45 protein-coding genes and 4 pseudogenes (2 of these 49 only partly in view) are annotated in these 57,671 nt (G+C 60.8%); 20 read left to right on the top strand and 29 right to left on the bottom strand.

The genetic code is table 11. From position 1 onward, the window contains the following. Positions 1-6,936 carry the 5' portion of an autotransporter-associated beta strand repeat-containing protein gene (locus AB4O01_RS09895; protein WP_460091542.1) on the bottom strand. 3,591 nt of this gene lie to the left of the window's left edge, so the window shows 6,936 of its 10,527 coding nt (coding positions 1-6,936); its start codon is at positions 6,934-6,936; the stop codon falls past the left edge of the window. 268 nt (positions 6,937-7,204) lie between these two features. Further along, positions 7,205-7,462 carry a hypothetical protein gene (locus AB4O01_RS09900; protein ID WP_460091545.1) on the bottom strand — a complete coding sequence of 86 codons (258 nt, stop codon included), beginning with the start codon at positions 7,460-7,462 and terminating at the stop codon, positions 7,205-7,207. Between AB4O01_RS09900 and AB4O01_RS09905 the strand changes: the two genes are divergently transcribed. After that, a complete protein-coding gene (locus AB4O01_RS09905) occupies positions 7,455-8,414 on the top strand; it encodes a nucleoside-specific channel-forming protein Tsx (RefSeq protein WP_212621471.1) in 960 nt (319 codons plus the stop codon). The two genes, AB4O01_RS09900 and AB4O01_RS09905, sit on opposite strands and share 8 nt — an antisense overlap. A gap of 15 nt (positions 8,415-8,429) precedes the next feature. Continuing rightward, positions 8,430-9,452, top strand: a complete 1,023-nt coding sequence (locus tag AB4O01_RS09910; RefSeq protein WP_093433881.1) for a purine-nucleoside phosphorylase — start codon at positions 8,430-8,432, stop codon at positions 9,450-9,452. Positions 9,453-9,574: 122 nt separating this feature from the next. Here AB4O01_RS09910 and AB4O01_RS09915 read toward each other — a convergent pair whose 3' ends face one another. The 3 genes from AB4O01_RS09915 to AB4O01_RS09925 form a co-directional block, all read right to left on the bottom strand. Next, complete coding sequence (locus AB4O01_RS09915) at positions 9,575-10,531, bottom strand: quinone oxidoreductase family protein (RefSeq protein WP_460091548.1); 957 nt, start codon at positions 10,529-10,531, stop codon at positions 9,575-9,577. Between the two features lie 29 nt (positions 10,532-10,560). Continuing rightward, positions 10,561-10,734: a DUF1427 family protein gene (locus tag AB4O01_RS09920; RefSeq protein WP_093433877.1), complete on the bottom strand. Its 174-nt coding sequence runs from the start codon at positions 10,732-10,734 to the stop codon at positions 10,561-10,563. Between the two features lie 224 nt (positions 10,735-10,958). Next, a complete protein-coding gene (locus AB4O01_RS09925) occupies positions 10,959-11,741 on the bottom strand; it encodes an AraC family transcriptional regulator (RefSeq protein ID WP_093433875.1) in 783 nt (260 codons plus the stop codon). A 136-nt stretch (positions 11,742-11,877) separates the two neighbouring features. Between AB4O01_RS09925 and AB4O01_RS09930 the strand changes: the two genes are divergently transcribed. Then, a complete protein-coding gene (locus tag AB4O01_RS09930) occupies positions 11,878-12,105 on the top strand; it encodes a DUF6555 family protein (protein WP_093433873.1) in 228 nt (75 codons plus the stop codon). A gap of 39 nt (positions 12,106-12,144) precedes the next feature. Further along, positions 12,145-12,417, top strand: coding sequence for a hypothetical protein (locus AB4O01_RS09935; RefSeq protein WP_093433871.1), 273 nt, complete (start codon positions 12,145-12,147; stop codon positions 12,415-12,417). A 25-nt stretch (positions 12,418-12,442) separates the two neighbouring features. On the opposite strand, the gene AB4O01_RS09940 is transcribed toward AB4O01_RS09935, so the two are convergent. From AB4O01_RS09940 to AB4O01_RS09950, 3 genes are all read right to left on the bottom strand, one after another. Then, positions 12,443-12,601, bottom strand: a complete 159-nt coding sequence (locus AB4O01_RS09940) for a metallothionein (RefSeq protein WP_160058743.1) — start codon at positions 12,599-12,601, stop codon at positions 12,443-12,445. Positions 12,602-13,653: 1,052 nt separating this feature from the next. Next, entirely contained in the window at positions 13,654-14,109 is a 456-nt protein-coding gene (locus AB4O01_RS09945) for a DMT family transporter (RefSeq protein ID WP_186624112.1), read from the bottom strand. A 3-nt stretch (positions 14,110-14,112) separates the two neighbouring features. After that, the gene (locus AB4O01_RS09950) at positions 14,113-14,598 is read right to left on the bottom strand and encodes a DMT family transporter (RefSeq protein WP_460091551.1); all 486 of its coding nucleotides are present in this window, start codon (positions 14,596-14,598) and stop codon (positions 14,113-14,115) included. Positions 14,599-14,709: 111 nt separating this feature from the next. On the opposite strand from AB4O01_RS09950, the gene AB4O01_RS09955 reads away from it, so the two are divergent. Beyond that, complete coding sequence (locus AB4O01_RS09955) at positions 14,710-15,645, top strand: LysR family transcriptional regulator (protein WP_460091552.1); 936 nt, start codon at positions 14,710-14,712, stop codon at positions 15,643-15,645. Between the two features lie 222 nt (positions 15,646-15,867). Here the strand turns inward: AB4O01_RS09955 and AB4O01_RS09960 are convergent, their stop codons facing one another. From AB4O01_RS09960 to AB4O01_RS09970, 3 genes and pseudogenes are all read right to left on the bottom strand, one after another. After that, positions 15,868-16,689: a methyl-accepting chemotaxis protein gene (locus AB4O01_RS09960; protein WP_371748313.1), complete on the bottom strand. Its 822-nt coding sequence runs from the start codon at positions 16,687-16,689 to the stop codon at positions 15,868-15,870. A gap of 84 nt (positions 16,690-16,773) precedes the next feature. Next, positions 16,774-17,550: pseudogene (locus AB4O01_RS09965) on the bottom strand (cache domain-containing protein); the annotation flags it as partial. Positions 17,551-17,743: 193 nt separating this feature from the next. Then, the gene (locus AB4O01_RS09970) at positions 17,744-19,060 is read right to left on the bottom strand and encodes a Na+/H+ antiporter family protein (RefSeq protein WP_093433861.1); all 1,317 of its coding nucleotides are present in this window, start codon (positions 19,058-19,060) and stop codon (positions 17,744-17,746) included. Between the two features lie 1,436 nt (positions 19,061-20,496). Between AB4O01_RS09970 and AB4O01_RS09975 the strand changes: the two are divergent. Next, positions 20,497-20,553, top strand: a pseudogene (locus AB4O01_RS09975) (hypothetical protein); the annotation flags it as partial. A 201-nt stretch (positions 20,554-20,754) separates the two neighbouring features. Beyond that, positions 20,755-21,459, top strand: coding sequence for a methyl-accepting chemotaxis protein (locus AB4O01_RS09980; protein ID WP_409373136.1), 705 nt, complete (start codon positions 20,755-20,757; stop codon positions 21,457-21,459). A gap of 296 nt (positions 21,460-21,755) precedes the next feature. Here the strand turns inward: AB4O01_RS09980 and AB4O01_RS09985 are convergent, their stop codons facing one another. The 4 genes from AB4O01_RS09985 to AB4O01_RS10000 are packed head-to-tail and all read right to left on the bottom strand — an operon-like array spanning position 21,756 to position 24,357. Then, positions 21,756-23,069, bottom strand: coding sequence for a sensor histidine kinase (locus AB4O01_RS09985; RefSeq protein WP_460091554.1), 1,314 nt, complete (start codon positions 23,067-23,069; stop codon positions 21,756-21,758). After that, positions 23,066-23,734 (bottom strand): response regulator transcription factor, encoded by a 669-nt coding sequence (locus tag AB4O01_RS09990; RefSeq protein ID WP_007915592.1) that lies wholly within the window; start codon positions 23,732-23,734, stop codon positions 23,066-23,068. The genes AB4O01_RS09985 and AB4O01_RS09990 overlap by 4 nt, the downstream gene beginning before the upstream one ends. A gap of 3 nt (positions 23,735-23,737) precedes the next feature. Beyond that, positions 23,738-24,049: a PepSY domain-containing protein gene (locus AB4O01_RS09995; protein ID WP_038362521.1), complete on the bottom strand. Its 312-nt coding sequence runs from the start codon at positions 24,047-24,049 to the stop codon at positions 23,738-23,740. Then, positions 24,049-24,357: a PepSY domain-containing protein gene (locus AB4O01_RS10000; RefSeq protein ID WP_093433852.1), complete on the bottom strand. Its 309-nt coding sequence runs from the start codon at positions 24,355-24,357 to the stop codon at positions 24,049-24,051. Before AB4O01_RS10000 ends, AB4O01_RS09995 begins: the two co-directional genes overlap by 1 nt. Positions 24,358-24,600: 243 nt before the next feature. On the opposite strand from AB4O01_RS10000, the gene AB4O01_RS10005 reads away from it, so the two are divergent. The 7 genes and pseudogenes from AB4O01_RS10005 to AB4O01_RS10035 form a co-directional block, all read left to right on the top strand. Continuing rightward, complete coding sequence (locus AB4O01_RS10005) at positions 24,601-25,680, top strand: patatin-like phospholipase family protein (protein WP_460091556.1); 1,080 nt, start codon at positions 24,601-24,603, stop codon at positions 25,678-25,680. Between the two features lie 85 nt (positions 25,681-25,765). Beyond that, a complete protein-coding gene (gene queD / locus AB4O01_RS10010; RefSeq protein ID WP_007915588.1) occupies positions 25,766-26,122 on the top strand; it encodes a 6-carboxytetrahydropterin synthase QueD in 357 nt (118 codons plus the stop codon). A gap of 226 nt (positions 26,123-26,348) precedes the next feature. After that, positions 26,349-27,161: an alpha/beta fold hydrolase gene (locus AB4O01_RS10015; protein ID WP_460091558.1), complete on the top strand. Its 813-nt coding sequence runs from the start codon at positions 26,349-26,351 to the stop codon at positions 27,159-27,161. A gap of 243 nt (positions 27,162-27,404) precedes the next feature. Then, positions 27,405-28,676, top strand: coding sequence for a cytosine permease (codB, locus tag AB4O01_RS10020; RefSeq protein ID WP_093433843.1), 1,272 nt, complete (start codon positions 27,405-27,407; stop codon positions 28,674-28,676). A gap of 15 nt (positions 28,677-28,691) precedes the next feature. After that, the gene (codA, locus tag AB4O01_RS10025; RefSeq protein ID WP_093433841.1) at positions 28,692-29,927 is read left to right on the top strand and encodes a cytosine deaminase; all 1,236 of its coding nucleotides are present in this window, start codon (positions 28,692-28,694) and stop codon (positions 29,925-29,927) included. A 196-nt stretch (positions 29,928-30,123) separates the two neighbouring features. Continuing rightward, entirely contained in the window at positions 30,124-31,695 is a 1,572-nt protein-coding gene (locus AB4O01_RS10030) for a glucan 1,4-alpha-maltotetraohydrolase domain-containing protein (RefSeq protein ID WP_460091559.1), read from the top strand. Positions 31,696-31,957: 262 nt separating this feature from the next. Next, positions 31,958-32,128: pseudogene (locus AB4O01_RS10035) on the top strand (carboxymuconolactone decarboxylase family protein); the annotation flags it as partial. Between the two features lie 369 nt (positions 32,129-32,497). On the opposite strand, the gene AB4O01_RS10040 reads toward AB4O01_RS10035, so the two are convergent. Further along, on the bottom strand, positions 32,498-33,478 hold the full coding sequence (locus tag AB4O01_RS10040) for a diaminopimelate epimerase (RefSeq protein WP_460091560.1): 981 nt from the start codon (positions 33,476-33,478) through the stop codon (positions 32,498-32,500). Positions 33,479-33,803: 325 nt separating this feature from the next. Here AB4O01_RS10040 and AB4O01_RS10045 point away from each other — a divergent pair, with 325 nt between their 5' ends. Beyond that, complete coding sequence (locus AB4O01_RS10045) at positions 33,804-34,955, top strand: MFS transporter (RefSeq protein ID WP_186624095.1); 1,152 nt, start codon at positions 33,804-33,806, stop codon at positions 34,953-34,955. A gap of 85 nt (positions 34,956-35,040) precedes the next feature. Here the strand turns inward: AB4O01_RS10045 and AB4O01_RS10050 are convergent, their stop codons facing one another. From AB4O01_RS10050 to AB4O01_RS10080, 7 genes are all read right to left on the bottom strand, one after another. Beyond that, positions 35,041-37,467: a TonB-dependent siderophore receptor gene (locus tag AB4O01_RS10050; RefSeq protein WP_460091561.1), complete on the bottom strand. Its 2,427-nt coding sequence runs from the start codon at positions 37,465-37,467 to the stop codon at positions 35,041-35,043. Positions 37,468-37,565: 98 nt separating this feature from the next. Then, entirely contained in the window at positions 37,566-38,549 is a 984-nt protein-coding gene (locus AB4O01_RS10055; protein WP_460091564.1) for a FecR family protein, read from the bottom strand. A 40-nt stretch (positions 38,550-38,589) separates the two neighbouring features. Continuing rightward, positions 38,590-39,081 (bottom strand): sigma-70 family RNA polymerase sigma factor, encoded by a 492-nt coding sequence (locus tag AB4O01_RS10060; protein ID WP_460091566.1) that lies wholly within the window; start codon positions 39,079-39,081, stop codon positions 38,590-38,592. Positions 39,082-39,185: 104 nt separating this feature from the next. Further along, positions 39,186-39,563 (bottom strand): c-type cytochrome, encoded by a 378-nt coding sequence (locus tag AB4O01_RS10065; RefSeq protein ID WP_460091569.1) that lies wholly within the window; start codon positions 39,561-39,563, stop codon positions 39,186-39,188. A gap of 204 nt (positions 39,564-39,767) precedes the next feature. Beyond that, positions 39,768-44,237, bottom strand: a complete 4,470-nt coding sequence (locus AB4O01_RS10070; RefSeq protein ID WP_460091571.1) for a hemagglutinin repeat-containing protein — start codon at positions 44,235-44,237, stop codon at positions 39,768-39,770. 98 nt (positions 44,238-44,335) lie between these two features. After that, entirely contained in the window at positions 44,336-46,063 is a 1,728-nt protein-coding gene (locus AB4O01_RS10075) for a ShlB/FhaC/HecB family hemolysin secretion/activation protein (RefSeq protein ID WP_460091572.1), read from the bottom strand. A gap of 108 nt (positions 46,064-46,171) precedes the next feature. Next, a complete protein-coding gene (locus AB4O01_RS10080) occupies positions 46,172-47,305 on the bottom strand; it encodes an MFS transporter (protein ID WP_460091573.1) in 1,134 nt (377 codons plus the stop codon). 98 nt (positions 47,306-47,403) lie between these two features. On the opposite strand from AB4O01_RS10080, the gene AB4O01_RS10085 reads away from it, so the two are divergent. The 3 genes from AB4O01_RS10085 (at position 47,404) to AB4O01_RS10095 (ending at position 50,963) form a co-directional block, all read left to right on the top strand. Further along, a complete protein-coding gene (locus tag AB4O01_RS10085) occupies positions 47,404-48,168 on the top strand; it encodes an AraC family transcriptional regulator (protein WP_460091574.1) in 765 nt (254 codons plus the stop codon). Positions 48,169-48,264: 96 nt separating this feature from the next. Further along, on the top strand, positions 48,265-49,374 hold the full coding sequence (locus tag AB4O01_RS10090; RefSeq protein WP_093433817.1) for an HlyD family secretion protein: 1,110 nt from the start codon (positions 48,265-48,267) through the stop codon (positions 49,372-49,374). Next, the gene (locus AB4O01_RS10095) at positions 49,371-50,963 is read left to right on the top strand and encodes a DHA2 family efflux MFS transporter permease subunit (protein ID WP_460091576.1); all 1,593 of its coding nucleotides are present in this window, start codon (positions 49,371-49,373) and stop codon (positions 50,961-50,963) included. Before AB4O01_RS10090 ends, AB4O01_RS10095 begins: the two co-directional genes overlap by 4 nt. Before the next feature lie 138 nt (positions 50,964-51,101). Here the strand turns inward: AB4O01_RS10095 and AB4O01_RS10100 are convergent, their stop codons facing one another. After that, a complete protein-coding gene (locus AB4O01_RS10100) occupies positions 51,102-51,542 on the bottom strand; it encodes a carboxymuconolactone decarboxylase family protein (protein ID WP_460091578.1) in 441 nt (146 codons plus the stop codon). A 186-nt stretch (positions 51,543-51,728) separates the two neighbouring features. Between AB4O01_RS10100 and AB4O01_RS10105 the strand changes: the two genes are divergently transcribed. Then, positions 51,729-52,028 carry a hypothetical protein gene (locus tag AB4O01_RS10105; protein ID WP_093433811.1) on the top strand — a complete coding sequence of 100 codons (300 nt, stop codon included), beginning with the start codon at positions 51,729-51,731 and terminating at the stop codon, positions 52,026-52,028. 186 nt (positions 52,029-52,214) lie between these two features. Here AB4O01_RS10105 and AB4O01_RS10110 read toward each other — a convergent pair whose 3' ends face one another. From AB4O01_RS10110 to AB4O01_RS10120, 3 genes are all read right to left on the bottom strand, one after another. Continuing rightward, positions 52,215-53,786 (bottom strand): sensor domain-containing diguanylate cyclase, encoded by a 1,572-nt coding sequence (locus AB4O01_RS10110; protein WP_093433809.1) that lies wholly within the window; start codon positions 53,784-53,786, stop codon positions 52,215-52,217. A 176-nt stretch (positions 53,787-53,962) separates the two neighbouring features. After that, positions 53,963-54,736: an aldolase gene (locus tag AB4O01_RS10115; RefSeq protein ID WP_186624076.1), complete on the bottom strand. Its 774-nt coding sequence runs from the start codon at positions 54,734-54,736 to the stop codon at positions 53,963-53,965. A 12-nt stretch (positions 54,737-54,748) separates the two neighbouring features. Further along, entirely contained in the window at positions 54,749-55,453 is a 705-nt protein-coding gene (locus AB4O01_RS10120; RefSeq protein WP_460091580.1) for a haloacid dehalogenase type II, read from the bottom strand. Positions 55,454-55,562: 109 nt separating this feature from the next. Here AB4O01_RS10120 and AB4O01_RS10125 point away from each other — a divergent pair. After that, positions 55,563-56,406, top strand: a pseudogene (locus tag AB4O01_RS10125) (LysR substrate-binding domain-containing protein). A gap of 16 nt (positions 56,407-56,422) precedes the next feature. Here AB4O01_RS10125 and AB4O01_RS10130 read toward each other — a convergent pair. Further along, positions 56,423-56,794 carry a hypothetical protein gene (locus AB4O01_RS10130; RefSeq protein WP_460091582.1) on the bottom strand — a complete coding sequence of 124 codons (372 nt, stop codon included), beginning with the start codon at positions 56,792-56,794 and terminating at the stop codon, positions 56,423-56,425. A 149-nt stretch (positions 56,795-56,943) separates the two neighbouring features. Further along, positions 56,944-57,671: the 3' portion of an alpha/beta fold hydrolase gene (locus AB4O01_RS10135; RefSeq protein ID WP_186624064.1), read on the bottom strand. Its footprint extends 1 nt past the window's final position; the window shows 728 of its 729 coding nt (coding positions 2-729); the start codon is cut by the window's right edge — 2 of its three bases fall inside, at positions 57,670-57,671; it ends in the stop codon at positions 56,944-56,946.

A 57,671-nucleotide genomic window follows, 5' to 3' on the forward strand; every position in this document is an offset into this window, starting at 1 on the left:
CGCACCCTGGAACACCGCGAAGCTGTTGGTCCAGGCCTGGTTGTTAGTGCCGTTGACGTCGGTCCAGTTGGTGGTGCCGGTGCCCCAGGTGCCGCTGCCGCCTTCGACCGAACCGTTGGCCACCAGTTGATTGCCGTCCCAGAACTGCACGGTGACGCCCGGTGCGGTGACCAGCAGGTTGATCTGATTGGCCAGCGCGGTTTGCAGTTGCAGATCGCCCGGGCTGACGCTGCCCGGCAACGTGCCGAAGAGCATGCCGTTGTCGGTCAGGCCGCCGGTGTAGTCGATCAGGCGATACACGCCGCTGCCGAAACCGCCGATGTCGCTGACATTGAGGGTGCCGTCGAGGGTCAGGTTGCCGCCAACGCTGACCAGCGCATTGCCGCCACCGGACACCGGTGTGCCGAGGCCGACGTCGAAGTTTGAGTTGCCGTTGAACACCAGCGAACTCACGTTCAGCGTACTGCCGGTGACGCCCGCCAGATGACCGCCATCGGCCACCGTCACGGCACCGGTCAAGGTGCCGCTGCCGCCGAGGGTGCCGCCGTTGTTGACCAGCACATTGCCGCTGGCCAGCGAACCGTTGACCTGCAAGGTGCCGGCATTGACGCTGGTGTCACCCGTCAGATCGCTGATGCCGCTGAGGGTCAGGGTGCCGCTGCCGAGTTTGCTCAGGCTGCCGTCACCGCTGAGGATGCCGGCGAAAGTGCTGCTGACGTTGTTGCCGCCAAGGCTCAACGTATTGCCCGTACCGATCAGCGCAGTGCCGCTGCCGGTAAGGCTGGCGAGGCTGCCGGAAGCACCGAGATTCAGCGCCGCGCCACCCGCGAGATTGACCGTAGCGTTGTTGCCCAGCGCTGCGCCACTCAGTGTGGTCAGGCTGCCGGACGCCACATCGAACGTGCCGCTGAAGGTGTTGTTGCCACTCAGCGTGACGTCGGCCAGACCGTTTTTGCTCAACGTGCCGGCGCCGGCAATCACACCGCCAAGGGTCAGGTTGTTGTTGCCGGCCAGAGCCAGGTTCGCGTTGACGTTGAGGTTGTTGGCCAGCACCAGTGGCGCGGAGTTGTCGAGGGTCGAAGCGCCGGCCACAGTCAGCGCGCCGCTGCCCAGCGACCCGCCAGTGCCGAGGGTCAACGTACCGGCATTCAGTGTGGTGCCGCCGGAGTAAGTATTGATGCCATTGAGGGTCAGGTTCGACGCGCCGTCCTTGATCAAGCCGCCCGCGCCGCTGACGACGCCTGCGAGGGTCAGGTTGTTGCTGCCGGTGTTGCTCAGATTGGCGTTGAGCACGACGTTGTTGCCCAGGCTCAGCGCGCTGTTGCTGTCCAGCGCCGAGGCGCCCGCCACGGTCAGGTTGCCCAGGCCCAGTGCCGAGTTGCTGCCGGCGGTCAGGGTGCCGGCGTTCAGGGTGGTGCCGCCGAGGAAGTTGTTGTTGCCGCTGAGAGTCAGGTTGGCGGCGCCGTTTTTGCTCAGGCTGCCGGCGCCGTTGAGCGTACCGGCCAGGGTCAGATCCGCCGTGCCGCCGATGCCGAGATTGCCGGCCAGGTTGACCGCGTTGTTTACCGAAACCGCCGTGCTGGCATCCAACGTCGTACCGCCCGCCGCGTTCAACGTGCCGGAGCCGAGCGCCGAGTTCGACGCCAGAACCAGCCCGCCGGCATTCAGCGCTACCGGGCCGAGGAAAGCGTTATTGCCGCCGAGGGTCAGGTTGGCCGTGCCGGTTTTGATCAGCCCGCCGGTGCCACCAATCACGCCGTTGAGGGTCAGCGCATTGCTGCCGACTACGGTGAGGTTACCGTTGAGCGTCGCCGCGTTAGCCAGTGTCACCGCCGCGTTGCTGTCCAGTTGCGTGCCGGCATTCGCCGTCAACGTACCGGTGCCGAGTGCGGTGTTGCTGCCGACGATGATCTTGCCGCCATCCAGTTGCGTGCCGCCGGTATAGGTGTTGGCACCACCGAGCACCAGCGTGCCGGCGTCGAGTTTATTGAGGATGCCGCTGCCATCGATATTGGCATTGATGGTCGCCGTCACGCCCGGATCGACGCGCAACGAAGTGGTGCCGCCGGTGCCATTGACCGCTGTGAGTTGTCCCGCTGCACCGTTGACCACGTTGTAGCCGTCGGTGAGGAACTGCATGCCAGTGAATGCCTGCGTGCCGTTCACCGTCACGGTGCCAGCGCTGCCTTGGAACACCGCGAAGTCGCCGGCCCACGGCTGGTTGACCAGGCCGTTGGCATCGGTCCAGTTGGTCCCGACCGCGTTCCACGTACCGCTACCGCCATCGACCACGCCGTTGGCAATGGTCTGGCTGCCGTCCCAGTAACGGATGTTGCTGTTCGGCGCCGAGACTTGAATGTTGATCTGATTGGCCACGCCGGTTTGCACCAGCAGATCGCCGAGGCCGTAGCCGACCGGCACGCTGGCCACGTCCAGACCGAGGTTGGTCAGGCTGCCGGTGTAGTTGAACAAGCGATACACACCGACGCCGAAGCCGCCGGCATCGGTGACATTGAGATTGCCGTCGAGCGTCAGGTTGCCACCGACATTCATCAGCGATGAGGTCGACGGTGTGCCCAGTGCCACATCAACGTTGCTGCCGGTGCCGAGAGTCAGAGCACTCGCCGACAAGGTGTTGCCCGACGACAACGCGAGATGCCCACCGTTGTTGATGTTTACCGCACCGAGCGCCGAGCCGGTACCGGTCAGGGTGCCGCCGGTATTGACGTTGAGTTGAGCACTGCCCAGCGAGCCGCTGAGATTAACGGTGCCGCCATTGATCGCAGTGTTGCCGGTGATGCCGCTGATCCCGGTGAGGTTCAAGGTACCGGTGCCGACTTTGACCAGACCGCCGCTGCCACTGAGGTCACCGTCAAACGTACTGGTGACGTTGCCGCTGCCGACGGTCAGGGTGTTGCTGCCGGTCAGTTGCACACTGCCGCTGCCGGTCAGCGCGCCGAGGCTGGCGTCACTGCCCAGATTCAGCCCGGCACCGGCACTGATGTTGACCCCGGAGGTGTTACCCAACGCGTTGGTATTGAGCGTGGTGACGCTGCCCGAGACGATATTCAGCGCGCCGGTAAAAGTGTTGTTGCCGGCGAGGGTCAGATCCGACAGGCCGTTTTTGGTCAGGCTGCCGGCGCCGTCGATGATGCCGTTCAGGCTCAAATCGTTGTTGCCGGCAACCGTCAGCCCGGCGTTCAAAGTGATCGCGTTGCCAATGCCGAACGAGGCGCTGTTATCCAGCGTCGCCGCGCCGCCGACGACCAATGCACCGCTGCCCAGGCCGTTGGCATTGCCCAATGTCAGCGTACCGGCGTTGAGCGTGGTGCCGCCGCTGAAGGTGTTGTTGCCATTGAGGGTGAGATTGGCCGCGCCGTCCTTGATCAACTGGCCAGTGCCGCTGGTGACGCCGCCGAGGGTGAGGTTCTGCGTGCCGCCCACGGTCAGCGCGGCATTCAGGGCGACGGCGTTGTTGAGGCTGACCAGCGGCGAATTGCTGTCCAGTGTCGCCGCACCGGCAACGGTCAATGCGCCGGAACCCAGCGCCGAACTGTTGCCGGCAGTCAGGGTGCCGGCATTCAGCGTGGTGCCGCCGAGGTAGTTGTTGGCGGCGTTGAGAATCAGATTGGCCGCGCCGTCTTTCACCAGACTGCCGGCGCCGCTGACCAGACCGGTCAGGGTCATATCCGCCGTGCCGCCGATATTCAAGGCACCGGCGAGTGCCACGGCATTGTTCAGGCTGACCGCCGTGTTGGCGTCCAGCGTGGTGTTGGCCGCCGCGTTCAACGTGCCGGAACCCAGCGCGGTGTTGCTGCCGACGGTCAGTTTGCCGGTGTTCAACGCGGTGTTGCCAAAATAAGTGTTGGCGCCGTTGAGGGTCAGATCGGCAGCGCCGTTCTTGGTCAGTCCACCGATACCGGCGACCACGCCGCCGAGGGTCAGCGCATTGGAGCCACCCAGGGTCAGAGTGCCGCCGAGGTTAACGTTGTTTGCCAGCGTTGCCGCAGTGCTGGCATCCAGAGTGGTGCCGTTCGAGGCATTCAGTGTGCCAGTGCCGAGGGCGGTATTGGAGCCGACAATCAGCGAACCGGCGTTCAGGGCGGTGGTGCCGGTGTAGGTGTTGTTGCCGTTGAGGGTCAGGCTGGATGCGCCGGTCTTGATTAAACCACTGCCGCCACTGATCACCCCGCCAAGGGTCAGCGCATTGGCGCCGCCGGCGGTGAGGTTGGCGTTGAGGGTGATTGCGTTGTTCAGGGTCACCGCCGTGCTGCTGTTGAGGGTACTGGCCCCGGCGACAGTCAGTCCGCCAGTGCCCAGCGCCGCAGCGTTACCGACAGTCAAGCTACCGGCGTTCAACGTGGTCCCGCCAGCGAACGTGTTTACCCCATCGAGGGTCAGGTTGGCGGCGCCGTTCTTGATCAGTTGACCGGCGCCGTTGATGACACCGGAGAGGGTCAGACCGCTGCTGCCGCCGAGGCTCAGGGTACTGCTGTTGAGGTTGATGTTGTTGCTCAGGTTGACAGCGGTGTTGCTGTCCAGCGCTGAGACATCGATGACGTTCAATGCACCGCTGCCCAACGCGGCCGCGTTGCCCACAGTGAGCGTGCCGGCGGCCAGCGTGGTACCGCCGAGATAAGTGTTGACACCGTTGAGAGTCAGGTTGGCAAAACCGCGCTTGGTCAACCCGCCACTGCCGCTGATCACACCACCGAGGGTCAGGTCAGCACTGCCACGCACTTCCAGATCACCGCCAAGGGTCACCGCATTGGTCAACGCGGCCGTGGTGCTAGCGTCGAGTTTGGTGCCTGCCGCTGTGGTCAGGGCACCGGTACCCAGCGCCGTATTGGAACCGACAATCAGCGTACCGGCATTGAGCGCAGTGCCGCCGGAGAAGGTGTTGTTGCCGCTGAGGGTCAGATCCGCCGTGCCATTCTTGATCAAACTGCCGACGCCGCTGACAACGCCGCTCAGGCCCAATGCCTGAGTGCCGCCGATGGTCACCCCGCCCGCCAGCGCAACGGCGTTGGCCAATGTCACTGCGGCAGTCGCATCCAGCGTGGTACCCGCCGCCGCATTCAGTGCGCCAGTCCCCAGCGCGGTGTTGCTGCCAACGAACAGGCTGCCGGCATTGAGCAGCGTGTTGCCGCTGTTGGTGTTGTTGCCGCTCAAGGTCAGGCCGGCGCTGCCGGATTTGGTAATCCCGCCAGTGCCAGACAACACGCCGCCGAGTGTCAGGGCATTGCTGCCGAGCACGTTGAGCGCGCCAGTCATACCGATGTTATTGGCCAAAGTGACGTTGGCGGTGCTGTCCAGACTGGTACCGGCGGCGGTATTCAGCGCGCCACTGCCCAGCGAATCATTGTTGGTCACCAACAGGCTACCGGCGCTGAGGGTGGTGGTGCCGGTGAAACCGGTATTGGCACCGCTGACGGTCAGGCTACCGCTGCCGGTTTTGGTCAGGCCGCTGCTGCCGCTGATCAAACCGCCGAGGGTCAGTGCTCCGGTGCCGCCTGCCGTCAGGGTGCCGCCGAGGCTGATGGCGTTGGCCAGGCTGATCGTGCCCGGTGCGCTCAATGTTGTCGCGCCGGTGACGTTGAGGGTGCCGGTGCTCAGCGCCAGGTTGTTGCCCAACTGGACGGTGCCGCCATTGAGCGTGGTGTTGCCCAGGTAGGTGTTGGCAGCGCTGAGGCTCAGTTGCCCGGAGCCGACCTTGGACAGGCCACCGCTGCCGGAAATGACGCCGCTCAGGGTGGTGGCGTTAGTGCCTTGCACGGTCACGCCACCCGCGCCGAGGGAAATCAGATTGCTGATGTTCAACCCGGCATTGCTGGCCTGCAGAGTCCCGCCGTTGGAGGTGATTACGCCGCTGCCGAAGGTGGCGTTGTTGTTGAAATTCGCGATACCGCCGTTGAGCGTGGTCGCGCCACTGACCAATGGCCCCTGCAAGGTCCAGGTGCCGCTGTTGAGGGTCAGGTTGTTGAAGTTGATGTAGGTGGCGCTCGATGCCGCGCCAGTCCCGGTGATACCGCCGCCGACGCCAGCCGGGTTTTGCAGGATCAGGCTGTTGGTGCCGCCCGCACCGCCATCGACCGTGCCGGTTGGCGCAAAGGTCAGGTTGATGCCGATCAGTCCGCCGAGGCCGACGCTGACCTGCACGCCGTCACCAACCTGCACCGAAGAGCCGGTCACTGCGGTGAAGGTGTTAGTGCTCGCCGCACCCATCGACACACCGCCGGTAATCGCACCAGCGTTGGTGAAGGTATTGCCCGCCGCCGACGTTTCGAACGCGATCCGGCCGTTGATCACACCGGTGCTGCTGTTGGTCATGTTGACCTGCGAACCGCCGTAGACGCCGACCACCGGGGTATCCGCCAAGGTGATGCCGCCGATCGAGAGTCCGGTCGAGGTGATGGTGCCGTTGTTGGTGATGCTGGTGGTGCCGGTTGCCGCGTTGTTAACCGAAAGGGCCAGGCCGTCGATGCTGGTCAGGTTGAGCCCGAGCAACATGCCCGTGCCGCGAATGATCCCGCTGGCATTGTTGAGCACACTGACCGTACTGGTCGCACCGGTGCCAATGAATGCGCCGCCACTCAACACCGAGACCAGGCCCAGTAGCGCCGGGTCGAGGGTGCCGGAGTTGTTCAGGGAGATGTTCACCCCGGTCAGGTCCATCACATGGCCGCCGAGGGTCGCGTTCATCTGCGCGCCGCTGTTGACGTTGACCGTCAAACCGCTGGTGGCACTGGAAAAGTTATTGAGAAACAGCGGCAGACTCGGCACGCCGGTGCAGGTCACGGTGGAACCTGCCGTGGAGCACGTGGCCAGCGCAGGTGCGCTGACCCCGCCGAACAACAGCCCGGCGACGCTGAGGTGCACAGCAAGGGAAAGAGGGGAAAAACGCGAAACGAGGGCGACACCAAACCTTGCTTCCACGGGCTACTCCTTGTCGTGGCCAATTTCTTCCTTGAGCGGCGTGCACAAGCAGCGGGCTTATTCGACACGCGAATCAAGACTGCGACGGTCATTACAAAACCGTTCTATTCCTGACACACGCTAGTCGACGCCCTGCGATGGGGCATTGGTTAAATGGCATTAATACTTTGGTGCTAGAGGCCTCTGCAATCAGCGTTTCAACCACGCAGCTATTAGCCTCGACGAGATTCAAAACGGTGGGAGCGAGCTTGCTCGCGAAGGCGTCGTGTCAGCTTGCGGATACTTTTCCGCCCCCCGCCTTCGCGAGCAAGCTCGCTCCCACAAGGACCTGCAGGGTGCGCAAAACCGCGTCTGACCGATCAAGCAGGAAATGCAGCAAAACGATCTGTTTTTCAGCTTGTTGAAGATTTTGGTACGTCTTGTGCAAACGTTTGCGCAATGGCAATTCCAGCGTTTTCGTAACAAAACCGTACAAGCCCACGGAATCCGGGCCCTGATCCGCAAAAAAAGGACTTTGAATGCCCATCGCATGCCCTTTTCGCGCACCTTTCCCGTGCACGCTCGCTGTTTCCCTGCTACTGACCGGCGTTACCGGACTTCTCAGCCCCAGCGCTCTGGCGCAACCGGTCGCCAAGGAAGAATCCGCCCAGGGCGAAGCCCTCAGCCCCGAAGCCAGCCCGCCGAAAAAAGGCGCGTACCTGTCGGACTGGTACAACCAGGACCTGATGTTGATCGGCAGCAAGGACATCAGCTTCGGCCCGCAACCGGCCGACGACATCTATCTGGAATACGAGTACTTTGGCCGCAAAGGCCCGTTCGAGTTATACGGCTACATCGACATCCCGAAGATCTTCAACATCGGCAACAGCCACGATAAAGGCGTGTGGGATCACGGCTCACCAGTGTTTATGGAGCACGAACCGCGCATCTCCATTGATTACCTCGCCGGCCGCAGCCTGGCCATCGGCCCGTTCAAGGAATGGTATGTGGCGTTCGACTGGATCTATGACCACGGCAGCCGCAAAGAGAACCGCGCCAACACCCTCTACAGCGGTTTCGGCACCGACATCGACACCCATTCGCGGGTCAATCTGTCGGCCAACCTGTACGGTCGCTATCAGTGGGAAAACTACGGCGCGAGCAACGAATATTCGTGGGACGGCTATCGCGCGCAACTGAAGTACATCGTGCCGATCGACAAATTCAGCAACGGCGCTTCACTGACCTACATTGGTTTCACCAACTTCGATTTCGGCTCGGACATCCACAAGGACAACCCTGCGCGCACGGCCAACGCAACAGTGGCGACCAACGTCTTGCTCTACTCGTTCACTCACTTGCGCTTCACCCTGGTCGGCCGTTATTTCCACAACGGCGGCAACTGGGAAGACGGCAGCGAGCTGAATTTTGGCGACGGCAATTTCCGCGCACGTTCCAACGGCTGGGGTTACTACGCCGGCGTCGGTTATCAGTTCTGAATCAAGGAGTTTTCCATGCAAGCAATGATGCGTTTGACCCTGGCCGGTGCGGCCCTGCTCTCCTCCACCGCGTGGGCCGCCGAAGCACCGATGCAGCCGAAAGTCGTGCTGATCACCATGTTCGCCCCCGAGGCGCAGCATTGGATCGATCGCCTGGAGCTGAAGCAGGAAATCCGCGTGCCGGGCCTGTCCGCCGAGTACCCGAGCATCCGCTGCAACACGCAGCAGGTGTGCCTGCTGACCACCGGCATGGGCCAGACCAACGCCGCCGCCTCGACCCTGGCCTTGGCCTTGTCGCCGAAATTCGACCTGCGCAAAAGCTACTTCCTGATCGCCGGCATTGCCGGGATCAGCCCGAAGCACGGGACCATCGGCACCGCTGCATGGGCGCACTATCTGGTGGAGTTCGGCACGCAATGGGAGATCGATTCGCGCGATGCACCGTCGAGTTGGCCGACCGGCTACCTGGGCATCAACACCAAAGGCCCGAACGAAAAACCACCGTTGGACTACAAGACCGAAGTCTTTGAACTCAACCCGAAACTGCAGGCCAAGGCGTTCGCCCTGAGCCACAAGGTCGAGCTGAGCGAAAGCAGGGAATCCGCCGCGTGGCGCCTGAAATACCCGTCGGCCCCGGCCAATCAACCACCGGTGGTGACCCGTTGCGACACACTGGCCGGAAACACCTGGTTCTCCGGCACGCGCTTGAGCGAACGGGCCGAGGTCTGGACCAAGTTGTTGACCGATAACAAGGGCGAATACTGCACGACGCAGCAGGAAGACAACTCCACCTATGAGGCCTTGCTGCGTGCCAGTCGCGAAGGTCTGGTCGACGTGCAACGTCTGGCCGTGGTGCGTGCCGGCTCCGATTTTGATCGTCCAGAGCCGGGCGGCAGTGAAGTGGACAACCTGCTCAAGTACGCCGATCAGGGCGGCTTCGTGCCGGCGCTGGAGAACCTCTATCGCGCGGGGAATCCGCTGGTGCAGGACATCCTGAAAAACTGGTCGGCGTGGGAAAACGGTGTCCCGCAATCCTGAGCCCGACACCGATCTACTGTAGGAGTGAGCCTGCTCGCGATCGCGGTGTGTCAGTTGATACATGGGTGACTGATACACCGCGATCGCGAGCAGGCTCACTCCTACAGGGGTTTTGCGGTGTTTCAGGGGATGAGGATGACCTTGTCACCGCTGCCCTGATTCACATCGGCGTAGCGCGCCAGGCCTTCGGCCAACGGCGCTTCGACCAACCCTTGCGGCAACGGCAGCAAGCCTTCATCAAAGAACCGCCCGAACTGCTCAAGCATCGCCGCACACGCTTCAACGCCATACAACAACGAATTGATCCCGACCACCGACCCGCCCTTGCGATACAACGCCAGTGCCGGCAGTTGCACGTGCCCGTCCACCGGCGCGGCGATGATCGCGATCCGGCCGAAGGTGGCCAATCCCGCCACCGACGCTGGCAACCAGAAACCGGTGGTGTCGAAAATCACATCGGCGCCGCCGCGATACACCGCGTTGACCTGCGCGCCGAGGTCTTCGGGTTTATCCAGCTGGATCGTCTGATAACCCTGCGCCTGTAACTCCGCCACCTGCTCCGGGCGGCGCGCCGCTGCCAGCAACTGCGCACCACGCACTTTCGCCAGGGCCAATGCCGCCGAGGCCACCGCACCGCCACCGATCACCAGCAAACGTGTTTCAGCCGTCACCAGACTGCGTTCCAGCGCATCCCACGCCGTCGTGTACGGCACGCCGAGGCTGGCGGCTTGGGTGAAACTCAGATGCGAAGGTTTGTGCGCCACGCCATTGGTCGACAGTTTGACGAACTGCGCATGGGAGCCGTCGGCAAAAAAGCCCAGCTCACGGCCAGTGCCCCAGACTTCCTGACCGATCAAGGCCTGCGGGCCTTCGACAACGACACCGGCAAAATCTCGACCGGGAATCCGTGGCAGCGTGGTGTAGGGGAAACGACCCAGGACGTTTTTCACATCACTGGGATTCAGGCCGGCAGCCTTGATCTGCACCAGCACTTCGTCGGCGCTGGGTACCGGAGTCGGCACCTCGACGTAGCGCAAGGAAGACAGATCGCCGGTTTTATCGAATTGCAGTGCTTTCATGGGGACATCCACCGAAGGAGAAAAAGAGTTCAGGACAGCCAGCCCGTCACCAGTTGCCGGCCCATCGGCCATAACTGTTCACCGGCAAGCATGCCGAGCAAACCGACCAGTGCGATGGCCGGTGGCGCCGGGGAACGGAAATCCAGCGCGCCATACAGCAGGCCGACGCCCAGACCGATGGCCAGTGAAATCAGGTAGTTCATGGGGAGGAACTCCGCCGTTTGAAGGGAATGGGCAGAGTTTAGGGAACCGGCGGGGATGGCATCGGCCAAGGACTTCTGAATTTCGGACAAGTATCGGATGCACACCACAGAACCCTGTGGGAGCGAGCCTGCTCGCGAATGCGGTGTGTCAGTGAAGGATGAGTCAACTGATCCACCGCATTCGCGAGCAGGCTCGCTCCCACATTGGATCTGCGCTGGTTTGATTAATCGTGTTCCACTGCAAATTGTGAGGGCGCCACGCCAAGTTCGCGGCGAAACATGTCGCTGAAACTACTGGGTGAATAGCCGAGCTCCCGGGCAATCACACTCACCGCCACGCCCTGAATCAGTTCCGCCACCGCCGTCGCCAACTGCACCTGCCGCCGCCACTCAGCGAAGCCCATGCCGAGGCTGTCCTTGAACAACCGCGCCAACGTGCGCACGCTGGCCCCGGCATTTGCCGCGTGCTGCTCGAACGGAATCTCCAGCGACGGCGCTGCCATTACCGCCTGGCACAGGTTCATCAAACGCCGATCAGAATCATCCGGCATCGGGATCTTCAACTGTGAACGCCTGGCGCGTTTGAGTTCCAGCAAGGCCAGCCCGACCAACGCCTCGTAGTAGGCCGGTTCACCACTGTCGCCCTGCTCCACCAGCCCGACAATCAACTCGCGCAGCAAACCACCGACCTCAATCACCTGCACCGTCTGATCCAGCGTCGCCGCCAGCGCCGGACGCAGGTAGATATTGCGCATCTGCAAATCCGACACCACCCGAATCCCGTGCGGCACCCCCGGCGGCAACCACACCGCGCGCTGCGGCGGCACCACCAGCGCTTCGTGCGGGGTCTCGACCCACATCACCCCGCTCATCGCATACAGCAACTGCCCCCAGACATGCTCGTGCGGCTCGATAAACAAGCCGCGCGGATACGTGCGTGCCAGCGGTTGCACGGGCACATCGGTATCGCTGAGATCGGGCGGTGCGGCAAGGGCCATGGCGAGCATTCATTGGGGTTGGCGGGGAAACCATGGTAACCAGTGCGCCACGGCGTCGCCAACGATAGAGACCGTCGGACAATCCGAATGAATTTTCCCGGTGCGCCGCGATCCCTCTAATACTACAGGGAGGAATACGGGCTTTATGAACAACGCAAAACTCTATGTCATCGAATACACCCTCCACGGCACGCCCAAGTCCTTCATTATCCGCTCGGACAAGATGGACAATGTCGAGGCGTGGCACTGGGCGAGCTGCGACGCCGGCGTCGGTCGCATCCCGCGCTTTGGCCGTGAGAAGGTGCAGAAGACCAGCAAGCCGATGGCAGAAAAATTCGGCGTGGAAAACGTCGTGTGGCGACCGACCAGCTAAGCTCAGCCTGGTGATCGGCATCATTCGGGGGAATGCACCATGACCAACATCAACAGCCCGGCGCATCTGGACTATGGCCTTGATACGTTGTTCGGGCGTATCACCAAAAGCGTGGATTGCCGCGTTGGGCTGGAGGCGGTCGTAGATGATCCGTATCGCTTTGCCGTGCGAGTGCCAGCACCGCTGCCGGAGGATCTTGACCAGGCGAAAACCGTGGTGGTCAGGGTTGAAGGCCGGCGGCTGCAAGGTACGGTGCGGCATACCGAACGAATGGACGATGAAAGTCTGAAACTGGAAGTGGAGCCTGATTAGGCTCCACTTTTTTATGCGTCGTTCGTCATCCGTGGGCGCATTTACAGCCCTTGGTAGAGCATTCCGCACCGTTCTCATGATGATGGGCGCAAGCCTCGCAGCAAAAATGCTTGCCATGACGCACGACCGGATGCTCGCCGAGCTTGCAATTGCATTTAGGGCAGTCACAGGTTTTATCAGGCATGGGACAGACTCCTTGGGTGGTGGTTGTCTGGGGCTTGAAGGGCAAGCCGTAATACCCAGTGTAGGAGCTGCGGCAGGCTGCGATCTTTTGATTTTGTTTGGGATTGGGGGCATATCCGTTGCTGCGGGTGTTGCCGCTGGCGGTTTCGCTCTTACAGCGACTCACTTTTCCAGACGCCGAAAAGTAAGCAAAAGGCTTTGCCCCTGGCGTACGGCACTTCGCTGAGGCTCAGTGTTCCCTCGCTACGGTGTCCATCCGGGGGCATCGCCTACGGTTTGCTTCGCTGCACCTCCTCTCGATGTATGCGGCTACGCCGCACGGCGCTGCGCGCCTAACCCCCGGATGAACACCTCCGCTCGGCCTGCCGATGGGGCAAAAGATCAAAAGCCGAAGCAAGATCAAGAGCCAGATCAAAAGCCCCTCACCCTAGCCCTCTCCCGGAGGGAGAGGGGACTGATTGAGGTGTTTGGGAGAGCTACGCCGACGTGCGATACCGCGTTGAACTCAGGCTTTGAAAAGCACCCAAATCAGCCCCATTTCCTTCCACTACCGGAGGGAGAGGTGACTGATTGAGGTGTTTGGGAAAGCTTCGCCGACGTGCGATACCGCGTTGGACTTAGATTCTGAAAAGCCCACAAATTGGCTCCCTCTCCCTCGGGAGAGGGCTGGGGTGAGGGGCAGCCCCACCACAGAATCAAAGCCGAACACGCTGTTGCTCCTCACCACTCAACAGGATGAGCGTTAGCTCGGCTGCAGCTCTTGATCTGTAGGGCGACGTCGGAAGGCTGAGTGGAGGGATTGATCCGGGCGTGGGAGCGCAGCGACCGTTTGGCGCAGCCAAACACAGCGGGAGTAGGTGCAGCGAAGCAAACCGGAGACGCTGCGCCCGGATCGATCCCGCAGCGAAGGAACCCCGAGCCCCAGCGAGCGGGCCGCACGTAGGAGCAAGCGTTTTTTTTGCTTACTTTTTTTAGGCGTTTGTAAAAAAAGTGAGTCGCCGTAAGGGCGAAACCCTAATCAGCCGTTACCGCAGCAATGGATATGTACCCAACTCACCCAACCCGACGCGAACTGCTCCTATACATAAACACCAAAGCCAACCCCAAACACCCCATCGCCAAAATCCGACTGGAAGAAAGCTCAATCGCCGGATTCCCCAGCCAGCCAAAATTATCAATCAACATCCCCATGCCCAACTGCCCGACAATCACCGCCACCGTCGCCACAGCCGTCCCCACCACCGGCACCGCCCCGACCATCACCATCATGTAGACCACACCAAACAGCGCCCCGGTCAACTGCCACTTCGGCACATCCAAAAGACTCACCGCATGCGCCGGCTCAAAAAACAAAATCAACAACCCGGTCGACACCGCACCGACAACGAATGTCAGCAAACTACTGCGCAACACCCCGACGCTCTCACCCAAACGCCCGTTGATCGCCGCCTGCACACTCAACACCGCACCGGCCAACACCACCACCGCCAACAAAATAACCAGACTCATCACTCACCCCCGCGCAATCAAAACAAGTGCCGCCACAATCAACCCCAACGCCAGCCACCGCTCGGCATTGACCTTCTTGCGCGTCGCGCCGAACCAGCCGAAATGGTCGATCAACACACTCTTGCCAACCTGCCCGGACAGAATCGCGATCATGGTCATGGCAATGCCGATATGCGGCGTGGCCAACGTCAGCACCACTACATACATCGGCCCCAGAAACCCGCCAATCAACTGCCAGCGCGGCAGATCCGTCAGTGCCGGGCCTTTTTGCGGACCGGCGAACAACAGCAGTAAAAACAGAATCGCCGAGCCGACGCCAAAGATGCTCAAAGTCGCCCACAGATGCCCGACCTGCACACCCAAAGGACCGAGCAACCCCGCCTCCACCGACAAGCCCATGCCCGCGATAATCACCAATGGCAACAGCAACAAGCGCAGCCCTGATTTCGTCGCCGGTGCACTGACACTCACCTCATCCAACGTCTGCATAAACAACATTCCACTCAAGTAAACGATGGCGCGGATTATCGACTGGCGAAGCTGTGCGATAAATGGGAGCATCCTGACAACACTTTTGCGTAACTCGCACAGCAGGATGATATGCACGGGCTTAACGAACTCGGATTCAAAGCGCTAAGGCTGTTTGTGGCGGTGCTCGATCACGGCAGCTTTTCCGAAGTAGCCCGCCGTGAAGGCGTGGCGCCCTCCTCGATTTCCCGGCAGATCCAGTTGATGGAACAGGCGCTGAATCAGCAATTGCTCTATCGCCACACCCGAGCGGTGACGCCAACCGAAGCCGGGCGCATGCTCGGTCACCATGCGCGGCTGGTGCTGGTGCAACTGGAGGAAGCCGAACAGGCGCTGCAGGAACAGCAAAGCGAACCCACCGGTCTGGTGCGCATCAACGCCCCGGTAGTATTCGGTCAGCGCCATCTGACGCCGTGGTTGGGGAAGTTGTGCGCGCGATATCCGAAGCTGCAACTGGATATCCAGCAGACCGACCATTACGTCGACCCGTTGCAGGAAGGCGCCGACCTGTTGTTCCGCATCGGCCCGCTGCACGATTCGAGCATGCAGGCACGGATTCTCGCGCCGCATCGCTTTCAGGTCGCGGCGAGCCCCGCGTATCTCGAGCGTCATGGCACCCCGCAAAAACCTGAAGATCTCGCGCAACACCAGTGCCTGGCCTACAAAGGCGCGACCGGCCAGCAGCGCTGGTTTTTCCGCCGCGATGGCGAGGACTGGACGCCCTATTCGGTGAAAGGCCCGATCACTGGCAACCACGCCGACACCCTCACCCAAGCTGCTGAACAGGGTTTGGGGCTGGTGATGTTTCCGTCATGGCTGATTGGTGAAGCGGTGCGCGACGGTACGCTGGTGCCGGTGTTGGGGGAGTATCAGGTGTCGAACAGCCTGGAGCCGCAGCAGATTGCGGTGTTGTGGCCGGGGAGCCGCAGGTTGTCGGTGAAGGTGCGGACGGTGATTGATTTCTTTGTCGAATGTTTTGGTGAAGTGCCCTATTGGGATCGTCCCTGAAAACTGAAAATCAAAAGCCCCTCACCCTAGCCCTCTCCCGGAGGGAGAGGGAACTGATTGGGGGATATTGCAGGTATGCACCGACCTGAAATCTCTGCTGTGAATCCATAATCGACTCGATTTCTCAGGTCGATGTATGGCGCAAGACAACTCGGTCAGTCCCCTCTCCCTATGGGCGGTCCGACGTTTCGGGAGGGCTAGGGTGAGGGGCTTTTCAAGCGGTCAAATACGGAACTGACCCACGAGTTTGCCCAGTCGCTGCCCCAGTTCCGCCAAACTACGCGAAGTCTGCGCACCCAACTGCGTCTCATCGGCCACGCTGTCCACCGCCACCGCAATCTGATGCACGCTGCGGTTGATCTCCTCCGCCACCGCCGTCTGCTCTTCCGCCGCACTGGCAATCTGCGCGTTCATCGAGTTGATCGTCGCGATCAACTCGGCCATTGCATCCAGCGAAGCCCCGGCCTGATTGGCCTGCTGTGAAGTGCCGTCGCCCGCCTCACTGGAACGACGCATGGCTTCAACCGCTTGCTGCGTACCCGCCTGCAAACGATCGATCATCCCCTGAATTTCCTGCGTGCTGATCTGCGTACGGCTGGCCAGCGCCCGCACCTCATCCGCCACCACGGCAAAACCACGTCCGGCCTCACCGGCCCGCGCCGCTTCAATTGCGGCGTTGAGCGCCAGCAGGTTGGTCTGCTCGGCGATCGAACGAATCACCCCGAGCACGCCGACAATCGACGTCACGTCTTGCTGCAGGCTGTCCAGCGACACGCCGCTGCTGCGAATGTCATCGACCAGCGCATGAATCTGCTTGATGCTGCCGGCCACCACGCGTTTGGCGCTCTGGCCTTCTTCGTCGGTCTGCTGAGCGGCGACGGCGGCGTTCTGTGCGCTTTTGGCCACTTCCTGCGCGGCGGCAGACATCTCGTTGATCGCCGTGGCAACCTGATCGGTCTCGTGGCGCTGACGCTCCATCGCCTGATCCGAACGCTGGGCCTGATCGGACACTTGCGTCACCAGACCGGTCAGTTGCGTGGTCATCTCGGTGATCTGCCGCACCAGGCCATGAATCTTGTCGACGAAACGGTTGAACGAGCCCGCCAGTTCGCCAAGTTCATCCTGGCTGGTGATGTTCAGGCGACGCGTAAGGTCGCCCTCACCCGCTGCAATGTCGTCGAGGTTGGCTTTCATCAGGGTCAACGGACGCAAAATGGTATTGGCCAACAGCATCCCCGCCGCCGCGATGACCAACAGCACCACCACCGCGACGCCGACGATGCTCAGCACCACGCCTTGCATACGTTCCTGCACCTGCGCTTCGACCAGCGCCACTTGCGCTTCGATGCCGTCGAGGTTGACCGACGTACCGACCGCCATGTCCCACTTCGCCAGGTATTCGGTGTAACCGAGCTTTGGCACCAGCACGTTGGCGTTGCCCGGCAGTGGCGAGCTGTATTGCAGATAGTGGGTGCCGTCCTTCGCCACACTCACCAGACCACGATTGACGTAGACGCCGTTCGGGTCGCGGTTGTCCTTGAAACTTTTGCCCACGCCTTCGGGGTCGTTGGCCTTGAAAAGGCGCACGGTCTCGGAGTCGTAGCCGAAGAAGTAGCCGTCCTTGCCGTAGCGAATGCCCGAGAGCAATTTGATCGCCTGCGCCCGCGCCTCAACGTCACCCGGCGCGGCCGCGTCGTACAGCGGCTTGATCGTGGTCATGGCCACGGCGACGTAGCTTTGCAGAGTGGCTTTGGCATCGCCGAGCAGACGCTCGCGGGTCTGGTCGACCTCTTTGTGCGCTTGCTCCTGGAGGATGAACAGCGTGGTCAGGCTGATGACCAGGGCAAAGAGCAACACCGGGAGAACGGCGAGGGAGAGGACTTTAGCCTTGAGGCTCAGGCGCATTGTGGGAGCTCACTCTTTTGGTTTTATTGGCGTGGTTAAAGGCTTTAACGGCACGTCATTACAAAAGTTGAGCAAAGGCCCCATTCCCCTGTGGGAGCGAGCTTGCTCGCGAAGGCGTCGTGTCAGTCAACCATCAAGTCGCTGATACACCGCTTTCGCGAGCAAGCTCGCTCCCACAGAAGATCGGCGGGGTTCAGAGGACCATCGCGGCCACCCAGCCAAACGCCAGCAACGGCAGGTTGTAGTGCAGGAATGTTGGCACGACGGTGTCCCAGATATGGTGATGCTGGCCGTCGATGTTCAGGCCGGAGGTCGGGCCGAGGGTCGAATCCGACGCTGGCGAACCGGCGTCGCCCAACGCACCGGCGGTGCCGACGATGCAGACAATGGCGATCGGGCTGAAGCCCAGTTGCACGCACAGCGGCACGAAAATCGCCGCCAGAATCGGCACCGTGGAAAACGACGAACCGATGCCCATGGTTACCAGCAACCCGACCAGCAGCATCAGCAACGCGCCGACGCCTTTGCTGTGATTGATCCACGACGCCGACGACTCGACCAGGGTCTGCACCTCACCGGTGGCCTTCATCACCTCGGCAAACCCGGACGCGGCGATCATGATGAAGCCGATCATCGCCATCATCTTCATGCCCTCGGTGAAGAGGTCATCGGTCTCGCGCCATTTCACAATGCCCGACACCGAGAAGATCAGGAAACCGACCAGCGCCCCGATAATCATCGAGTCCAGCAGCAGTTGCACGATGAACGCAGCAGCAATCGCCACACCGGCAATCATCAGGCTCAGCGGGTTGTACTGCACCGCCACTTGCTCGACCTGCTCGATCTTCGCCAGGTCGTATACGCGCCGCTTGCGATAGGTGATGAACGCCATCGCCAGACCGAAGACCATGCCCAGCGCCGGAATGCCCATGGCGTGGGTGACATTGATACCGCTGATGTCGACACCGCTACGGGCAACGTTGGCCAGCAGGATTTCATTGAGGAAGATGTTGCCGAAGCCCACCGGCAGGAACATGTACGGCGTGATCAGACCGAATGTCATGACACAGGCGATCAAGCGGCGGTCGAGTTGCAGCTTGGTCAGTACATAAAGAAGCGGCGGCACCAGCAGCGGAATGAACGCAATGTGGATCGGCAGAATGTTCTGCGAGGCAATCGCCACCACCCACAACAGGCCAATCAGCAGCCATTTGACGCTGCCACCACCGGTCGAGTGCTGGCGATCAACCATTGCCAGCGCCTTGTCGGCCAGCGCATGAGCCAGACCGGACTTGGCAATCGCCACGGCGAAAGCGCCAAGCAAGGCGTAGGACAACGCCACGGTCGCGCCGCCGCCCAAGCCGCTGTTGAACGCCTTGAGCGTGGCGTCGATGCCCAGACCACCGGTCAGGCCGCCGACCAGCGCGCCAACGATCAGAGCGATCACCACATGCACGCGGGACAGGCTGAGCACCAGCATGACGCCGACCGCCGCTATGACTGCATTCATTTCACTTCCTCGAAAAACACTGCGGTGGAAAACCGACCGCCAGACAGAATGAGTCCGCCAAAGCTTAACCGGCGGATTTGCAAAGAGGGTCTTATTAGAAGGGCGCGCACTGTGCCGCAGAGTGGCGGCGGTGTCAAAGCGAGCGCTCCCGGGTGCGTCAATCCGCCATATTGTGTTTCAACGATAAAGAAAGCCGAAACGCGGCCGTTACAGTGCAAAGTCTCAGATATTTATCGAATAAGGACGTCTCCATGTCGCTCAGACAACTTTCCATCCAATGGAAAATCACCCTGCTCGCCGGCCTCTGCCTGGCCGGTATCGTGACCCTGTTGGTAGGTCTTTCGCTGTATCGCATGGAGCACAGTTCTGAACTGGTGAAAGCTTCGAGCATGGAAATGCTCACCGAGTCGGCGCAGGCGCGCATCGAATCGCAAGGGGAAGTGCAGGCGGCCGGCATTCGCCAGCAGTTCATGGACGCCTATCAGTACGGTCACGGCTTCTCGCGGCAGGTGTTGTTCCTGCGCGAGCAGGCCGAGAAGCGCTTTCTCGATGCCTTCGATCTGCGCGAAGACATGACCCGACAGGTCAAATCGGCGCTGCAAGCCAACCCGGATCTGCTCGGCCTGTCGCTGGTGTTCGAAGCCAACGCGCTGGACGGCAAGGATGAACTGTTCGCAGGTCAGGCTGAACTGGGCAGCAACGACAAGGGCCGCTTCGCCCTGTACTGGTCGCAACCAACGCCAGGCAAAGTCACCTCGATGGCCCTGCCGGAAAGCGACATGGCCGACACCAGCACCGGCCCCAGCGGCCAAGCGGCCAATGCCTGGTTCACCTGCCCGCGCGCCACACTCAAGCCATGCGTGATCGAACCGTACTTCTATGTGATCGACGGACAGAAGGTGCTGATGACCAGCATCGTCTTCCCGTTGATGGTCAACGGCAAAGTCATCGCCTCGCTGTCGGTCGACATCAACCTCAACAGCCTGCAAGCGATCAGCCAGGGCGCGAGCAAAAAGCTCTACGACGGCCAGACCGCCGTGAGCATCATCAGCCCCGCCGGCCTGCTCGCCGGGTACAGCCCGGATGCCGGCAAACTCAGCCAGCGTCTGGATGCTGTCGACAAAATCAGCGGCGCCGAACTGCTGAGCAAGCTCGCCTCAAGCACCAGCGTGAGCAGCCTGCACAGCAACGGCCAGTTGAAAGTGCTGTCGCCGTTCCAGCCGATTCCCGGCGGCCCGTCGTGGGGCGTGCTGCTGGATGTGCCGGAAAAAGTCCTGGTCAGCCGCGCCGAAGCGCTCAAGCAACAACTGGACGCAAGCAACAACTCGGGCACGCTGATCGAGTTGGGCCTCGGCGTGCTGGCCGCGTTGATCGGCCTGCTGCTGGTGTGGCTGATGGCACGCAGCGTGACCAAGCCGATCCTCGGCGTGGCGCACATGCTCGAAGACATCGCCAGCGGCGAAGGTGATCTGACCCGCCGTCTGGCCTATGACAAAAAGGACGAACTCGGTCAATTGGCCGGTTGGTTCAACAAGTTCCTCGACAAGTTGCAGCCGATCATTGCCGAGGTGAAACGCTCGGTGCAGGACGCCCGCAACACCGCCGACCAGTCCTCGGCCATCGCCACCCAGACCAGCGCTGGCATGGAACAGCAATACCGTCAGGTCGATCAGGTCGCCACCGCGTCCCACGAGATGAGCGCCACTGCACAAGACGTCGCCCGTAGCGCTGCGCAGGCTGCCGAGGCCGCCAAGGATGCTGATCGCGCTACCCGTCAGGGCCTGACCGTGATCGATCGCACCACGGCGAGCATCGACACCCTCGCTGCCGACATGAGTGCGGCGATGGTGCAAGTCGAAGGGCTGGCGGCCAACAGCGAGAAGATCGGCGCGGTGCTGGAAACCATTCGCGCCATCGCCGAGCAGACCAACCTGCTCGCGCTCAACGCCGCGATCGAAGCGGCGCGTGCTGGTGAAGCCGGACGTGGATTTGCCGTGGTCGCCGATGAAGTCCGCAACCTCGCCCGCCGCACGCAAGAGTCGGTGGAAGAAACCCGTCAGGTGATCGAGCAACTGCAAACCGGCACGCAGGATGTAGTCGGTTCGATGGGCAACAGCCACCGCCAGGCTCAGGGCAGTGTCGAACAGGTTGGCCAAGCGGTGACCGCGCTGCGCCAGATCGGCGATGCGGTGACGGTGATCAGCGATATGAACCTGCAGATTGCCAGCGCCGCTGAAGAGCAAAGTGCGGTGGCCGAGGAGATCAATAACAACGTGGCGACGATCCGCGATGTGACCGAGTCGTTGTCCGGGCAGGCGAATGAGTCGGCACGGGTGAGCCAGTCGCTCAATAGCCTGGCGAATCAGCAGCAGAGTTTGATGGATCAGTTTCGCGTTTGATTTGAAGGTAGTGGGGTGTCAGGTAGATCCTTACCCCCTCACCCCAGCCCTCTCCCCCAAGGGGGCGAGGGGGAAAGGGAGCCGATCTTCGTGCCATTCAAAACTTGAGTCCGTCTCGATATTTCAGGTCACGGGAAAGCTTTTAAAACCTGAGTTCGACTCGATATTTCCGGTCCAGGGAAGGCTTTCAAAACCTGAGTTCAGCTCGGTGTTTCAGGTCGGTGTACCTCGAACAAACACATCGGTCAGTCCCCTCTCCCTCCGGGAGAGGGTTAGGGTGAGGGGCTTTTAGAGGCTCACCGCCGAGGCAACTCAATCACCACTTTCAACCCGCCCCACTCACTCTCGCCCAACACCAGCAACCCGCCCCACGTATCGACGATGTCGCGCACAATCCCCAGCCCCAACCCATGCCCGTGGGTCTGCTCATCCAGCCGCGTACCGCGACTGAATACCTGAGCGCGCTGTTCTTGGGGAATCCCCGGGCCGTCATCTTCCACGCTCAGTGCAAAACCATCCGAACGTTCAATCACACTCAGACGCACCTCGGCGTCCGCCCACTTGCAGGCGTTATCCAGAAGATTCCCCAACAGTTCGAGCAAATCCTCACGATCCCACGGCAGTTGCAACCCCGCCGGCGCGACATAACTCAGCGCCAAATGCTCGCCATGAATCATGTTCAACGTCGCCAACAACCCCGGCAGTTCCGCATCACAATCAAACAGCGCCCCCGGTAGCGCATCACCGGACAGCCGGGCCCGGTTCAGTTCGCGGTTGAGCCGCTGCTGCACTTGCTCCAGCTGTTCCTTGAGCACCTTGCGTAACTCGGGATGCGCATCGAGTTTTTCGCTGGAGGCCAGGCTCAACAACACCGCCAACGGCGTTTTCAATGCATGCCCGAGATTGCCCAAGGCATTGCGCGAGCGCTTGAGGCTGTCTTCAGTGTGCGCGAGCAAATGGTTGATCTGCGCCACCAGCGGTTCCAGTTCCACCGGCACCTGATCATCGAGTTGCGAACGCTGGCCTTGCTGCAATTGCGCGATCTGCTCACGAGCCCTTTCCAGCGGTTTCAGCGCGCGGCGCACGGTCAATCGCTGCAAAAACAGAATCAGCAACAATGCCGCCAGACCAAGGCCGAGGCCGATCTGGCGCATGCGCTGAAAGCTCTCGCGCACGGGGGTGTAATCCTGCGCGACGCTGATCGAAATCGATTGGCCCAGGCGCCGATAATCCGAGCGCAGCACCAGCAACTGCTGACCGTCCGGCCCCAGTTGCAGATTGCTGTGCAACCCGGGATGGTCGAGCAGCGGCAGGTCCTGATCCCACAACGAGCGTGAACGCCAGTGGCTGTCGGCAAAATCGATACGGAAGTAGTGCCCGGAAAACGGCCGCTGATAGGCCGGGGACAGATGTCTTTCATCCAGTTGCAGCCCTTGCGGGCCACGGACCAGCGCCACCAACAAGCTCTCGCTGTCGTTGCGCAGGCCGGCTTCGAGGTAGCGCTGCAAACCCACTTCGAACAACCACAGACTGGTTTGCGCCACCACCACACCGACGACCACCATCACGCTGATCAGACCCAGGCTCAAGCGGCGCTGGATCGACCTCACGAAGCTTGTCCGCCAAACAGGTAACCCTGGCCGCGACGGGTTTCGATCACGCTTTTGCCGAGCTTGCGCCGCAGGTGGTTGACGTGCACTTCGAGGACGTTGGAATCACGCTCGGTTTCACCGTCGTAGAGGTGTTCGGCGAGGTGGCTTTTGGAGAGGATCTGCTCCGGGTGCAGCATGAAATAACGCAGCAGACGGAACTCGGCGGCGGTCAGTTGAATATCGGCGCCGTCGCGAACCACGCATTGCCGACCCTCGTCCAGATGCAGACCGGCCGCCTGCAATGTCGGCTGATTGGCCTGGCCTTTGGAGCGGCGCAGCAGCGATTGAATGCGCAGTTGCAGCTCTTCGGGGTGAAACGGTTTGGTCAGGTAATCGTCGGCACCGGCCTTCAGGCCTTCGATGCGCTCGGCCCAGGAATCGCGCGCCGTGAGAATCAGCACCGGAATCGCCAGACCGCCGGCGCGCCATTGCGCCAGCACCTCAAGCCCCGGCACGCCGGGCAGGCCGAGGTCGAGAATGATCAGGTCATACGGCTCACTACTGCCCTGATACAACGCATCACGACCGTCCGCCAGCCAATCGACCGCGTAACCTTGCCGTTGCAGGCCGGCGAGCAATTCGTCGGCCAGCGGTACGTGGTCTTCCACCAATAGCAAACGCATCGATCAATCTTCCTTGTCTTTCACAAGTTCGCCGGTATCGGCCTTCAAGTGCAGCTCACGGGCGACACCTTCGACGGTCAGCAACTCGACTTCATAAATGTAGACGTCGTGTTTTTCTTCCAGCTCGACTTCCAGCAGTTTTGCGCCGGGATAGCGATCCATCGCCTGCTGCAGCACTTGCTCCAGCGGCAGGATCACGCCCTTCTCACGCAGACTCAGGGCTTCATCCTGATCGAGGTCACGCGCCATCGCGGCCGAGCAGAAAATCACCAGCGCCAATGCCGTACGGCTGGTGGCGCGAACATTAACCTTCATTACTTATCCTGATGATCCTTGAGAACCTGCCCAGTCACCGCGTCTAATTCCAGATCCCAATCGACGCCCTGCGGATCGCGCATTTCGATCTGGTAGCTGTACTTGCCGTACTCTTCTTCCAGCTCGGTTTCAGTGATCGTCGAACCCGGGTGTTTGGCCAACGCGGCGGCGTTGAGCTTCTCGAAGGAGACGATAGTACCAGCGTCGCGCAGACGCAGGGCTTCGTCAGGGCCGAGATCGCGGGCATGGGCGAGGCTGGCAGTGAAACCGATAATCGAGGCAATGGACAGGGCAGTCAGGGTTTTCATGGTGTCTCCATATTTTTATGTGTTGCATACGGTGGGCACCTTAGCGGGATGAACTTAACTGAAACTGAATTGCCATCATTGCTCCAGCTCAACACATGCCCCCCTGTGGGAGCGAGCTTGCTCGCGAATGCGGTGTATCAGACACATCATCGTTGACTGACCCTACGCTTTCGCGAGCAAGCTCGCTCCCACAGGGGACATCATCGTTCTATAATCCTTCGCTTGCTAACGATCGAGACCGGTATGACCGCCATCCACATCAAATTCCCCGCCCTCACCCTCAAGGCCGGCCCGCGGGCCATGGCGCGCATTCGTGCGCAAGGCTTGAATGCCGGCGACGTCGGCACCCTGCCCGGCGCCGCCGGTGGACCGAAGGCGTTGGGAATTCAAGGGCTGGATCTGGCGCTGTTCGGTGAATGGCTGCCCAGCGTGCCGCGCGAGCGTTCGCTGATCGGTGCCTCGGTCGGTTCCTGGCGTTTCGCTAGCGCTTGCCTGCCGGACGCCGCCGAAGGCATCCGCCGTCTCGGTCATCTGTACGCCGAGCAGAACTTCAACAAAGGCGTGACCATGGCCGAGATCACTCAGAGCTCGCAGCGCATGCTCCATGACCTGCTCGACGGCCGCGACGCGAGCATCCTCGACAACGCGCATTACCGCCTGAACATCATGGTGGTGAAAAGTCAGGGGCGTCTGGCCGATGACCATCGCGGTCGCCTGGGTCTGGCGCTGGGTTCGGTGATCGCCGACAACTTGCGCGGCCGCGCGCGCCTGTCGCGACACTTCGAACGCTTGATCATCCACGATCCACGCCTGGCCCCGCCGGTGAATGCGCTGAACGACTTCCCGTCGCGCTTCGTCGCCCTGAATGCCAGCAACCTGCGTCAGGCCCTGCTCGCCTCGGGTTCGATCCCGATGGTCATGGAAGGTGTACGGGATTTGCCGGGCGCCGGTGCTGGCACTTTCCGCGATGGTGGTCTGCTCGATTATCACCTCGACCTGCCCTACAGCGGCGACGGCATTGTGCTCTATCCGCACTTCACTGATCGGGTGATTCCCGGCTGGTTCGACAAGACCCTGCCATGGCGCAAGGCCTCGGTGGAGCGCTTGCAGGACGTGCTGCTGCTCGCGCCGTCGAAGGAATATCTGGCGCGCCTGCCCTACGGCAAATTACCTGACCGCAACGACTTCAAACGCTTTATGGGCGATGCACCGAGCCGGCAGAAATACTGGCACGCAGCGATGGACGAGAGCCGCCGCTTGGGCGATGAATTCCTTGAACTGACTGCCAATGGTCGCCTCGCCGAGCGCTTGCTGACCCTTTAGTCAGCACGCTCAAACACAAGCTGATAAACTCGCCGCCTGCCCGAATCGCTGCGGCGAACGCCATCTGAACAGAGCCGAAAATACCGTGGAAATCTTCAAAGAGTTTACTTTCGAATCCGCCCACCGCCTGCCGCACGTCCCGGACGGCCACAAGTGCGGGCGTCTGCACGGTCACTCTTTCAAAGTGGCGCTTCACCTCAGCGGCGATCTCGATCCGCACACCGGCTGGATCCGCGATTTCTCCGAGATCAAAGCGATTTTCAAACCGCTGTACGAGCGTCTCGACCACAACTACCTGAACGACATTCCCGGCCTGGAAAACCCGACCAGTGAAGTGCTGGCCAAATTCATCTGGAATGAAATGAAGCCACTGCTGCCGGAACTGAGCGCGATCCGTATTCACGAGACGTGCACCAGCGGTTGCATCTATCGCGGTGAGTAATCCGATCCAGAAATCACTGCATAACCCTGTGGGAGCGAGCTTGCTCCGGGCGGCGTTCCGACGAATGCGGTTTGCCAGTGAAATAAATATTGACTGACACAATGCCTTCGCGAGCAAGCTCGCTCCCACAGGGATAAGCGGCGTGTCAGTGAATGAATAAACAGCCTTCACGGCTGTTTTTTTACGCCTATGCTTTTTGGCTCCCACCCGCCAAGAGGACAGGCCCATGACAGACTGGCTGCTGGATCAGGTCTTTGACTTCAACGGCCGACAGGTCCGCTACGCCGTGCGCGGCGATGGCCCGCCGCTGGTGTTCGTGCATGGCACGCCGTTTTCGTCGTACGTGTGGCATCGGATTGCGCCGCACTTTTTCACGACTCATCGCGTGTATTACTTCGATCTTCTCGGCTACGGGCGCTCCGAGCAACCGGACGCCGATGTCTCCCTCGGCGTGCAAAACCAACTGTTGGCGCAGTTACTCGACCACTGGAATCTGCAGCGCCCGGATGTCGTGGCTCACGACTTTGGCGGCGCCACGGTGCTGCGCGCACATCTGCTCGACGGCAAGGATTACCGCAGCCTGACCCTGATTGATCCGGTCGCGCTGACGCCTTGGGGTTCGCCGTTCGTGCAGCACGTGCGTCAGCATGAAGCGGCGTTTAGTGGCATCCCCGACTACATTCAGCGCGCCATCGTGCCGGCCTATATTCGCGGGGCGATCCACCGCGAGATTGCCGATCACGAACTCGCACCCTATGTGCAGCCGTGGCTTGGCGATCCGGGGCAAGCGGCGTTCTATCGGCAGATTGCGCAGATGGATGAGCGCTATACCCGTGAAGCAGAAAGCCTGTACCCGACGATCCGTTGCCCGGTGCAGATACTCTGGGGCGAAGAAGACCAGTGGATTCCCATCGAACGTGGCCGCGCGTTACAGCAGATGATCCCGGGGTCACGATTCCACCCGATTGCCAACGCCGGACACCTCGTCCAGGAAGACGCCCCGGAAGCCATCGTTGCCGCCCTGCTGCGCTTCCTCTGAGCCAACACCTATCCCTTGTGGGAGCGAGCCTGCTCGCGAAAGCGGAATATCAGCCACTGCAGATGTCGCCTGACACGCCGCCTTCGCGAGCAGGCTCGCTCCCACATTGGGCTTGGGTCTATTCAGGTGCACCGCTTTCGCGCCAATCCGCGCGACTCGTCTATACATAACCCGCGCCAAGCGGCATTTGGCACGACCACTGCAACCTCCCCCGCGTCTTCCCTTTCCAGCAAGGACCGCCCCATGACGCAGAACGATATCGGCAACGATTACCCCCTCAGCGAAGTCCCCATGCATGCACGCAAAGGCCTGGCCTCGACGGCGATGGTGCTGCTCGGTTTCACGTTTTTCACCGCAACCATGTTTGCCGGCGGCAAGCTTGGCGTGGCGTTCAGTTTCGCCGAGATGATGGCGGTGATCGTCGTCGGCAACCTGCTGCTCGGCCTGTATGCGGCGGGCCTGGGTTATATCGCCTTCAAAAGCGGCCTCAACTCAGTGCTGATGGGCCGCTTCTGCTTCGGCGAAGTCGGCAGCAAGCTCAGTGACCTGATCCTCGGTTTCACCCAGATCGGCTGGTACGCCTGGGGCACGGCGACGGCTGCCGTGGTGATCGGTAAATATTTCAATCTCGACGAAAGCACGGTACTCGGCCTGATGGTGCTGTTCGGTCTGCTGTTCTGCGCCACGGCCTACGTCGGTTATCGCGGGCTGGAAATCCTCTCGTACATCGCCGTGCCGGCGATGATGTTGTTGCTCCTGCTGTCGATGTGGGTGGCGACGGTGAAAGTTGGCGGGTTCGAAGGCTTGCTCAGCGTAGTGCCGACGGGTTCGCTGGACTGGTCGACGGCAATCACCCTGGTGTTCGGCACCTTCGTCAGCGGCGCCACGCAGGCGACCAACTGGACACGCTTCTCGCGCTCGGCGCGGGTGGCGGTGCTGGCCAGCCTGATCGGATTCTTCATCGGCAACGGCCTGATGGTGCTGATCGGTGCGTATGGCGCCATCGTCTACCAACAACCCGACGTGGTTGAAGTGCTGCTGTTGCAAGGTTTCGCCATGGCCGCAATGGCCATGCTGTTGCTGAACATCTGGAGCACCCAGGACAACACCATCTACAACTTCGCCGTCGCTGGTTGCAATCTGCTGCGCACCGGCCGACGCAAAACCGTGACCCTCGCCGGTGCGGTGATCGGCACCCTGCTCGCTCTGCTGGGCATGTACGACATGCTGGTGCCGTATCTGATTCTGCTCGGCACGGTGATTCCGCCGATCGGCGGGGTGATCATGGCGGACTTCTTCTTTCGTTGGCGCGGGCGTTATCCGCGCCTGGCCGACGCACGGTTGCCAGCGTTCAACTGGCCGGGACTCGGGGCCTATGCGGTCGGCACCGTTGCCGCGTTCAGCTCGCCGTGGGTCGCGCCGCTGGTAGGGATCGCTGCTGCCGCGCTAACGTATGTCATCGTCACCGGCGTGCTCGGCGCTCGCAGCGCAACCGCGCCACTACAAGACTTATAAAAAAGGATTCGCCTGATGCACATCATCAACGCCCGTTTACGCAACCAGGAAGGTTTGCACGAATTGCACCTTGAAGACGGTCTGATCCGCAGCATCGCCCGGCAGACCGAAGCACCGACCCTTGGCCCGGATGACCTCGACGCCGGCGGCAATCTGGTGGTGCCGCCCTTCGTCGAACCACACATTCACCTCGACGCCACGCTGACCGCTGGCGAGCCGCGCTGGAACATGAGCGGCACATTGTTCGAAGGCATCGAGTGCTGGGGCGAGCGCAAGGTCACCATCACCGAAGAAGACACCAAGACCCGCGCCAAGAAAACCATTCAAACGCTGGCCGCCCACGGCATCCAGCACGTGCGCACCCACGTTGATGTCACCGACCCGCAACTCACCGCACTTAAAGCCATGCTCGAAGTGCGTGAGGAAAGCAGCCACCTCATCGATCTGCAAATCGTCGCGTTCCCGCAGGAAGGCATCGAGTCGTTCCGCAATGGCCGCGAGCTGATGGAAGAAGCAATCCGCATGGGCGCGGACGTGGTCGGCGGGATTCCGCATTTCGAGTACACCCGCGATCAGGGCGTCAGTTCGGTGAAGTTTCTGATGGACCTGGCCGAGCGCACCGGTTGTCTGGTCGACGTGCATTGCGACGAAACCGACGACCCGCATTCGCGCTTCCTTGAAGTGCTCGCCGAAGAGGCGCGCAGTCGCGACATGGGCGCGCTGGTCACCGCTAGCCACACCACGGCGATGGGCTCCTACGACAACGCCTACTGCGCGAAACTGTTCCGCTTGCTGGGCCATTCCGGAATCAGTTTTGTCTCGTGCCCGACCGAGAGCATTCACCTGCAAGGGCGCTTCGACAACTTTCCCAAACGCCGTGGCGTGACCCGCGTGAATGAGCTGCTCGAAGCCGGCATGAACGTGTGTTTCGGTCAGGACTCCATCGTCGATCCGTGGTATCCGCTGGGCAATGGCAACATTCTGCGGGTGCTCGAAGCCGGGCTGCACATCTGCCACATGCTCGGTTACCGCAACCTGCAAAGTGCACTGGATCTGGTCACCGACAACAGCGCCAAAGCCATGCACCTGGGTGAGCGTTATGGCCTGGAACAGGGACGGCCGGCGAATCTGTTGATTCTGTCGGCGGACAGCGATTACGAGGTGATCCGCAGTCAGGGCTTGCCGCTGTATTCGATTCGTGGCGGCAAGGTGTTGATGAAGCGGCAGATGCCGGTGGTGGAGTTTGCCTAAGGTCCCGGCATCGGCGTCCCTCGGGCGCCGACTGGCACTCTTCAATAAAGAACACTTGATCGATCGTGTGCAAGGTTATGGTTGGCGAGACTTTTATCGCCAAATAATCGAGCAAACCTGTCAGATCTGACAGGCGACACACGCTACGAACAGACTCACAGTGTCCTCTGGAATCAACAGATTCAGGAGGACAACCATGAAGCGCCTTTTACTGTTCACCCAGGTTTTATGGCTTTGCCTGACGCTAAGTGTGACCTTCGCGACGAACGCCACGATGCGAAATGGCAGCGGCGAAGAAATCATGCTCCAGGGCTTTCACTGGAATTCCAGCCGTAATGCCGTAGCGTGGTACTCCGTTCTTGCACAACACGCGTCCACGATCAGCAGCGACGGGTTCACGCTGATCTGGTTGCCACCCGTCTGGACCGACACCTCCAGCTGGAGCGAACCGACTGGCAAATCCGGTGGTGGCGAGGGCTATTTTTGGAGCAGCTTCGACAAAAACAGCCGTTATGGCAGCGATCAACAACTCAAACAGGCCGCGGCGGCACTCAACACTGCCGGTGTTAAAGTCGTGTACGACGTGGTGCCCAATCACATGAATGACGATAGGGTCAACCAGTCCATGTTTCCCCGAGGGCGCAATGAATGGCGCCATGATTGCCTCCAGTGTGATGAGGGCGATGCATTCATGGATGGCGCGGCAGACCTGAATACCGCTGACCCCAAGGTTTTCAATGCATTCAAGAACGAATTCATCAATTTGCGTGACAACTATGGTGCCCAGGGCCTGCGCTTCGATTTCGTTCGAGGTTACGCCCCGGAGACAATCGACCGCTGGATGAACGCTTTTGGCAGCCAGCAGTTCTGCGTCGGGGAAAACTGGAAAGGCCCCGACGAATATCCGCAAGGTGACTGGCGCCATTCAGCCAGTTGGCAGGATGTACTCAAGGACTGGTCTGATCGTTCGCACTGCGCGGTGTTCGATTTTGCTCTCAAGGAACGCATGCAGAATGGCTCAATCGCCCAATGGCGCCACGGCCTGAATGGCAATCCGGACCCTGCCTGGCGTGCGATTGCGGTAACGTTCGTTGACAATCATGACACCGGCTATTCGCCCGGCGCCAATGGCGGCCAACATCATTGGGCGCTGCCCGATCCGCTGGTCAATCTGGCTTACGCCTATATCCTCAGCAGCCCTGGAACGCCGACGGTCTATTGGCCGCATATGTACGATTGGCAGCGCGACCAGCTAATCCGGCAACTCATCAAACTTCGCAAACATGCTGCTATCCGGGCCGACTCGCCTATCCGCTTCAACACCCAGTATTCGGGGCTGGTGGGGACCACTTCAGGAGCGCGTGGCACGCTGGTGATAGCGCTCAAATCCGACCTGCAACGCTTGCCCGAAGGCATGGGGGTACCGACGCTGACCTGGGACAACGGTGATATTCGCATCTGGAGCACACCCGTGCAGTCTGCAGCAGTCAACATTAGCCTTCATTGCGACAATGCTAACCCGCAATCCGGTGAAGGGGTTTACGCCGTTGGCTCATCACTGGAGCTGGGGGCGTGGGATCCGCTGCACGGGGTTGCGCTGACTTCCGCCGGCAATCGCTGGAGCACGAACATCGAAGTACCAGGGCAGCAGGCGCTCGAATGGAAATGCGTTGTGCGCGGACGGAATGGTTCGCCGGTCTACTGGCAACCCGGCCCGAACAATTCGTTCACCAGCGGCGATGTCAGCGACACAGCCGGACGTTTTTGATTAAGACTTGTCGGCGCTCACCCTGCACACGCTGGCAAGGTACTCGCCTCCGAATACTGATCGGGCATCGACACAGCTGGAGTCTTTGCGATTGAGGCATCCGTAAACTGTAAGAACTAACAGGTTCGCGCCCGCAAACATTGAGCTAAGGTGTGAAGGCCGCCATCGCAACGGGCCGCCCCCCTCCCGGATGTACGCTTTTTCATGCTGGAGTTCGTGCGTAGTTGATCAGCCGCCATCCTCATTTGCTTGAGGATTTCTCATGAACAACAAACCTTTGCCCATGGCCACGCTGTACCACGGAGGCCGATATATCTTTACCGAACTTGTACCCGATGGCGGCGCTCGACTAGATGCGCTGTTTCACACCGTGCCCGCCCTGGGCGAGTTGGCAGTGGGTGTGGTTTACGGGCATTTGCATGCGCGCCCCGGCAATCAGTGCTGGTTGAATGCTTTGAGGATGAACCGTCGCCACTGGCACTGCTGCGGTTGACGGTACAGGGTGATCGGGTGATGTCGGTGACTTTGTTCAAGGCTCACTGACGGGCTAACTCTGAGGGCCTCATCGCTGGTAAGCCAGGCTCCCACAGGGTTTTGTGTGAACACATTATTCGTGCCCACCTGAATCCAATGTGGGGGCGAGCCTGCTCGCGAAGAGGTCGGCACATTCGGCATCATCGCGTCAGACAGACCGCTTTCGCGAGCAGGCTCACTCCTACAGGGTTATGTGTTTGAACATACTATTTGTGTTCACCACAAAACCCTGTGGGAGTCTGGCTTGCCAGCGATGGCGGTTTTGAATTCAGTCCATCAACCGCGCCGTACCGAACAGTCTGACACGCAGCAATTCTCCGTGCGCTTCTTCGAGCAAAATCGGCGCCGTACCTCCGGGCATGACCACTTGCACTTCTCCTGCGGCAACCCAACCCACCCGCCATGCCGCGCACGCTACCGCACTCGCGCTGGTGCCGGATGAGGCCGTCGGCCCTTCGCCACGTTCGAACACACGGGCAAGGATTGTTTGCGACGACTCTAGCACCGCCCATTGCAGATTGACGCCCGCCGCGCATGGATCACCAGCGCCGACAGGCATGGCGTAGGCAACCTGGGTCAGGCCTTCGCTCAGCGGCGATTCACGCATCTGCTCATTGCTTGGCAACGCCGCGGCGTCACCGAGCAGCGTGACGCAATGCGGATTGCCAATGCGCACGAATTGGCTGTGTGCCCAGTCGGGATCAAGTTGTGCCAAGGGCTGGACGTGGCTCACGTCCCGAGCATTGAACTCAATGCCTTGAACAGTCTGCGCAGCGACTGCATCCGGTCCGAATCGCGGTTGACCGAGATCAAGCCAGAAACCTTCAACGCCTTCGACTTTGGCCGGTTTCACCAAGGTCTCCACGGCGTCACCCTTGTCGTGATGCACGCGCAACAACGCGCCCTCCTCCGGCATCAAGCCTTGCTCGGTCAGCGCTTGCGAGAAAATCGTCAAGCCATTGCCGCTGCGCTCGGCGAGGGTGCCGTCGGTGTTGACGATCAACACGTCGAATGGCGGCGATGTCTGGAACGGGCCGATCAGCAGGCCGTCGCTACGGTGGGATTTGCTGTTCGCCGGGCGTTGGCCTTCGGGCCAGTCGCAGCAGAGTTTGATCGCTGCTTCGCTCCAGGACTGATGCGACGAGGCGCATTCGGTGGCGCCGGATGGCAAATCGATGCCCGCCTCGCGTAATTCGGTGGGCGAGATCACGCCATAGATATTGCCCCGTGCATCGTAGAATTGCGTCATCAGTGTTTGCCCCTGTCGCCGAAGAAGGCCACTGTAAAACGCAATCCCTTGTGGGAGCGAGCCTGCTCGCGAATGCAGTGTGTCAGCCGATATTTTCTTTATCTGACACACCGCCTTCGCGAGCAAGCTCGCTCCCACAGGAATCGGTGCATGACCGCTGATTAGTGAGCCCGCTCCCACAGGGAGATGTGCATGACCGCATATTGGTGAGCCTCCGTTCCCACAGGGTAGGATGTTGCCTGTACTTCCCCGAATGGCCGGCGATCGAACCTCGTCGCTGAATCACTGTCCTTCGGGGACGCGAAGTTTTTTGCCAAGGATCGATATGACCAGCCTCAACCCCCAAGACACTTTCGTCCCCGGACGCCTGCAACAGATGTCCACGCGCATCGCCTTTTTCATCGCCGGGCTCGGCATCGCCGCGTGGGCGCCCTTGGTGCCGTACGCCAAGGCGCGCGCCGGACTGGATGAAGGCACGTTGGGCTTGCTGTTGTTGTGCTTGGGGGTCGGTTCGATTCTGGCGATGCCGCTGGCGGGGATTCTGGCCACGCGCTTCGGCTGTCGGCGCGTCGCTACCGGCGGCACCTTGTTGATCTGCGCGGCGCTGCCGTTGCTGGCCACGGTGTCGTCGATACCGGCACTGATTGCCACGCTGTTCATGTTCGGCGCTGGCCTCGGCACGGTGGATTCGACGGTAAACCTGCAAGCGGTGATCGTCGAACGCGCCAGCGGCAAGAACATGATGTCGGGTTTTCACGGTTTGTTCAGTCTGGGCGGGATTGTCGGCGCGGCGGGTGTCAGTGCCTTGCTCGGCCTGGGTTTGACGCCACTGGCCGCCATGCTGGTGGTGGTTGTCGTGCTGATCGCGGCATTGTTCAAATGCGTGCCGCACATGTTGCCCTACGGCAGTGAAAGCTCTGGGCCGGCGTTCGCCATCCCCCACGGCATCGTGCTGTTTATCGGCGGGATGTGTTTCATCGTCTTTCTCACCGAAGGCGCGGCACTGGACTGGAGTGCGGTGTTTCTGGCGCAGGAACGCGGGATCGACACGGCGTACGCAGGGCTGGGTTATGCGGCGTTTGCATTGACCATGACGGCCGGACGTTTGATGGGTGACCGGATTGTGCGGCTGGTCGGTGCCACGCGGATCATTCTGTTTGGTGGTTTATTGGCGGCTGCCGGTCTGTTTCTGGCGACGTTCGCGCCGAGCTGGGAAGCAGCGCTGGTGGGTTATGCGCTGGTCGGCGCTGGCTGCTCGAACATCGTGCCAGTGCTGTACACGGCAGTGGGCAAGCAGACGGTGATGCCGGAGAGCATCGCCGTGCCGGCGATTACCACACTGGGTTATGCAGGGATTCTGGCGGGGCCGGCGGTGATCGGCTTTGTCGCCCATGCCAGCAGTTTGAGTTTTGCCTTTGGCTTGATGGCGGTGCTGTTGGTGGCAGTGGCCATTGGCGGGAAAGTTCTTAAAGTCTAAAAGCTTCGCGAGCAGGCTCGCTCCCACAGGATTTCAGTGATCCATGTGGGAGCGAGCCTGCTCGCGAAGAAGCTGATGCGGTCTATCAGAAACCCACACTGGCCTGCACAAAGAACGTCCTTGGTGCGCCCACATACATCCCCGAGTTGTTGTCGCTGGAGCGGGTGAAGTACTGCTTGTCGAAGACGTTCTTCACCCCGGCGCCCAGCTTCAAATTCGACACCTGTGGCCCAAAGTCATACCCGCCACGCACGTTCCAGGTCACGTAACCCGGAATGTCGCCGTACTGCCCATCTGCCGTGCCTTCGGTGATGTAGTTGCCGTTGAAGCTGCCGTCGGCATTCACACCGGTGCCCGGCGAGCGCTGTTTCGACTGAGCGAAACCGTCGATGTTGTAAGTCCAGCGGTTGATGTCGTAACGCAAACCGACGGTCGCCACCTGCCGCGAATAGAACGGCAGATCACGGCCCTTGAAGCCCGGAATCTCACCTTCATAAGTAGCGCGGGTGTAAGTGAAACCCGCGTTGGCGGTCAGGCCGTCGAGGCGCGGATCCAGCGCCGCCATGTCGTAGTGCACCGAGGCTTCGATGCCCTGGTGCTTGGTTGCGCCGAGGTTGGTCCAGCCCACGTCATTGCTGATGTATTGCAGCTCGTCGTCGAAGTCGATGTAGAACAGCGTCACTTCGCCGCCCCACACGTCATCGTTGTAGCGCGTGCCGATCTCGTAGGTCTTGGCCTTTTCCGGCTCCAGACCATTGGCAGTCTGATCACCCGAGCCGCCCTGGCCGAGCTGGAAATACTGCAAGCTGCCGAACGAGGTTTCGTAGTTGGCGAACAGTTTCCAGGCGTCCGACAGGTGATACATCACGCTCAGCGCCGGCAGCGGTTCGTTGCTCTCGATGCTGCGGTTTTTCGCCTGCACCGGTTTGCCAGCGGTGTCGAGCACGGCGCGGTCATGCCAGTCGGTGCTGATGTGTTCGAAGCGAATGCCCGGGGTGATGGTCCAGTTGCCGACGTCGATTTTGTTGTCGAGGTAGACCGAGTTGGCCTCGGTGCCGCCCGTGCGGTCCTGGAACACATGGCCGTCGGAGGTCGGCGTGAGCACCGGCTGGTTGTTGACCAGCGCCACTCGGCTCGACGATTCGTGCATCGCCTCTTTCAGGTAGCGATAACCGACACTGACTTCCTGCGTGGTCGGGCCGACATCGAAAACCCGCGATACCCGTGGCTCGATGCCCAGCGTGTAATACGAACGCGGGTACGAGCTGAGGGTTTTCTGGTCGCGGGCGGCGATGGTGCTGCCACGGAAACTGTCGGTGTAGTAGGTGAGGATTTCCGCCTGAGTGCGCTCGTCGATCTGGCGGATCCACTTGAACGACACGTCTTTGCGCCGCCCGGTGAATTGGTCGTAGTCCCGCACCGAGTCGTACGGTTTGGCGTCGTACTGCTTCTGTGTCAGACCGCCGGGCATGTCGGCCGTGGCGTCGTAGTAGTGGAAGTTGAGGCTGAAATCGTCCTGATCGGTCGGCGCCCAGTGGGTCTTGAGCAGCACATCGTCGATGTCGTTGCCGTTGTTGCGCTCGCGGTAACCATTACCGTTGACCCCGGAATACAGCAACGCCACGCCCATGCCATTGTCGGCGGTGCCGCCGAGGAACGCGGTGTCGATGTGTTTCCAGCCACCGTACTGAGTGGTTTCCAGCGTGGTGCCGATTTCGCCAGTGGCTTTTTCCGGAATCGCCCGGGTGACGAAGTTGATCACCCCGCCGACGTTTTGCGGCCCATAACGCACCGAACCGGCGCCGCGTACCACGTCGATGCTGTCGAGGTTGCCCGAGGATATCGGCGCCATCGACAGTTGCGGCTGGCCGTAAGGGGCAAACGCCGCCGGCACGCCATCGATCAGCACGGTGGAGCGCGGCGACAGACGCGAGGTCAGACCGCGTACACCGACGTTCAGCGAAATATCACTGCCGCCGGTGCCGTTGGAATCCTGCACTTGCACGCCCGGTACGCGCTTGAGCACGTCACTGACGTTCATTGCGCCCTGTTCAACCATCGCTTCGCGGCGGATCACCGTGCGCGCGCCGGGGTGATTCTGCACCACGGCAGCGTTGGCATCGCCGAGCCAGTCGCCGACCACTTTGATGTCGGTGACGCCCAATTCCAGCGGGCCATTGCCAGCGGTGGAGGTTGCGGCCGGCGACAGCGTCACCGAACCTTCGTTGATCTGATAATCCAGACCACTGCCCTGCAGCAATTGGCTTAGCGCCTGCTCCGGGGAGATGTCGCCGTCGACCGCCGGGGCCTGTTTGCCGGCGACCAGATCCGGGCTGAAAAACACTTGCAGCGATGTCTGCTGGCCCAGTTCGCTCAAGGCCTGGCCCAGCGGCTGCGCACGAATATGGATGGCTTCACCGGCGAACGCCAGCGGCATGCCAGCGTTGACCGCCAGCGCAAGAGCCAGCGGCAGCCAAGGGAATTTTTTGTTGTTGGCAGGGGTGTTTTTCACGTCGTACGTAGTCCTGTGGATCGCAAGAGTGTGCGGCTGTTAATGCAAACCAGTTGCAGTTGTACAGGAAGACGCTGAACTCGAAAAAAACCTGAATTTTATTTTGCGATTATTTCCTGACTGCCATCGGCAAGGGTGCGAACGGCCACCGGCAGGATGCTCGGCAAGGCTTTGAGCAAGGCATCGGTGTTGTCGGATTTGAACACGCTGGTCAGGCGCAGACTGGCCACGGCCGGATTGGTCACGGTCAACGGCTTTTCACGATAACGCGACACTTCGGCCGCGACTTCGCTGAGGCTGGCGTTGTTGAACACCAGTTTGCCGCTGCGCCATGCCGTCAGTTCTGCCGGGTTGACCGCATAGGCGGCGGCGACCTGGCCTTGGGCATCGACGTGGGTGCCGAGGCCGGCGCTCAGGCTGATGAACTGATCATCCGCTGCATCACGGCCCTGCACTTTCACCGTGCCCTGCTCCACCGCCACGCGGGTCTGCGTGACGTCGCGGCGCACATCAAAACGCGTGCCGGTGACCGTGACCTTGCCGCTACCGGCCTCGACCACGAACGGTCGCGAAGTGTCGTGCGCGACGCTGAACATCGCCTCACCTTCACTTAACTCGATCAGCCGCCGATCCTGTTCAAAGCGCACCTGCAAGCGACTGCGGCTGTTCAAATCGATCACCGAACCGTCCGGCAGTGCCACATGTTTACGCTCGCCCAACGCCGTGGCGAACTCGGCGCGGTAACCGCCCGGATGATTCAAACCACTGAACAAGCCCAGCCCGAGCGCCACCGCCAGCACACTCGCAGCCACCGCATAACGCAACAACGGACGGCGTTGGCGACGGTTCGGCGGGGTTTCAGCGAGGGCTTTGAGGCGTGGCGCCGGGAGCAGATCGGCGGCCGACCACAAGCCCTGCAGCAACTGAAATTCGTCACGGTGCTGCGGATGTTCATTCAGCCAGGCGTCAAAGCGCTGCTGCTCGTCGGCCTCAATGGCCGGCTCCTGCAAACGCACAAACCAGCGGGCCGCGTCATCGCGCACCGTTGTTTGCCCGCACGCGCAAGCACGCGTCTCCATCATGGAATGTCCTGTTGGGCTGAAGATGAAAGGGAGCAGCGGCTCATGACTGCAACCCGTCGAGGCGATCGCGCAGATGGCGCAGGGTGCGGATCATATACTTTTCGACCATGTTCTTGGACAGCCCCAGGCGTTCGGCGATTTCCGCCTGAGTCAGGCCTTCGATCTTCTGCCAGACAAAAATCTTCCGGCAATTGATCGGCAACTCGCTGAGCGCCCGTTCGATGGAATCGGCCAGTTGGATCGCATGCATGTAATGCTCAGGGTCGCCGATTGACGACTCACTGTGATCGATGTCCTGCGACTCCATAGCGCCGCGCCGATCCTCACGCCGATAACCGTCGACCGCGATATTGCGCGCGGTCTGGTGCAAATACGCCCGTGGCTGCTGCACCGCCGCCGAATCGGACTCAAGCACCCGCACAAAGGTGTCGTGCGCCAGATCCTCGGCCTGCGCGCGATTGCGCAGGCGACGAGTCCAGGTGCCGATCAACTCTTCGTAGTGCTCGAAAAAGCCGGGTCTGCGGGGACGCATGGGGGTTTTGGCGGCGTGCTGAGGAAAGGGGCGTGAATAGTAATGCTTCCTATTAAGGCGAAGCAATGGATTCCTCGAACGACCGTCCGGGTCACCTGTGCAGCTCAGCGTTTTATCGAAATCACTCCACTCATGTATTCATGCAGATCGCGCAGATCCTTAACACTCCAGGCATGCGGCGGTATTTTTACCCCGTTTTCCTTCAGCGTTTTCGGTATCAGGTTGCCGTTCGGGCGAAGGATGATCGACGACACAATCACCCCCGGATATTCATTCAGGCGTTTTTTGAACGCGGGCGTTGTCAGGTCAGGTGTGGGCGGATTGCTTTTGTGCGCCAGCGGCCCGGTGCCTTTTATATCGGCGCCGTGGCACACAGCGCAGCGCTGCACATAGAGGTTTTTGCCGTTGCTGTTATCCGCGAAGGACACGGATGGTTGGGCGATCAACAAAGCCCCGAGTACAGCGACGAATGCTGTTTTCATTGTTTGCCTCCCTGGCGTCTTTAAGGTCGCGCATGATGCGCGAGATTTAACGTCTGGCGCAAAACAATGTGGGAGCGAGCTTGCTCGCGAATGCGGTTCACCAGTCACTTACTGCATTGACTGAATGGACGCTTTCGCGAGCAAGCTCGCTCCCACATTGTTCGGTGGTGGATGGCAGATCTGGCACATCCACTACCGTTTGTTTTAGCCTTTTTCGTCGATCCCGGCTTGCAGGGTCTGGGTGTCCAGATGCCCGCTCAGGGTGACCGGGCCGACTTTCAGGTTGCCGTTTTCCAGGGAAACCTTCGGTGCGTTTTCCTCAGCTTTATGCGGCAGATCAAGGCCCGCTTTCACGCCGTAGTCACGGTTACTCAGATCCGTGCTGCTGACCTTCGAACCACCCAGATCGACCTTCCCTTGCGGCGCCGAAATCCGCGCGCCGGTCAGTTGCGTGGCGCCGCCGACCGCGAGATTCACGCTTTGGTTGGCACTGATCCCGGAGGCCTGCACCACGCTGTCCTTATGCGCGTACTCACCCTGCGCTTTCAGCGTTGGTTTGTAGTCGGTACCGGCAAGTTTCTCTTTGTCACTCGGCGGGTTTTTCTTCGCGGTCAGGCCCAGATCGACATCGACCTTGGCGTGGTTGCTCGAGTCTTGACGGCTCTCGACGGTCAAATCACCCGCGACCTTGCCGCTGACAGTTTTCGCGTCAATCCGCGCACCCGCCAGCAGGGCATCACCGGCGCTGTTCAACACCACGCTGTCAGCCTTGATCTGGCTGTTCTGCTGCGTGCTGCCCTGCAAGTAATCCACGCCGACTTTGGCCCCGGCGTTGAAGCCGTGATCGCTGCTGGCCTTCTCATCCTCGGCAGTCGGAGTTTTGCTGCTCAGGTTGCCGCCGGCGTTGAGCGCGACATTCCAGTTATTGCGGTGGTCGGTGGACTGCGCCGATTCCTGGACATAGCCACCCTTCTGCGCGTCGATGCTGACGTTCGATGCGCTGACCTGAGTGCCTTGCAGGTGAATCGAGTCACTGCTCAAGACGACGCCGCTCTGACTGTTGAGCTGGCCACCGCTGAGGGTTTTCGAATCCTCGTTGACCCGACCGATATTGAAATTGCCGCTCAGATTGCCGCCCTGATCACGACTCTTCTCGCTGCTGGTTTTGCTGCCGCCGCCCTTCAAACCACCGCCGAGATTACTGCCGCTGGCGGTGTGGGTGTCGGTGGCTGCTTGCAGATCAAGTTTGCCGTCGGCGTGCAGATCGATGGTGCCAGCGCTGTCGATTTTCGTGCCTTGCTGCAGCTGATTGCCACCGCTGCTCAACTGCACCGGACCGTTGCCGCTGATGCTCGCAACGTGAGCCTGGGTATCAGTGCTTTGCTTGCCGGTGTGATCGAGCTGGAAACCGGCGCCGAGATCGACGTTGGTGCCATCGGTGCCCGGCAACGTGCCGACCGTCAGCGAGCCAGTTCCGCGCAGGCTGGTGTCATTGCTGGTTTGACGGTCATTGGCTTGATTCAGCGCCAGATCACCACCGGTATTGATGCTCACACCACCCTGCCCGCCATCGAAACGGCTGCCTTCGAACTGCGCATCGTCGCCGATCTTGATGTTCACACCCTGGCTACCGGCATAAGCGCCGACGACGGCGGTGGAATTGTCCTTGCTCGACGCACTGCTACCACCCGCGCCGCTGCCAGCGACGTTCACGTCTTCGCCGGTCTTGGTGTAGACGCGCACGTCGACCTTGGCATCCACCGCGCTGGCACTGCTGTTGTGCGTATTGCTCGCAGCGTCGGCAAGCAGTTTGTCAGCGCTGATGTTCACTTGGCCGGCGCTGGCGTTGTATTGCGTGCCTTGGTCATGCAGCGTGCCAGTGGTTTTCACATCGACGGTGCCGCCATCAAAACGGCTGACCACGGCGTTGCTGCTCTGCTCGGTTTTGCTGGCGTTGCCGTGACCGACCGCAACGTCGATACCGACATTCGGCTGACCGAGGTTGGCCAGTGCGTCCTTGTCCGGCACCTTGCCGTTGAGCACATCCTTGACCGCGCCGGCGATCGGCCGGGCGATGTCCTTGTACTCGACGTTGGCGCCGATATCCGCCGACCAGTTGCTCTCGCTATGCGTGCTGCTATCAGTGTTGCTGGCCGCACGGTTGTCGATCTCGTTGGCGGCGACGTTCAGGCCGGTGCCGGCCTTGAGTTGTGCGCCTTCGGTAGCGAGTTTGTCGGCATTGATGGTCAAACCGCCGCTGCTCTGCACACTGGTGGTTTGCGCGGTGGTTTTGCTGGTGGAATCCTGCGCTGTGCTGTGGGCGAAATCGACGCCGCTGCCAGCACGGTCGAGACCGCCGGTGTAGTAGAAACCACCGCCGGTGCTGGAGGTGTCGGTGGAAGTTTTGTGGCTGTCAGCTTCGGCCAGCAACGACACGTTTTGGCCGCTCAATGTCGTGTCGCCAGCGGTGGATTTCACCTCTGCGCCTTTGAGCGTAACGTCACCGCCCGCCTTCACCTGCACACTGCCACCGCTGAGGCTGGAGCCCTGCTGGGTGACGTCGTTGCGAGTAACCGTTTGCTGTTTGTCCTCGTAATGAATCCCGGCGCGATACTGCTCTGGCGTTTGCTCTTTGGCGTACGCATCGAAGCCACGGGTTTGCTTGGTGTCAGTGCTGTCGTGAGTGTTCTGCGCCGAATGCACATTGACGTCACCCGCTGCGTCGGCCGTCAGCGCACCGTCAGCCTTGACCGTCGAGCCAGCCAGCTCGATGTCCTTGGCGCTCTTGAGCTTGAGGTTGCTGTCGGACACCAGTTCGCTGCGCACGGTGCTGCTGTCTTTACTGTTCTGCCGCGACTCGTCCTTGGTAATGCCGAAGAATTTGCTGTCCTTGTCGTGGTTGTTGCTGTGCGAGGTGTCCTGCACACCATCGATCACCAGCGAACCCTTGTCGCTGATCACGCTGGCGTCGGTGCCGCCGCGCACCTGGCTGCCGCTGATGCGCACGTCGTCAGCCTTGACGATCAGTTTGCCGGTGGCGTTGATTTTGCTGCCCTGATGCTGGGTCTTGCCCTTGTCGGCATCGCCGGTCTTGCCGAAGAAACCACCGCCGACCAAATCACCCGAATAGCGATTGTCGCTGCTGCGATTAGTCCGTGTGGCGGTGGCGATTTCCACTTGTTTGCCGCCCAGTTGCAGGTCGCCGGCGCTGCTCAACTCGGCGCCTTCGGAGCGCAACAGCGCGGCGGTTTGCAGGGCGATATTGCCAGCCTTCAACTGGCTGGTGACGCTGCGCTGTTCTTCGCTGCTGCTGTTCCAGTCGGCTTTCCACAGGTGTTTGCGGTGGTTGCCTTGATCGGTCTGCGTATGGCTTTCGGTAGCGGCAGTCAGGCGCAGATCGCCGCCGCTTTGCACGTCGAGATGCTTCGCGGCTTCGACCTTGGCGGCTTTCAGTTCGGTGTCTTTGCCGGAGGCAAGTTTGGCGTCGCGGCTGGCGATGATCTGGCTGCCGTGCTGACGGGATTCGCTATCGGTCTGGGTACGGTCGTAGGTTTCCCAGGTGATGCCGATGGTGCTGTTGTTCCAGTTTTCGCGCTTTTCCTGAAGCTTGCGGCTTTCGACCGTGGACAAAGTCAGGTTGCGTTTCGCCTCGACGGTGACGTCGCGAGCGCTGACATCGGCAGCGGCCAACGTCAGATCCTTGCCGCTGTGCAAGCCGACGTCGCCCTGACTACTGCGGATACCGGCGCGGGTCACGTCGAGGCTGTTGGCCACGGCTTCACCGCTGACACTGAGGTCACCGGCCGAGCGAATCTGCACGCCGTCACGCCCGGCCACTTGTACCGCGCCCACCCGCACGCCGGCACCTTCGGCGGTGCTGACAATATTGATGCGCCCGGCCTGCATCGCGCCGAACAGGCTGGCGTCGATGCGTTGATCGCCGGTGTTGCCCGCCGGATCAACAGTTTTCACCTGGCCGCTGGCGTAGTCGACCTGATTGCGCCCGACCGTGAGGTTCAATTGATCACGCGCAGTGATCGCGCCCTGACTGTCGATACGCGGCGCGATCAGGTTGATCGAGCCCTCGCCGTTGCGCAGGCCACCGCCCTGAATCTGCAACTGACCGCTGGCATCGCGGCTGTTCAGACTTTGCAGTTTGCCGTCATTCAGTTCCGGGCGACCGACCACCAGATTAGCGTTCGGCGTGTTGATGAAGCTGCCGCCATTTACCGAGATGCCGTTAGGGTTGGCCAACACATAATCGGCTGCACGACCGAAGATTTCCTGCGCGCCATTGATGGCGGACGGATTGCGACTGATCACTTCGTTGAGGATCACGCTCGCCGCCTGCCCTTGCAATTGCGGGTTAGCCGCCAGTTGCCCCGCCAGTTGCGATTGCCCGGCCTGCAAGGCGTTGTTCAGCACCAGGCCCTGGCGGTCGACGTTGTAGTCGAGGAACTGGTTGTGCGACAGGCCCGAACCGTTGGGCGCGACGATGTTGACGATGGGCACACCGCCCTGGGTCTGCAATTGCGCGGTGCCGCCGGGCCCCGGTGCGACCACGACGCCGCCGGCCATCGCGCTCGGCAGGTGCACGGCGAAGAACAGGCTGGCAATCGCCCAGCGCAATTTGCCCCGAGGGGAAAGATGAAATGCAAAGGTGTGTGCTGGCATAAAAACGTCTCCATGTGAGTACGGCATCACGTCGCGCGTTTAGTCTTTGGCCGTGGCTGACGCGCTCAGATCCGACGGCTGTTTGTTCACTGCGTTGTTCAGATTTGCAGGCCCACGCGCATCAGCCAGGTTTCAGGCTCGTGCTGCAGACCGTTCGGGGTGTTGAGGGCGCGTTGGTAATCGACGTCCACTTGCAGGTTCTTCCAGCCCAGATTCAGGCCGACACTGGCACCGCTCAGGCGTTGCCCCTGCGCACCGTGATCGGCCTTGATCCAGCCATGGTCGAGGCCCACCCGCGGGGTGATCTGCAACGGCCATTCGCTGCGCAGCGGCAGGCGCAAGGTGTTGCGCCAGATCGCGCCGCTGGCGCCGGAGGCACTGCTGACCCGATAGCCGCGCACCGCTGAATCGTCGGTGCCGAGCAACTGTTCGATGGCCGGCAACGGATCGGGGCTGTATTGCACATTGAGTTGGCTCTGCCACTGCCAGGCCTGCGCGCCGAACTGACCGTTACGCCATTGGCTGAGGCCGGCGCGGTACTTACGAAACTGCGCCCTGGGCAGGTTGTTGATCTGATGTTGTGAGTCATCGTCGGCGCCAAACCAGCGCAAGCCTTGGGCGTAATTGACGTCAAGGTTCCACACCGCGCGGTCGAGCCAAAACAGATTGAGCCCGGCCTCGGCCACGGTCAGGGTCGGGCTTTGAATGCCAAGGCGAACGTCTTGCAAGTAGCTGTCGACATCCTTGTGCGCCAGTTGCAGGTTGGCGCTGAGCTGACGGCTCTGGTCGCGCCACAACACACGGTCGGCGCGCAGGCTGACCTGATCGGTGATGCCCGTGCTGTGAAAGGTCACGCTCGGCAGTTTGAACGGCGCGCGATATTCGGCGTGGCTGGCGAACACGCTGTAAGTCCAGTAGCCGTAAGGGATCGCGTAATACAGGCTGGCATTGCGGCTGTAGCGGTCACCCTGATTGAGGGTGTCGCTGGCGCTGAGACTCAACAAGTCGTTGAGTTGCAGTGGGCTGTCGAGGCTCAGGCTGACGGTGTCGCGATCACGTCCAGTGCTGGCGCTGCCGAGGTTGTCGAACCCCGCGTTCAAGGCCCAGCGCGAATGCGCGGAGGTGCGCGAACGCAGGATGATCCGCGAGGCACCGGGCTGGCTTCCGGGGGCGATGTCGGCGGTGAGATCGATCGAGCGCAGGCGATTCAGTTGATCGAGGCCCTGCTCCAGATCGCGCAGATTCAGCGGCTCGCCGAGCATGTCTGGAAACGCGCCTCCGAGCGACACCGGCAGGCTCTGATCGGCCAGTTCGATGGACTCGATGTAGCCTTCGTCAATGCGGATATCCAGCGACTGCCCCGCTGCCGGTGCGCTGAGCAGATACGGACGACTGGCGATGTAACCCTTGTCGACGTAGATCGCGGTGATGGTGGCCAGCAGGTGATTGATCTGGCCGACGCCCATGCACGGCGCCAACAACGGTTTGATCTGCGCGTTGAGCTGGTCGCTGTCGATCAGCGTGACGCCGCCAATGCGCGCACCGCTCAACGGCCAGCAACGTTCATCGGCGGTGACGGTTGGCGGGATGGCCGGGGTGACCGGCGCCGGGCCGAACGCGCCGCGTTCCAGTTGCCGCTTTCTTTGCTCAAGTTGCAGTTGCTGCAGATCGCGCTGCTGCTGTTGCTGCTGGCGCAGCACTTCCTGACCCGGCGCGACAGGTTCGGCAGCTTCAATCGAGGAGGCACAGACACTCAACACAAAGGCCGACAACAGCGGGCAGCGCGTGGAACAACGACGAAAAACAGCGCGAAACGGAAACGGCACGCAACTTCCTTGCGATCATAAAATGGCGTAATGCCATGTCATCAATGATCGTGATAGTCGGAGCCATCCCACACAAAAGCAAGACGCTTCCTACAGCGCTTACATTTCTTAAACAATTGCTTTGCCAGACTTTATTGTCAGCAGCAAGGCCACGGCACTGCACGTTATCAGGGTTTCCCCGAGGGCCTGAAACCAGCCGGCGAGCATCAGCCCCGCGCCGATCAGCAGGTAATACATCAAGCCCAACAACGCCCCGGCGGTGCCCAACCGATCAGCATAATCGGCGAGGGCCGAACCGAGAATGTTCGGGATCGCCAAGCCGAACGCCAATACCACCAACAGCATCGGCAGGACGAACGCGACACTGTTCTGCAGCGACCACACGCCCACACCACCGAGCAAGGCGATGCCAGCCGCAAGGCGAATCAACTGCAATGCCTTGAACCCGGCCGTCAATAAACGCCGGTTCAGCCATGCTCCAAAACCTGAGCCCAGCGCGAGGATCACACCGCTGTAGCCGAACCCGCTGGCTTCCACGCCCAGCCGCTGAAACATGAACGGAGCGAGGCTGTAATAGCTGAACAGCGCCACGTTGAATGAGGCGATCCACAGCGCCGAACGCCAGATACCCAGGTCACGCAGCATGCGCCCGAGGGTTTCGAACAGACCGACATGGCACGTTGGCTGGGACCGGGTTTCCGCCAAGGTGTACCAACTCCACAGCCACAACAGCGTTGCCAACAAAAGCAACGCGCCAAGCACACCGCGATAACCGAAGGCCTGAACCAGACTAGCCCCCGTGAACAAGCCAAGCGCCGGGCTGGCCGCCAACGCGATGCCCACCAACGAAAACACCTGCGCCAGTTCGGCGCCTTTGAAGCGGTCGCGCAACACGGTCTGCGTAACCACCGAACCCACCGCCGCACCGAAGGCCGCCAACATCTGCGTCAGTAACAAGCCGTTGAAACTGCTGACCCGCACGCCTGAAAGCGTGGCAATCGCATAGATGGCCAGGCCCGCGAGCATCGTCGGGCGTCGACCGATGCGATCGCACAAACGCCCCCACACCACCACCCCGACGGCAAACGCGAGGAAATACACCGACAACGTCTGCGCGGCGGCTTGCGGGCCAACGTTAAACACCCGCCCGATATCACCGAGCGCCGGGCTGTAAAGGGTTTGCGCGATCTGCGGAAACATCAGCAGCGCAATCGCCAGCCACAAGAAATGTCTGTTGTTCATGCTTCATCACTCCTCTCATAAACCGCCGAGGAGTTTAAGAATCGCTGACTGGCGTATTATCCAGATCTTGCCAATTTATCGCTGAAACCGGACAACCCATGGCTTGGCTCGACGCCCACGCAACGTTTGATGCAGATCGCTATGACGCACCCGTGATCGGTATCGCCTCGACCTTGGGCGATCACGATTCCGGTCTGCACCGTCATCAACGCGGCCAACTGCTGTACACGCGCCAAGGCTGCACGCGGATTACCCTGGCGCAGCAACTGTGCCTGCTGCCGCCGTCGCGGGCGGCGTGGATTCCACCGGGTGTCAGCCATCGCGCGGTGATGCAACAGAGCGTCGACTACCGCTCGATCTACTTGATCCCCGAGCTGTGCAGCGCACTGCCGCAGCAGGTTTGCGTGATTGAAGTCAGCCCGTTGTTGCGTGCGGTGCTGGAACCGATGGCGCTGGCAGATTTCGCCAGCAATTGGCAGCAGGGCAAACTCTCCCACCTGCTCGGCCTGTGTCTGAGCGAAATCGCTGAAGCGGCGCAGCAACCGATGCTGCTGCCGTTACCTCAGGACAAGCGCCTGGCACCACTGCTGAAAACGCCTGAACGTCTGCCTCCGGAGTTGCAAGTGCTGGAGCAGCAGGTCGGCGCCAGCAGCCGCACCATCGGGCGAATCTTCCAGCGCGAAACCGGCATGAGTTATCAGCAATGGCGCCAGCAGTGGCGCTTGATGCGCGCGATGGAATTGCTCGCCACCGGGCGCAGCCTGAGTTACTGCGCGTTCGAATCGGGTTTTGCCAGCGACAGCGCTTTCATCGCCTTCTTCAAAACCATGACCGGCAGCACGCCGGGCCACTGGCTCAAGTGAACAACTGACGATTGGCACCAGAAATAATTTGCCACTAAATATTACCTACGTCATATTACAGCCGTAATAACGATCCGCTTACGCAGGTAATCCGCCATGACCAGCATGCCCACCCTCGAACCTGTTGTGGTAAAGACCAAGCCGCCTCTGCTTAAACGAGTTTTGCTTCCGGGCGCAGGATTGCTCGCGCTGATTTTCGCCGGTATTTACGCCATGCACTGGTGGGGCGCGGGGCGTTTTCTTGAAGAAACCGACGATGCCTATATTGGTGGCGACGTCACGGTGATCGGGCCGAAAGTCGCCGGTTACATCGACGAAGTGCTGGTCACCGACAACCAGCACGTGAAGGCCGGCGATGTGCTGATCCGCCTCGACGCCCGCGACTATCGCGCCAACCTCGCCAAGGCCGAAGGCGCCGTTGCCGCCGAAGAAGCCCTGCTGGCCAACCTCGACGCCACCGAACAACTGCAACAAGCGGTGATCGGTCAGGCCCGCGCCGGCATCGACGCCGCTGGCGCAGAAACCGCACGCTCGCGGGATGACAACGCGCGCTACAAACGCCTGGTGACGACCAATGCGGTGTCGGTGGAAAGCGCACAACGCGCCGACGCGACCTTCAAAACAGCGCAAGCCCTCAGTGCCCGCGCCCAGGCCGAACTGCTTGCCGCGCAACGCCAACTGGCAGTGATCGATACGCAAAAACAACAGGCCCGCGCCGCCCTTCAACAAGCCCGGGCCGAACGTGATCTGGCGCAACTGAACCTCGGCTACACCGAACTTCGCGCGCCGGTCGATGGGGTGATCGGCAATCGCCGCGCGCGGGTTGGCGCTTACGCTCAGGCCGGTTCACAACAGTTGTCCGTGGTGCCGGCCAGCGGCTTGTGGGTCGATGCCAACTTCAAGGAAGACCAATTGGCGCGGATGAAACCCGGGCAGCGCGTAAGCATCCGTGCCGACGTGCTCTCCGGCCAGGAATTCCACGGTCGTCTCGACAGCCTCGCCCCCGCGACCGGCTCGCAGTTCAGCGTGCTGCCGCCGGAAAACGCCACCGGCAACTTCACCAAAATCGTCCAGCGGGTGCCGGTGCGGATCCTCCTCGACCCGGCTGACGGCGTGCTCGGTCACTTGCGTCCGGGCCTCTCGGTAACGGCAGAAGTCGACACCCGTGCGCAACCGGAAACCAGCGCCGTGGCCGTCGCGCCATGAGCACCACCCTCACCGCCCCGGCACAGCCATTCAACGCGGCGGACATGGCGACCGCGACCAAGGTGTTCGCCTTCGCGACCATGTGCATCGGCATGTTCATTGCGCTGCTGGATATCCAGATCGTCTCGGCGTCGCTGCGCGATATCGGCGGTGGGCTGTCCGCCGGTACCGATGAAACCGCGTGGGTGCAGACCAGTTACCTGATCGCCGAAATCATCGTGATTCCGCTGTCGGGCTGGCTGTCGCGCGTGTTCTCCACGCGCTGGTTGTTCTGCGCTTCGGCGGTCGGCTTCACCCTCGCCAGCCTGCTCTGCGGCGTCGCCTGGAACATCCAGAGCATGATTGCTTTTCGAGCGCTGCAAGGTTTTCTCGGCGGCTCGATGATTCCGCTGGTGTTCACCACGGCGTTCTTTTTCTTCACCGGCAAACAGCGGGTGATCGCTGCGGCAACCATCGGCGCCGTTGCGTCATTGGCACCGACCTTGGGACCGGTAATCGGTGGCTGGATCACTGATATTTCTTCGTGGCACTGGTTGTTCTACATCAACCTGGTGCCGGGGATTTTCGTCGCTGTAGCGGTACCGATGCTGGTGAAAATCGACCAGCCGGAACTGTCGCTACTCAAAGGCGCGGACTATCTGAGCATGGTGTTTCTCGCGCTGTTTCTTGGCTGCCTGGAATACACCCTTGAAGAAGGCCCGCGCTGGAACTGGTTCAGCGACCAGACCATTCTGACCACGGCGTGGATCAGCGGCCTTGCGGGATTGGCCTTCATCGGCCGGACCTTGCACGTGGCCAATCCGATCGTTGATCTGCGCGCCTTGAAGGATCGCAATTTCGCCCTCGGCTGCTTCTTTTCGTTTGTCACCGGCATCGGCCTGTTCGCGACGATTTACCTGACGCCGCTGTTCCTCGGCCGGGTACGCGGCTACAGCGCGCTGGACATTGGTCTGGCGGTTTTCTCCACTGGCGTGTTCCAGATCATGGCGATTCCGCTGTATGCCTTTCTGGCCAACCGCATGGACCTGCGCTGGATCATGATGATCGGTCTGGGTTTGTTCGCGGTGTCGATGTGGGAGTTCAGCCCGATCACCCACGACTGGGGTGCGGGGCAATTGATGCTGCCGCAAGCGTTGCGCGGGATTGCCCAGCAACTGGCGGTGCCGCCAGCGGTGACGTTGACTTTGGGTGGGTTGGCGCCCGCACGTTTGAAGCATGCTTCGGGTCTGTTCAACCTAATGCGCAATCTAGGCGGGGCGATTGGTATTGCGGCGTGCGCGACCATTCTCAACGACCGCACCAACCTGCACTTCACGCGGTTGGCCGAACACTTGAACAGCAGCAATGAAGCGATGAATCAGTGGCTGTCACAGGTCGGCGGCAACCTTGCAGCGCTGGGCCAGAGTGGCGACGTCGGTGTCACCGCCAGCCTGCGCCAGTTGTGGCTGCTGACCTACCGCGAGGCGCAGACGCAAACCTACGGCGACACCTTTCTGATGATCGGGGTGTGCTTCGTCATCGCCACGGCGATGGTGCCCTTGATGCGCAAGGTGCAACCACCGGCGGCGCCGAGTGCGGATGGGCATTGATCACTATTTTCTGGCCATGCCCAGTTCCCCTGTGGGAGGGAGCCTGCTCGCGAAGGCGTCGTGTCAGTCACCATGGTTGTTATCTGACACTCCGCTTTCGCGAGCAAGCTCGCTCCCACAGGGGTTATGCGTTGAGGCTTAAGCTTGTGGGGTTTTGCGGAAACCTACGGCCAAACGGTTCCAGCTATTGATGGTGCTGATCGCCACGGTCAAATCGACCATTTCTTTCGGCGTGAATTGCGCCGCAACCACGTCGTAATCTTCGTCCGGTGCGTGGGTCAGGCTCAGTTGGGTCAGCGATTCGGTCCACAGCAGCGCGGCGCGTTCGCGGTCGCTGAAGAACGGCGCTTCCCGCCAGGCGGTGACCGCGAACAGCCGACGCGGGGTTTCGCCGCCCTTGATCGCATCGGTGGTGTGCATGTCGATGCAGAACGCGCAGCCGTTGATTTGCGAAGCGCGCAGTTTCACCAGTTCGATCAGGGTCTTTTCCAGCGGCAGTTTGGACACCGCCGCTTCCAAAGCCATCATCGCTTTCAAGGCGTCTGGGGAAGCGGTGTAGAAATCGGCACGAGGTTGCATGGTAGCTCCGGGTAGCAAGTGAATGTGTGGTTACGTTAGCCCTCACACCCGGTCCGGCAAATAGCCAATATTGCCGAAGATCAGGAGGCCACTCGGTTTCGCTGCTGACCGCTCGTCAGCCACCCGGCACCAAGGGTTCTGCGCGTCAGACCAATATCAGGTACAGACCCCTTGTGGAGACGGATCATGATCACGCGCAAACTCACTTCGCTATTACTCGCCGGGCTGCTGGCCACGGCATCGACCGCGAGCTTCGCCGTCAACGACGGCGCTGACGCTACCGGCACCAAATCCGGCGGACCGACCAGCACCACCACGCCGCCAGACAACACGCCGGGCGCGCCTTCCGGTGGCAGCGGGTCTTCGGGGATGGGTTCCGGGACTGGCACCAATGGTGGCGCCAGTGGTTCTGGTTCGGGGGCTGGCGGCGGCACAGGTTCGGCAGGTGGCGGGACTGGCGGTGCGGGCGGTGGCACTGGCGGCTGAACGAACAAGAGCCACCCGTGGTGAAAACTCTTGATTGTTTGGGTATTCACATAACCTTGGCCTGATGAAAATCCCTGTGGGAGCGAGCTTGCTCGCGAAGGCGGTGGATCAGCCAACATTTTCATCGCCTGACACTGCGCTTTCGCGAGCAAGCTCGCTCCCACAGGGTTTGTGCCAGGTTTTGGATCAGCGGTCCGAGCGCATCAATTCGGCCAGGCCGCTGTCCAGCGACAACACTGCCGCACGATTACGCCCGGCATTTTTCGCCTGATACAGCGCCGCATCGGCGCGCTGGATAAAGACTTCCAGGCTGTCATTGCCGCTCGGGATAAATGAATAGCAGCCCAGACTCACCGTCAGATACCCGGTCGGCGAGCCGCTATGGGTGATGTGCTTGTCGATCACGCTGCGTCGAATCTGCCCGGCAATTGCCAACGCGCCGTTGATGTCGGTGTCCGGCAACAGCACCGCAAACTCCTCGCCACCGTAACGTACTGCCAGATCGGATTTGCGCTGACAGCACGCCCGCAGCACCTGAGCAACCTGGGTCAGACAGTGATCCCCGGCGACGTGGCCATAGGCGTCGTTGTAGCGTTTGAAGAAATCGATATCGAGCATGATCAGGCTGACCGGACTGACCTGCCGCGCGCCCCGGGCAAATTCGATCTCCAGCGAACGCTCGAACAAACGTCGATTGGCCAATCCGGTCAGGCTGTCGTGGGTCGCAATCTGCTCCAGTGCGCGCTGGGCCTTGCGCAGGTTTTTTTCGATCCGTTCGCCGTCGCGCACCTGATGAATGAACACCCAGCCAAACAGGCCGACGCCGAGAATCACCAGCGCGACAATCACACTCGACTGGAACGCACGCTCGTACCAGCCCTTGAGAATCGTGTCGCGCGAGGTCGCAGACGACACCACCAACGGATACGCCGACAAGCGTCGATAACCGTACAAACGCACAACACCATCGACCACCGAATTGATCATCGCCGTGCCGGCTGCCGCCTCGGGCAGCAACGTGCGATAAATCCGTCCTTGCGCCAGCGACGTGCCGATCAGGCTCTCATCAAACGGACGGCGGGCAAGCAAAGTGCCGTCGCTCAAGCCAAGAAACATGATGCCTTGGTCATCGAGGCTGAAGCTTTCGAAGAAGCGGTCGAAGTACGACATCTTGATCCCGGCCAGCAACACACCCTGAAAATTGCCGGCGTGATCATTGACGCGTTTGGAAATCGGGATGATCCACTCGCCGTTCTCGCGGCTGCGAATCGCCGGGCCGATGTGCGCCAGCGTCGAAGCGTTCTGTTGGTGGAATTTGAAATACTCGCGGTCCGCCACGCCATTACCACGGGGCAGATCAGTAAATGAGGTAATCACCCACTGCCCATCACGATCGAACAGGAACATGCCGTGCAACTGATCGAGTTGCTGCACGCGCCGGGCGAAGGTTCTCTGCAGACGCGGCTTCTGCGCGGCGCCGTAACCGTCCTCCTGAATCCAGTCGACCAGGCTGGTCATCACCAGATCGGCAGCCAGAAACGTGTCTTCGGCCTGCTGGGCCATCGCCCGGGTCAGGTTGCTCGACGCGACTTTTGCCACCGCCAGATCCTGGCGTCGCGACTGCTCCAGTTGCAGGTACAGCAAACCGGACAGGCACAACCCCACCGCAACGATAAACAGCACAGCCGCTTTGCGTAGCGGCAGGCGTTTAAGGGTGCCTCCGGGGGCCTGATGTGGGTCGTGAATGGGGATAGGCAAAAGCAAGTCCTGGGCAGGTACGACAAGGGCGCCAGCAGGGAAACCCTTATGTTTGTGAGCGTAGCCCACCGGAATCTACGGGGCAAACGCCCCGCTCCCGCCCAGGTATATCGGCGCGCAGCGAATTTGGATGATCGCTGTTCGCAGATTTATTTTCGATGCCTCTTTAGGGTTAGTCAGTTGAGAAGGGCCAGACGCCGCATCGCACTGTGCAGATGCGCCCGAGCACTTTGCGCATCGCCCTCACGCATCTGCTCATAAGCCCGCTGCGCAATGGCGTGGGGCACCGGTTTCAGCTCCCGTTGCGTGGCCATCGCCAGCAGCTGCACCTGCGCGGCGCGCTCCAGGTAATAGAGGTCGTCCCAGGCTTCGGCGATGGTCGGCGCGGCAACGATCACACCGTGGTTTTTCAGGAACAGAATGTCAGCATCGCCCATGACACTGGCGATGCGGTCGCCTTCTGACGCGTCCAGCGCCAGACCGTTGTAATCCTCGTCTACCGCCGTGCGCCCATAGAACTTCAGCGCGGTCTGCCCCAGCCACAACAGTGGCGGCCCTTGTAGCAAGCACAACGCCGTGGCGTGAGGCATGTGGGTGTGGAACGCGACTTTCACTCGCGGCAGTTGTTTATGCAGACGCGCGTGAATGTAAAACGCCGTGGCTTCCGGCTGGCCTTCGCCCTCCACCACGTTGCCCTCGAAGTCGCAGACCAGCAGATTCTGCGCGGTCACTTCGGCGAAGGCATAGCCGTAGGGATTGACCAGAAACAGATCGTCATGCCCCGGCACCATCGCCGAAAAGTGGTTGCAGATGCCCTCCTCCAACCCATGCAGCGCGGCCAGTTGAAAGCATGCCGCCAGCTCGCTGCGCGCGGTGATGATCGCTTCTGTGTCGAGGTTCAGCGCTGTCGGGCGTGAGGCCCGCGCACTGGCAGTCAGGGTGTGAGCCATGACGATTCTCCGTTACCAACCGAGGGATTTGAACAGCGGCAACACTTGATCGAGGCGGTTGAGGATGGCGTCGGGGCGATAGTCCGGCAGCAATTGGCGACCGGTGCCGCGATCGATCCATACACAACGAAAACCCATGTCCCGCGCCGCCGTGTGGTCGAGCATGGGGCTGGCGCAGATGTGCACCACCTCTGCGCGACTGACGCCCAACTGTTCATGAGCGTAGTCGAACAGCCGTGGCGCCGGTTTGTAGGCACCGGCCTGTTGCGCGGTGATCACCCGGTCGATGTAGCCGCCGAGTTGCGCGACGTTGCCGGCAATGATGTCGTCGTCGGTGTTGGAGACGATGCACAGTTTGAAACCCATGGTTTTCAATTCACGCAGGGTCTCGATCACCTCGGCAAACGGCGGCATTTTCGGGATCGCGGCGGCCAGACGCTGGCTGTCTTCGGGCAGGCTCGGCAGGCCCGATTCTTCCAGGGCCATTTGCAGGCCAAGGGTGCTGAGTTCACGGAACGAACGGTGCGGCGAGGTTTGTTCGAGGCGGTGTTCATGACGGTCATAGACGTCAATCAGATGAGCGACATCGACCTGATGCTCGCCCTTCTCGCTGAGAATTTCGCCGACTACAGCTTTGAGGCCTTCGTCCCATTGGATCAAAGTGCCGTAGCAATCGAAGGTCAGCCACTGCGGGCGCGGTGTGTGGATGAGTGTCATTGGTCGAATCCTCCGTAGTGAGGACTTCAGCTTATGAGCGCTCGGTGATAGTGTGAAATTAAATAAATAGCCAATCGTCAGTTGAATAACCACTATCGAGAGCGCCGCCATGCTGGACCTGGAATTGCTGAAAACCTTTGTCTGCGTGGTCGACGAAGGCAGCTTCACCCGCGCCGCCGAGCGCGTGCACCGCACCCAATCGACCGTCAGTCAGCAGGTGCGCAAACTCGAAGAGCTGGTCGGTCACGCCCTGTTGCTGCGCGACCGTACCGGGCTGAATGTCGCCGTCACCGAGCACGGCGAACTGCTGATCCACTATGCCCGCCGTTTGCTGGCGCTGTCCGCCGAAGCCACTGAAGCCTTGGCCAGCGACCTCGACCTGGAAATCCTGCGTATCGGCATGCCGGAAGACTTCGACGCCCGGCGCATGGCGCTGATCCTCGCCGGCTTCACCCGCAGCCATCCGCAAGCACGGCTGGAAACCCTCAGCGGCATGAGCCTCGATCTGCGCCAGCGCCTCGATGCCGGCGACATCGACATCGCCCTGATCAAACGCGAACCCGACAGCGGCCCGGCGTGGGCGACCTGGCCGGAGCGGTTGGTGTGGGTCAAAGGCGCGGAGTTTGATTCGTCCGTTGGCGTTGTTTCCGCAAGGCTGCCTGTATCGGCAGCGCGCCATTCGTTTGCTCGATGTTGCTCAGCGCCCGTGGCGGGTGGCGTTCGGCAGTCACAGCCTGACCGGGATTCAAGCGGCGGTGGCTTCGGGGCTGGGGGTGTCGGTGCTGCCCGTGTCGGCGGTATTGCCTGAGCATCAGGTGTGTACGGATTTGCCGGAGCTGGCTCCGACGGAATTGGCGCTGGTCAGTCGTGATGGGGTTTTGAGTGGGTTGCAGCGCGGTCTGGTGGAGTTTTTGCGTGGGGAGTTGGGGGTGGATGCGGGGGGATTCGCCTGAAACTCCCCCGCTTCTATCATTGGGGTTTGTTGATTTCCCGTAAGAGGTCCGCGACAGGAATGTTCATGGTGTTTGAGTAGTAGGGTTTGTAGCCGTAGGCGGTGACGACGACTTTGCAGGGGATTTGTTGTTTGTTGGAAAGGAGTTGGTTCAGTTCTGACGCTGACAGATCTCTCTCCGTACTTCGGTCGCTGGAGGTTTCAGTGATAAATGTACTGGTCGAAAAGGAGAATTTGGAGTTGCCGTTTTCGCGTATATCAGAATCTACCAGCCCCACCGCAGAATACTGAATAGCTTTACCAACCGAAAAATCGTGGTCATCCGCTAACGCGCACCTCAATGTCCCCGAAACCATCCCTTGCCTTTCGCCTCGGCCAAACAGGTTCAAAACATCCACATCGGATTGATATTTGATGACATATAGAAGGGGACTCGACCTGTCTACAGACACATAACTCAAATTTGCCGGAGGCTGTGAATGGTCCTTTGCACATCCCGAACAGACAGCCAGAACTACACAAAGGAAAAACCTAAACATCACGAAAACTCCTTCATGATTGAATCAAACAGCAAGTCACTTGCAGATTTACCATCAGCGATTGGGGCGTTTAGCAATCCCAGTGCGTTAGCGTGATTCGTGTCGACATTTACGTTAATTGACGGTCCGCAGGAGATAATCCATTTTTCCCCGAAGTCCGCGACCCCGTCTGATGGATCTCTCTTGGAAGGTGTTGCCTTGATATTGATCCAATCAACCGAAACTGGCGTGGGACGTTCGCGATAAATGTCTGAGCCCAGCCAAACCAAAGCCCCTTCACCCACAGGATCCAGGGTGATCAGCATCTGAACCCTGTAACCCCAATCCGACATTATTTTGGACAGGTGCGCGCCATTCCAGCCGCCGAGGCTATGGCCCACGATATAGACGGGACAGCTTTTATACGGAATAAGGCTTAGCACGTGCCGTTGAATGTCCTGCTTTCCTCTGACTTCGTTGTAACCCAACCATTCCGATTTATATTTCCCTTCTCCCTTTAATGTCTCAGTGCGCCTATCAAATGCACGGCGTGCATCCTGGATGTTTTCATAAGGCCCAGAAAAATAATAACGCTCCTTATCTCCCGCACCTCCGATGAAAACCACAATCGCCTTGGTACTCTCCACCGGCACCGGCTTGTCACTGACATCTTTCTTGTCCGTCAGCGCATGTTCCTTGTGCAGCTTGTAATTGTTGCCCTTCGCGCACGTTACCGTTTCAGCCGTCA

The organism is Pseudomonas sp. S2_E02 (genome assembly GCF_054668355.1).

Bases quoted from the DNA above. Each gene is read 5' to 3' on its own strand.
- AB4O01_RS09905 (WP_212621471.1), top strand. From the start codon at position 7,455: ATGCCCATCGCATGCCCTTTTCGCGCACCTTTCCCGTGCACGCTCGCT.
- AB4O01_RS09900 (WP_460091545.1), bottom strand. From the start codon at position 7,462: ATGGGCATTCAAAGTCCTTTTTTTGCGGATCAGGGCCCGGATTCCGTG.
- AB4O01_RS09910 (WP_093433881.1), top strand. From the start codon at position 8,430: ATGCAAGCAATGATGCGTTTGACCCTGGCCGGTGCGGCCCTGCTCTCC.
- AB4O01_RS09915 (WP_460091548.1), bottom strand. From the start codon at position 10,531: ATGAAAGCACTGCAATTCGATAAAACCGGCGATCTGTCTTCCTTGCGC.
- AB4O01_RS09920 (WP_093433877.1), bottom strand. From the start codon at position 10,734: ATGAACTACCTGATTTCACTGGCCATCGGTCTGGGCGTCGGCCTGCTG.
- AB4O01_RS09925 (WP_093433875.1), bottom strand. From the start codon at position 11,741: ATGCTCGCCATGGCCCTTGCCGCACCGCCCGATCTCAGCGATACCGAT.
- AB4O01_RS09930 (WP_093433873.1), top strand. From the start codon at position 11,878: ATGAACAACGCAAAACTCTATGTCATCGAATACACCCTCCACGGCACG.
- AB4O01_RS09935 (WP_093433871.1), top strand. From the start codon at position 12,145: ATGACCAACATCAACAGCCCGGCGCATCTGGACTATGGCCTTGATACG.
- AB4O01_RS09940 (WP_160058743.1), bottom strand. From the start codon at position 12,601: ATGCCTGATAAAACCTGTGACTGCCCTAAATGCAATTGCAAGCTCGGC.
- AB4O01_RS09945 (WP_186624112.1), bottom strand. From the start codon at position 14,109: ATGAGTCTGGTTATTTTGTTGGCGGTGGTGGTGTTGGCCGGTGCGGTG.
- AB4O01_RS09950 (WP_460091551.1), bottom strand. From the start codon at position 14,598: ATGCAGACGTTGGATGAGGTGAGTGTCAGTGCACCGGCGACGAAATCA.
- AB4O01_RS09955 (WP_460091552.1), top strand. From the start codon at position 14,710: ATGCACGGGCTTAACGAACTCGGATTCAAAGCGCTAAGGCTGTTTGTG.
- AB4O01_RS09960 (WP_371748313.1), bottom strand. From the start codon at position 16,689: ATGACCACGCAACTGACCGGTCTGGTGACGCAAGTGTCCGATCAGGCC.
- AB4O01_RS09970 (WP_093433861.1), bottom strand. From the start codon at position 19,060: ATGAATGCAGTCATAGCGGCGGTCGGCGTCATGCTGGTGCTCAGCCTG.
- AB4O01_RS09980 (WP_409373136.1), top strand. From the start codon at position 20,755: ATGAGCGCCACTGCACAAGACGTCGCCCGTAGCGCTGCGCAGGCTGCC.
- AB4O01_RS09990 (WP_007915592.1), bottom strand. From the start codon at position 23,734: ATGCGTTTGCTATTGGTGGAAGACCACGTACCGCTGGCCGACGAATTG.
- AB4O01_RS09995 (WP_038362521.1), bottom strand. From the start codon at position 24,049: ATGAAGGTTAATGTTCGCGCCACCAGCCGTACGGCATTGGCGCTGGTG.
- AB4O01_RS10000 (WP_093433852.1), bottom strand. From the start codon at position 24,357: ATGAAAACCCTGACTGCCCTGTCCATTGCCTCGATTATCGGTTTCACT.
- AB4O01_RS10005 (WP_460091556.1), top strand. From the start codon at position 24,601: ATGACCGCCATCCACATCAAATTCCCCGCCCTCACCCTCAAGGCCGGC.
- AB4O01_RS10015 (WP_460091558.1), top strand. From the start codon at position 26,349: ATGACAGACTGGCTGCTGGATCAGGTCTTTGACTTCAACGGCCGACAG.
- codB (WP_093433843.1), top strand. From the start codon at position 27,405: ATGACGCAGAACGATATCGGCAACGATTACCCCCTCAGCGAAGTCCCC.
- codA (WP_093433841.1), top strand. From the start codon at position 28,692: ATGCACATCATCAACGCCCGTTTACGCAACCAGGAAGGTTTGCACGAA.
- AB4O01_RS10030 (WP_460091559.1), top strand. From the start codon at position 30,124: ATGAAGCGCCTTTTACTGTTCACCCAGGTTTTATGGCTTTGCCTGACG.
- AB4O01_RS10040 (WP_460091560.1), bottom strand. From the start codon at position 33,478: ATGACGCAATTCTACGATGCACGGGGCAATATCTATGGCGTGATCTCG.
- AB4O01_RS10045 (WP_186624095.1), top strand. From the start codon at position 33,804: ATGACCAGCCTCAACCCCCAAGACACTTTCGTCCCCGGACGCCTGCAA.
- AB4O01_RS10055 (WP_460091564.1), bottom strand. From the start codon at position 38,549: ATGATGGAGACGCGTGCTTGCGCGTGCGGGCAAACAACGGTGCGCGAT.
- AB4O01_RS10060 (WP_460091566.1), bottom strand. From the start codon at position 39,081: ATGCGTCCCCGCAGACCCGGCTTTTTCGAGCACTACGAAGAGTTGATC.
- AB4O01_RS10065 (WP_460091569.1), bottom strand. From the start codon at position 39,563: ATGAAAACAGCATTCGTCGCTGTACTCGGGGCTTTGTTGATCGCCCAA.
- AB4O01_RS10070 (WP_460091571.1), bottom strand. From the start codon at position 44,237: ATGCCAGCACACACCTTTGCATTTCATCTTTCCCCTCGGGGCAAATTG.
- AB4O01_RS10080 (WP_460091573.1), bottom strand. From the start codon at position 47,305: ATGAACAACAGACATTTCTTGTGGCTGGCGATTGCGCTGCTGATGTTT.
- AB4O01_RS10085 (WP_460091574.1), top strand. From the start codon at position 47,404: ATGGCTTGGCTCGACGCCCACGCAACGTTTGATGCAGATCGCTATGAC.
- AB4O01_RS10090 (WP_093433817.1), top strand. From the start codon at position 48,265: ATGACCAGCATGCCCACCCTCGAACCTGTTGTGGTAAAGACCAAGCCG.
- AB4O01_RS10095 (WP_460091576.1), top strand. From the start codon at position 49,371: ATGAGCACCACCCTCACCGCCCCGGCACAGCCATTCAACGCGGCGGAC.
- AB4O01_RS10100 (WP_460091578.1), bottom strand. From the start codon at position 51,542: ATGCAACCTCGTGCCGATTTCTACACCGCTTCCCCAGACGCCTTGAAA.
- AB4O01_RS10105 (WP_093433811.1), top strand. From the start codon at position 51,729: ATGATCACGCGCAAACTCACTTCGCTATTACTCGCCGGGCTGCTGGCC.
- AB4O01_RS10115 (WP_186624076.1), bottom strand. From the start codon at position 54,736: ATGGCTCACACCCTGACTGCCAGTGCGCGGGCCTCACGCCCGACAGCG.
- AB4O01_RS10120 (WP_460091580.1), bottom strand. From the start codon at position 55,453: ATGACACTCATCCACACACCGCGCCCGCAGTGGCTGACCTTCGATTGC.